Annotated in this window: 49 protein-coding genes (2 of these 49 only partly in view); 12 read left to right on the top strand and 37 right to left on the bottom strand. The window is 52.3% G+C overall.

Going from position 1 to position 57671, the window contains the following annotated elements; genetic code table 11:
• The 3 genes from NYE33_RS18105 to NYE33_RS18095 all read left to right on the top strand — a co-directional run.
• On the top strand, nt 1-120 hold the 3' portion of the coding sequence (locus tag NYE33_RS18105; protein WP_341066851.1) for a GNAT family N-acetyltransferase. It extends 156 nt beyond the left edge of the window; only the last 120 of its 276 coding nucleotides appear in the window; its start codon lies beyond the left edge, outside the window; it ends in the stop codon at nt 118-120.
• A gap of 12 nt (nt 121-132) precedes the next feature.
• The gene (locus NYE33_RS18100; RefSeq protein ID WP_341066850.1) at nt 133-984 is read left to right on the top strand and encodes a GNAT family N-acetyltransferase; all 852 of its coding nucleotides are present in this window, start codon (nt 133-135) and stop codon (nt 982-984) included.
• A 220-nt stretch (nt 985-1204) separates the two neighbouring features.
• On the top strand, nt 1205-2275 hold the full coding sequence (locus NYE33_RS18095; protein ID WP_341066847.1) for an SDR family oxidoreductase: 1071 nt from the start codon (nt 1205-1207) through the stop codon (nt 2273-2275).
• A 44-nt stretch (nt 2276-2319) separates the two neighbouring features.
• On the opposite strand, the gene NYE33_RS18090 is transcribed toward NYE33_RS18095, so the two are convergent.
• The 3 genes from NYE33_RS18090 to NYE33_RS18080 form a co-directional block, all read right to left on the bottom strand.
• A complete protein-coding gene (locus NYE33_RS18090; protein ID WP_076243320.1) occupies nt 2320-2688 on the bottom strand; it encodes a winged helix-turn-helix transcriptional regulator in 369 nt (122 codons plus the stop codon).
• A 77-nt stretch (nt 2689-2765) separates the two neighbouring features.
• Nucleotides 2766-3512, bottom strand: coding sequence for a hypothetical protein (locus NYE33_RS18085; protein ID WP_144026032.1), 747 nt, complete (start codon nt 3510-3512; stop codon nt 2766-2768).
• 35 nt (nt 3513-3547) lie between these two features.
• Nucleotides 3548-4000: a flavodoxin gene (locus tag NYE33_RS18080; RefSeq protein ID WP_039309205.1), complete on the bottom strand. Its 453-nt coding sequence runs from the start codon at nt 3998-4000 to the stop codon at nt 3548-3550.
• Between the two features lie 91 nt (nt 4001-4091).
• Between NYE33_RS18080 and NYE33_RS18075 the strand changes: the two genes are divergently transcribed.
• A complete protein-coding gene (locus NYE33_RS18075) occupies nt 4092-4322 on the top strand; it encodes a hypothetical protein (RefSeq protein WP_341066845.1) in 231 nt (76 codons plus the stop codon).
• Here the strand turns inward: NYE33_RS18075 and NYE33_RS18070 are convergent.
• The 3 genes from NYE33_RS18070 to NYE33_RS18060 all read right to left on the bottom strand — a co-directional run bounded on the left by NYE33_RS18070 (nt 4297) and on the right by NYE33_RS18060 (nt 6248).
• On the bottom strand, nt 4297-4662 hold the full coding sequence (locus NYE33_RS18070; RefSeq protein ID WP_341066842.1) for a VOC family protein: 366 nt from the start codon (nt 4660-4662) through the stop codon (nt 4297-4299). The two genes, NYE33_RS18075 and NYE33_RS18070, sit on opposite strands and share 26 nt — an antisense overlap.
• Nucleotides 4663-4772: 110 nt before the next feature.
• A complete protein-coding gene (locus tag NYE33_RS18065) occupies nt 4773-5684 on the bottom strand; it encodes a helix-turn-helix domain-containing protein (protein WP_341066837.1) in 912 nt (303 codons plus the stop codon).
• Nucleotides 5685-5738: 54 nt separating this feature from the next.
• Entirely contained in the window at nt 5739-6248 is a 510-nt protein-coding gene (locus NYE33_RS18060) for a hypothetical protein (RefSeq protein ID WP_076243322.1), read from the bottom strand.
• 161 nt (nt 6249-6409) lie between these two features.
• On the opposite strand from NYE33_RS18060, the gene NYE33_RS18055 reads away from it, so the two are divergent.
• Together NYE33_RS18055 and NYE33_RS18050 are read left to right on the top strand one after the other, a co-directional pair.
• Nucleotides 6410-7273 (top strand): class I SAM-dependent methyltransferase, encoded by an 864-nt coding sequence (locus NYE33_RS18055; protein WP_042138537.1) that lies wholly within the window; start codon nt 6410-6412, stop codon nt 7271-7273.
• A gap of 3 nt (nt 7274-7276) precedes the next feature.
• On the top strand, nt 7277-8023 hold the full coding sequence (locus tag NYE33_RS18050; RefSeq protein WP_076243323.1) for an RluA family pseudouridine synthase: 747 nt from the start codon (nt 7277-7279) through the stop codon (nt 8021-8023).
• A 55-nt stretch (nt 8024-8078) separates the two neighbouring features.
• Here the strand turns inward: NYE33_RS18050 and NYE33_RS18045 are convergent, their stop codons facing one another.
• The 17 genes from NYE33_RS18045 to NYE33_RS17965 form a co-directional block, all read right to left on the bottom strand.
• Nucleotides 8079-8516, bottom strand: coding sequence for a MarR family winged helix-turn-helix transcriptional regulator (locus tag NYE33_RS18045; RefSeq protein WP_039309191.1), 438 nt, complete (start codon nt 8514-8516; stop codon nt 8079-8081).
• A 547-nt stretch (nt 8517-9063) separates the two neighbouring features.
• Nucleotides 9064-11505, bottom strand: coding sequence for a DNA gyrase subunit A (gyrA, locus tag NYE33_RS18040; RefSeq protein ID WP_336101903.1), 2442 nt, complete (start codon nt 11503-11505; stop codon nt 9064-9066).
• A gap of 612 nt (nt 11506-12117) precedes the next feature.
• Entirely contained in the window at nt 12118-14100 is a 1983-nt protein-coding gene (gene parE, locus NYE33_RS18035; protein ID WP_042138544.1) for a DNA topoisomerase IV subunit B, read from the bottom strand.
• 72 nt (nt 14101-14172) lie between these two features.
• The gene (locus NYE33_RS18030) at nt 14173-15162 is read right to left on the bottom strand and encodes an ABC transporter permease (protein ID WP_039307732.1); all 990 of its coding nucleotides are present in this window, start codon (nt 15160-15162) and stop codon (nt 14173-14175) included.
• On the bottom strand, nt 15155-16135 hold the full coding sequence (locus NYE33_RS18025) for an ABC transporter ATP-binding protein (protein ID WP_256703800.1): 981 nt from the start codon (nt 16133-16135) through the stop codon (nt 15155-15157). Before NYE33_RS18025 ends, NYE33_RS18030 begins: the two co-directional genes overlap by 8 nt.
• Before the next feature lie 72 nt (nt 16136-16207).
• Nucleotides 16208-17137, bottom strand: a complete 930-nt coding sequence (locus tag NYE33_RS18020; RefSeq protein ID WP_341066835.1) for a GDSL-type esterase/lipase family protein — start codon at nt 17135-17137, stop codon at nt 16208-16210.
• Between the two features lie 538 nt (nt 17138-17675).
• Entirely contained in the window at nt 17676-18476 is an 801-nt protein-coding gene (locus NYE33_RS18015; RefSeq protein ID WP_042138548.1) for a CAP domain-containing protein, read from the bottom strand.
• 341 nt (nt 18477-18817) lie between these two features.
• Nucleotides 18818-20782: a WG repeat-containing protein gene (locus tag NYE33_RS18010; RefSeq protein ID WP_341066833.1), complete on the bottom strand. Its 1965-nt coding sequence runs from the start codon at nt 20780-20782 to the stop codon at nt 18818-18820.
• A gap of 1332 nt (nt 20783-22114) precedes the next feature.
• The gene (mglC, locus tag NYE33_RS18005; RefSeq protein WP_039307739.1) at nt 22115-23122 is read right to left on the bottom strand and encodes a galactose/methyl galactoside ABC transporter permease MglC; all 1008 of its coding nucleotides are present in this window, start codon (nt 23120-23122) and stop codon (nt 22115-22117) included.
• Nucleotides 23123-23174: 52 nt separating this feature from the next.
• Nucleotides 23175-24686 carry a sugar ABC transporter ATP-binding protein gene (locus NYE33_RS18000; protein ID WP_042138554.1) on the bottom strand — a complete coding sequence of 504 codons (1512 nt, stop codon included), beginning with the start codon at nt 24684-24686 and terminating at the stop codon, nt 23175-23177.
• Nucleotides 24687-24837: 151 nt separating this feature from the next.
• A complete protein-coding gene (locus NYE33_RS17995; protein ID WP_099052481.1) occupies nt 24838-25920 on the bottom strand; it encodes a galactose ABC transporter substrate-binding protein in 1083 nt (360 codons plus the stop codon).
• Between the two features lie 146 nt (nt 25921-26066).
• Complete coding sequence (locus tag NYE33_RS17990; RefSeq protein WP_042138556.1) at nt 26067-27089, bottom strand: substrate-binding domain-containing protein; 1023 nt, start codon at nt 27087-27089, stop codon at nt 26067-26069.
• Nucleotides 27086-28912 (bottom strand): sensor histidine kinase, encoded by a 1827-nt coding sequence (locus NYE33_RS17985; RefSeq protein ID WP_341066830.1) that lies wholly within the window; start codon nt 28910-28912, stop codon nt 27086-27088. The genes NYE33_RS17990 and NYE33_RS17985 overlap by 4 nt, the downstream gene beginning before the upstream one ends.
• 3 nt (nt 28913-28915) lie before the next feature.
• Nucleotides 28916-30565, bottom strand: coding sequence for a response regulator (locus NYE33_RS17980; protein ID WP_341066828.1), 1650 nt, complete (start codon nt 30563-30565; stop codon nt 28916-28918).
• A 539-nt stretch (nt 30566-31104) separates the two neighbouring features.
• Nucleotides 31105-31569 (bottom strand): GNAT family N-acetyltransferase, encoded by a 465-nt coding sequence (locus NYE33_RS17975; RefSeq protein ID WP_042138559.1) that lies wholly within the window; start codon nt 31567-31569, stop codon nt 31105-31107.
• A complete protein-coding gene (purT, locus tag NYE33_RS17970; RefSeq protein ID WP_076243330.1) occupies nt 31559-32749 on the bottom strand; it encodes a formate-dependent phosphoribosylglycinamide formyltransferase in 1191 nt (396 codons plus the stop codon). The genes NYE33_RS17975 and purT overlap by 11 nt, the downstream gene beginning before the upstream one ends.
• Nucleotides 32750-32897: 148 nt before the next feature.
• Nucleotides 32898-36551: a dynamin family protein gene (locus NYE33_RS17965; RefSeq protein WP_341066827.1), complete on the bottom strand. Its 3654-nt coding sequence runs from the start codon at nt 36549-36551 to the stop codon at nt 32898-32900.
• A gap of 368 nt (nt 36552-36919) precedes the next feature.
• Here NYE33_RS17965 and NYE33_RS17960 point away from each other — a divergent pair, with 368 nt between their 5' ends.
• Both NYE33_RS17960 and NYE33_RS17955 read left to right on the top strand, forming a co-directional pair.
• Nucleotides 36920-37273 carry a PadR family transcriptional regulator gene (locus NYE33_RS17960; protein WP_042138563.1) on the top strand — a complete coding sequence of 118 codons (354 nt, stop codon included), beginning with the start codon at nt 36920-36922 and terminating at the stop codon, nt 37271-37273.
• Nucleotides 37260-37817 carry a DUF2812 domain-containing protein gene (locus NYE33_RS17955; protein WP_341066825.1) on the top strand — a complete coding sequence of 186 codons (558 nt, stop codon included), beginning with the start codon at nt 37260-37262 and terminating at the stop codon, nt 37815-37817. Before NYE33_RS17960 ends, NYE33_RS17955 begins: the two co-directional genes overlap by 14 nt.
• 146 nt (nt 37818-37963) lie before the next feature.
• On the opposite strand, the gene NYE33_RS17950 is transcribed toward NYE33_RS17955, so the two are convergent.
• The 9 genes from NYE33_RS17950 to NYE33_RS17910 form a co-directional block, all read right to left on the bottom strand.
• Nucleotides 37964-38230 carry a hypothetical protein gene (locus tag NYE33_RS17950; RefSeq protein ID WP_039308864.1) on the bottom strand — a complete coding sequence of 89 codons (267 nt, stop codon included), beginning with the start codon at nt 38228-38230 and terminating at the stop codon, nt 37964-37966.
• Between the two features lie 2 nt (nt 38231-38232).
• Nucleotides 38233-38943, bottom strand: coding sequence for an endonuclease III (gene nth / locus NYE33_RS17945; RefSeq protein ID WP_042138565.1), 711 nt, complete (start codon nt 38941-38943; stop codon nt 38233-38235).
• Nucleotides 38944-39158: 215 nt separating this feature from the next.
• The gene (locus tag NYE33_RS17940) at nt 39159-41969 is read right to left on the bottom strand and encodes an S-layer homology domain-containing protein (RefSeq protein ID WP_336103240.1); all 2811 of its coding nucleotides are present in this window, start codon (nt 41967-41969) and stop codon (nt 39159-39161) included.
• A gap of 22 nt (nt 41970-41991) precedes the next feature.
• Entirely contained in the window at nt 41992-42648 is a 657-nt protein-coding gene (locus NYE33_RS17935; RefSeq protein WP_042138566.1) for a GerMN domain-containing protein, read from the bottom strand.
• A gap of 108 nt (nt 42649-42756) precedes the next feature.
• On the bottom strand, nt 42757-44199 hold the full coding sequence (locus NYE33_RS17930) for an N-acetylmuramoyl-L-alanine amidase family protein (RefSeq protein ID WP_042138568.1): 1443 nt from the start codon (nt 44197-44199) through the stop codon (nt 42757-42759).
• Between the two features lie 163 nt (nt 44200-44362).
• Entirely contained in the window at nt 44363-45937 is a 1575-nt protein-coding gene (locus NYE33_RS17925; RefSeq protein ID WP_341066821.1) for an N-acetylmuramoyl-L-alanine amidase family protein, read from the bottom strand.
• Between the two features lie 217 nt (nt 45938-46154).
• Nucleotides 46155-46757, bottom strand: coding sequence for a 3-isopropylmalate dehydratase small subunit (gene leuD, locus NYE33_RS17920; protein ID WP_039308853.1), 603 nt, complete (start codon nt 46755-46757; stop codon nt 46155-46157).
• Nucleotides 46758-46787: 30 nt separating this feature from the next.
• Complete coding sequence (leuC, locus tag NYE33_RS17915; RefSeq protein ID WP_042138572.1) at nt 46788-48212, bottom strand: 3-isopropylmalate dehydratase large subunit; 1425 nt, start codon at nt 48210-48212, stop codon at nt 46788-46790.
• A gap of 197 nt (nt 48213-48409) precedes the next feature.
• On the bottom strand, nt 48410-48802 hold the full coding sequence (locus NYE33_RS17910) for a hypothetical protein (RefSeq protein ID WP_042138573.1): 393 nt from the start codon (nt 48800-48802) through the stop codon (nt 48410-48412).
• A gap of 243 nt (nt 48803-49045) precedes the next feature.
• Between NYE33_RS17910 and NYE33_RS17905 the strand changes: the two genes are divergently transcribed.
• Nucleotides 49046-49957, top strand: a complete 912-nt coding sequence (locus tag NYE33_RS17905) for a LysR family transcriptional regulator (protein ID WP_039308847.1) — start codon at nt 49046-49048, stop codon at nt 49955-49957.
• An 83-nt stretch (nt 49958-50040) separates the two neighbouring features.
• On the opposite strand, the gene NYE33_RS17900 is transcribed toward NYE33_RS17905, so the two are convergent.
• Nucleotides 50041-50238, bottom strand: a complete 198-nt coding sequence (locus tag NYE33_RS17900; RefSeq protein ID WP_042138574.1) for a hypothetical protein — start codon at nt 50236-50238, stop codon at nt 50041-50043.
• A 440-nt stretch (nt 50239-50678) separates the two neighbouring features.
• On the opposite strand from NYE33_RS17900, the gene proB reads away from it, so the two are divergent.
• From proB to proC, 3 genes are read left to right on the top strand one after another with little or no spacing between them, the layout of a single operon-like run.
• Nucleotides 50679-51782, top strand: coding sequence for a glutamate 5-kinase (gene proB / locus NYE33_RS17895; protein ID WP_042138575.1), 1104 nt, complete (start codon nt 50679-50681; stop codon nt 51780-51782).
• Between the two features lie 28 nt (nt 51783-51810).
• Nucleotides 51811-53058: a glutamate-5-semialdehyde dehydrogenase gene (locus NYE33_RS17890; protein ID WP_340986343.1), complete on the top strand. Its 1248-nt coding sequence runs from the start codon at nt 51811-51813 to the stop codon at nt 53056-53058.
• Between the two features lie 53 nt (nt 53059-53111).
• On the top strand, nt 53112-53978 hold the full coding sequence (proC, locus tag NYE33_RS17885) for a pyrroline-5-carboxylate reductase (protein WP_042138578.1): 867 nt from the start codon (nt 53112-53114) through the stop codon (nt 53976-53978).
• An 80-nt stretch (nt 53979-54058) separates the two neighbouring features.
• Here the strand turns inward: proC and NYE33_RS17880 are convergent, their stop codons facing one another.
• The 4 genes from NYE33_RS17880 to NYE33_RS17865 form a co-directional block, all read right to left on the bottom strand.
• Nucleotides 54059-54880 (bottom strand): aminoglycoside N(3)-acetyltransferase, encoded by an 822-nt coding sequence (locus tag NYE33_RS17880; protein ID WP_341066818.1) that lies wholly within the window; start codon nt 54878-54880, stop codon nt 54059-54061.
• A 143-nt stretch (nt 54881-55023) separates the two neighbouring features.
• Nucleotides 55024-55791, bottom strand: a complete 768-nt coding sequence (locus NYE33_RS17875) for a DnaD domain-containing protein (protein WP_042138582.1) — start codon at nt 55789-55791, stop codon at nt 55024-55026.
• A gap of 23 nt (nt 55792-55814) precedes the next feature.
• A complete protein-coding gene (gene asnS, locus NYE33_RS17870; protein ID WP_042138584.1) occupies nt 55815-57110 on the bottom strand; it encodes an asparagine--tRNA ligase in 1296 nt (431 codons plus the stop codon).
• 21 nt (nt 57111-57131) lie between these two features.
• A protein-coding gene (locus NYE33_RS17865; protein WP_039308826.1) for an acetate/propionate family kinase crosses the window boundary here: on the bottom strand, nt 57132-57671 show its final stretch. Its footprint extends 669 nt past the window's final position; the window shows 540 of its 1209 coding nt (coding positions 670-1209); its start codon lies off the right edge, out of view; it ends in the stop codon at nt 57132-57134.

Genomic DNA, 57671 nt, shown 5'->3' with positions numbered 1-57671 from the left:
AAGCTTGTGCGGGCGGTCGTTGACCTGGCCCTGGAAGAGAAAGTTAAAATTGTGCCTGAGTGCCCGTATGCGGCCCATCAATTCGAGAAGCACACGGAGTACCGGGATCTGCTGACATAGGGGGAAGATAGATTGACTACGGCTGATACACTGAAAGATATAGAAGAACTGCAGCAGCGCTGCGAGCAATACGAAGGCATCACACTCAAGCTGAATTGGGACATGCTGCGGCTGCCGGCCGGAACAGGCGGAGTGGAATGGCTGGTGACCTATGAAGAGGAGCTGCTGGTCGGCTTCATCGGGTTATACAATATCGGCGGAGACATGGAAGTCTGCGGCATGGTACGGCCGGGATACCGCCGCCGGGGCATCTTCAGCTCGCTCTGGCAACGGGCGCAGACCCTCATCTCACGAAGTAAGATTAAGACGCTGCTGTTGAATACGCCCGCGGCCTCAGCCTCAGGTACTGCTTATCTGAAGACACTGCCGCTGGAATTCAGCCACGCGGAATTTCAGATGAAATGGGATGGCGCAGCCAAGAATCATGGGGCCTCTGAAGCAAGTTCAGCCGCCGGTAACGTTATGCTCCGGCCTGCACGTGCCGACGAGACTCCGGTGCTAATCGCCTTCGATTGCGACGGATTCAACATGACGGAGGAAGACGCCGCCGAAACGTACACGCAGCTTGAGCTCGAAGGCTCCCAGGAGCATATCATCATCGAGATGAACGGCCAGCCTGCCGGCAAAATGCGGCTGTGGTCCGAAGACAACGAAACCTGGATCTATGGCCTTACCGTAGACAAGAATCTGCGCGGCCTCGGCATCGGCCGGAGTGCCCTGATGCAGACTATTGAACGGGAACAGCGGAATTACAACGGTGTGAACCTTGAGGTTGCCCTGGATAATCCGAATGCGCTTAAGCTCTACGAGAGCTGCGGGTTCGTTATTCTGAACCAGCAGGATTACTACCGTGCTGCACTCTGAACCTTGAAGCATCATTGTTAGCCGGCTGAATAACTGTTCCGAATTACAGTAATCTGACTGTCAAGCATCCTTTCCTCCGGGCCAACCTGCCCTCAGGAAAGGATGCTTTTTGTTGTCCTTATGTTACCTCAAGGTACCTATATGACCTCAAAGTGCGTACTGTTCAGCACTCCTGAGGCAATACATAATGATGGCATACTTTGGCGAAGGAGAGCTGCACATGAACCCTATGGATTCAGACTTACGTAAAACAGCACTTGTAATCGGCGCGAACGGCGTCATAGGGCGCAACCTGATTGATCATCTGGCTGCGCTTCCCGATTGGGATATCATCGGCGTGTCGCGCCGCGGAGGGCTGGACACCAGCCGTGTGCGTTATATAGCTGCAGATTTACTCGACCCGTCGGAGAGCCGGCGGAAGCTTGGCGGTCTGGCGGAGGTGACGCATATTTTCTATGCCGCCTATCAGGACCGGCCTACCTGGGCAGAGCTGGTCCCTCCTAATCTGGCTATGCTTGTTCACGCGGTTGAAGCGGTCGAACCTGCGGCGCGCCGGCTGCAACACATCAGCCTCATGCAGGGCTATAAGGTATATGGCGCGCATCTCGGCCCGTTCAAAACACCGGCACGCGAAACTGATGCCAATCATATGCCGCCGGAATTCAATATTGCGCAGCAGGATTATCTGGAAGAGAAGCAGTCTGGCAAAAGCTGGACCTGGTCGGCGCTGCGGCCTTCCGTCGTCTGCGGATATGCTCTCGGCAATCCCATGAACCTGGCGATGGTAATCGCTATTTATGCCTCCATGTCGAAGGAGCTGGGAATTCCGCTGCGCTTCCCCGGCAAGCCGGGCGCCTATCACAGCCTGCTTGAGATGACAGATGCCGGTCTGCTGGCCAGAGCAACGGTGTGGGCAGCAACGGAACCGCGCTGTGCCAATCAGGCCTTCAATATCACCAACGGTGATCTGTTCCGCTGGAACGAGCTGTGGCCTAAGATTGCCTCCAGCTTCGGGCTGGACACGGCCCCCCCGCTCCAGATGTCCCTGTCTGATGCCGTGCAGGACAAAGAGCCGCTCTGGAACCGGATGGTCGGGAAATACGGGCTGGAGCCGAACAGCTATGCTAGTGTCTCCTCGTGGGCATTCGGTGATTTCGTATTCTCCTGGGACTATGATTTCTTTGCCGACAGCACCAAATCCCGCCGCGCAGGATTCCTTGAGTTTATGGATACGGAAGCCATGTTTATGGACATCTTCGCGGATCTCCGCCACCGCCGGATCATTCCCTGATCCGCGCAGAACAGCCGGTCTCTGAAATTCAGAGACCGGCTGTTCTATTCTTCCTTCTGCGGTTGGGAGAGCACAACTGCCGTATCCCCGTACACCCTATAGACATGGGCATCGCCCCATCTGCACATCAGATGCAGAATCTCCTTGAGGCTCCAGCCGTAGTCGGTCAGCTCATACTCCACTCTGGGAGGCACCACATTATACGAGGTTCTTGTAATCACCCCGTCCGCTTCCAGCTCCCGCAATTGCTGCGTTAGCACCTTCTGTGTAATGAACGGCATTTGGCTGATGAACTCCCCGTTGCGCTTCTTCCCAAAGGTGAGCAAGAACAAAATGACCGGCTTCCACTTGCCCCCAATCACTTCGAGTGTCGCTTCCACTCCGGTGTTGTAGGTTCTAATTCCTTCAGACATGGGCCAAGGACACCTCCTGTGGCTTAACCATATCTTCTTTGAACGCCCCCTGCAAGGATTACGCCGAAGTTCCCGGTCTACATCAGCCCGTATCCGCGAAGGATAGGCTCATCCCGGTCGTTCCGGCGGTTTCCGTATTTCATGCAGCCTTCCGCATGCTCTTCCCGTTCCAGGAACACAGACAGCAGGCGCACATAGTCGAGCGACTCCTGCAGCGGGATACCCGCTCCGTCAAAGATATGCCGGCGTCCATCCAGAAGCGAATAGATTCCGATCGTCTCTGCCGGTTTCCCGTAGGCCTGATGACAGAAGACGCTGGCCATATGCAGAAATCCGGTGATGACATCTTCATTCCCGCTCACCATGAATTTCTGGATATTCAGACAACGCCCCTCCTGCCCCGAGCTCCAGGCGAGCTGAAAAATCATCGCCAGTTCAATTTCAAGCTCCGGCACAGGAACATGCCACTGTTCATACAGCATCACCGGAATCTCACCGGTGTGATTGCCGGCAACAATCCGCATCAGCTCATCGGCAACCGCTTGCTTGATATCCCAATAATGCATCAGGGAAGGAAAAGCATGACCCTTCGGCGGCCAGCGGCGCTCCAGCAGAAATTGCACAGGCGTCTCCCGGCGCACCTCAGGCTGCAGACTGTAGAAGTCATTAAGCGTATGTCCGACCGCGTACTGGACCTGCTGTCTCCAGCGGGGAACTCCCGTGGCCGGAGCTCCGCTGCCGTTCATCTCCGCTCCGCCCAGCATGATATGCTCCATCCGGAAATCATTCAGCCGGCTGTAGCGGACAGTCCCTGCATCCTGCATCTTTCCTGCGAAGCATCCTGCCCCGGCGCCCATCCTTAAGAAACCGCCGCGCAGGTCTCGATGAACTGGCGTCCGAAGCTGCGGCAGGCGTCTTTCTCTGCTGCGTTCGGCCCGTACTCAATCTTCAGGCTGGCCTGTACGATCTCGGCACCGCGTTCCTTCAGCTTCTCTTCAATCTGATCAACCGCTCCGCAGTAGATTTCATAACCGGTATCTCCGCTTCCGAAGGCGGCAGCCTTGCAGGAGCTGAGGTCGAGCTCATCCATCTCTTCATAGAAGTCAAGGAATTCATCCGGCAGCTCGCCGTCCCCCCATGTATACGCACCCAGCAGTACAGCCTCGTAAGCCTTTATCTCATCCGCATTGCAGTCAGTGACCGATTTCAGCACGGCCTCTCCGCCTGCCTGGCGTATCCCTTCCACAATCAGTTCAGCGATTTCCTCCGTATTGCCTGTCAGGCTGGCATATGCCACTAGCACCTTAGCCATCACTCTGTCCTCCCAAGGTAAATATGAAATGTATTCTGTATAGTCCATCTCAAAAGGCAACCATGTTTTGCTAATCTCATTCTATTTGATAATGATTATCATTGTCAATATTTTAAAAGCTGGCCGCTTCGGGAAATTAGGCATACTTGTCCCCGATAACAGAAGCAGCGGCAATGCCGGACTTGAACTGCTGTCCGGCATTGCCGCTGATCTTTATCCATATTTTCAGATGAAATGCATAGAAGAATGCCAAACCTATTCACCTTTGCCGTCCGAACAAATTTCGATAAAAGTGATTAATATCCGCCTTCCAGCAGGGTAATGCCGTTGCCGTCCGGATCACGGAAATTCATTTCTTTACCGCCGTATTCCATCGTTACCGGAGGCTGACAATCCAGCCCTTTCCCCTTCAGCTGCTCATAAGTTTCGTCCAGGCTGCTGCAGGAGAATACCAGATTAACGACTCCTGTCGTGAGCTTCTCCCACTTGCTCTCATCCCATATAATGATCCCCGGCTGGCTGCGGTCGAAACCAATCTTCGCCCCGTCATACTGGCCATAGCCTTCAAACGGAATAGGGACTCCCAGTACCTCGGAATAGAATGCCGCGAGCGCCGCCGGGTCCTTGCTGTACAGATTGATACCGTCAAAACTTGTAATCATAACTTAAATCTCCTTCCGCTCAATAGCTGTAGTATGATCCAGCTGTGGTTAGCCTGTCTGACCTCATTGTACTTCTGCCCTGCCGGGATTGTATTGCAAAAAAACGACATTCAGTTCCGCGCATAGCTCAGCGCATCCAGCGGTGTTCTGCCGGCAAATTTCCGGAAATTGTTGATGAAATGCGATTGGTGGCTGTAGCCGTAAGCAAATACAATATCCTGCAGCCCGCCTCTGTGCAGCGGTGTCCGGTACAGATCCAGCCAGACATTCTGGAAGCGGACAAGATCTGCCACTTTTTTGGGCGGAAGTCCGATATGCTGGCGGAACAGGCGTTCAAGCTGGCGGCTGCTGAAGCCTGAGCTAAGCTCCAGCTCCCCTGCACTCACCACCCCGCGGGACTTAAGCATCCTGTGGACAGCGTTCATCATCCCGTCACTGCTGCGGCCGGCATTCTCCAGCCTGCGCAGGAGGAACAATTCTGCCATGGCAATGCGTTCCGACATCGTTTGTGTCCCCCGCAGCTTGTCTCCCAGCTCCCTGCGGAAGGAACGGAAATATTGCTCCACCGGAACGTGGACATTCAGTACATCCTGCAGCTGCTCATCTGCAAACAAATGAACCGCCCAGAAATGAAAACGGATAGCGAAACGCTGTCTCCCCGCAGGCTGCCGGGCTTGTCCCGCCTCAAACGGGGTGTCATTAATGCCGCAAAATATTCCGTCAGCCTCCCCTGTACGCTCATCCCATTCCCATATGATATCCATACAACTGTCCGGTATGATCGTTTCCGTCCGCTTACGGAAAGTACTTTCACTTTCATTTTCACTTTCACTTTCACTTATAACTGCTCCGTTATGCCCTTCTGCAATTTCAACGGATTGCCCTTCCTGCTGCTCACCCGGCAGCGGTACAGTCCCCCAGAAACAGCGGATGTACGGCTCCAGCAGCCTGCCGGGCAGATACTCGCCGCCCCCGGCCGGGTTCGCGGTGATCGGGTAATACAGCTCCGAGAGGTTGAACATAACATCCGGCCTCACCTTCGTAATGCTTAGGCAGCAGAGGACGGAATTAGCCGATCATCTGCGCCTAAGCTCATATATTTTATAACCGCCTGTAGTAACTTCATTATTTGGTTTGATCTTGTCATGAAGCCTGATATCTTCAGAGAACTGTTTACTAATTCCGCTGGCCGTATAAGATATGTTCATATGCAGCACCGACCGTCCGGTAAGTCTCAGATCTTCAATAACGCCTCCGCCTTCTATAGGCATTACATCACTTACAATGAATGGCTTGCTTGAAGCTAAATCGATAACTTCGACCCCGTCAATGGCTCCATTAAGTATCACATTATCAACCATAGTATCACCGCCGGTCAGCTCCAGAAACCAGCCTCCGGCCAAATAGACAGCATGAGGCGCTGCGGCCAGATTTATATTTTGTACGGAGAAATCCTCTGTAACGACATCTATCCGGTATTCTTCAAGCCCGCTGTGCAGTGTAATCTGATCATACACAATCAGTGCAAGAAGTGCCAGCAGTACTACCAGCCCGATCACCCTGTACTTTACCTTCGTAATTTTCATGGTTCAGCCTGCTCTCCTATACTTTTTTTGGTAATATTATACACCGGCGAACTCTTGGCTAAAATGAGAATAGTCGCAGCTTTGCAACCATTATGTTTGTAGCAGCGTGCTTATATGTTGTACAATAAAGGCTAAATGACTTTTTGAAGGATGGATTAATAATGTATTTAGCAAGTGACTGGAAGGACTATGAAGTGATTGATACCGGAGGCGGAGAGAAGCTAGAACGCTGGGGCGATATTATGCTGCGCCGCCCGGACCCGCAGATCATCTGGCCGCTGGCCAGCGAGAGTGCCAAATGGCGTGATGTTCACGGACACTATCACCGCAGTTCCGCCGGGGGCGGACAATGGGAAATGAAGAAAAGCATTCCGGATGACTGGAAAATCGCCTACGGCAAGCTGAAGTTCCATCTCCGTCCAACGAACTTTAAGCACACGGGTCTCTTCCCTGAGCAGGCAGCCAACTGGCGCTGGATGATGGACAAGATCGCTGCGGCTAACCGCCCGATTTCCGTGCTTAACCTGTTCGCATATACCGGCGGAGCAACCGTTGCAGCGGCAAGTGCCGGAGCTTCCGTAGTTCATGTCGATGCCGCTAAGGGCATGGTTCAGTGGGCGAAGGAGAATGTAGCCTTGTCCGGGCTTGCCGACAAGCCGGTCCGCTACATTACAGATGATGTGTTCAAGTTCGTGCAGCGTGAACAGCGCCGCGGCAGCAAATATGATGCAATTATCATGGACCCGCCTTCCTATGGAAGAGGCCCGGGCGGTGAAATGTGGAAGCTCGAAGCCAGTCTCTATCCGTTCCTGGAGAGCTGCATGGAGATTATGAGCGACCGGCCTTTGTTCATGCTGATTAACTCTTACACAACGGGCATTTCGCCTACCGTACTGCGCAATATGCTGTCAATGACCATGGGCAAGCGCTACGGCGGCAAGCTTACCTCCGGTGAGATCGGACTGCCGATTACATCCTCCGGCATGAATCTGCCTTGCGGAATTCTGGGCCGCTGGGAGGCGTAAGCCATGACCGCGCAGAACAACGAAACAACCGGGAAGTCCGGCAGCGGACAGTCCCGGTTCGAGATTTTATATGAGGACAACCATCTTCTGGGCATCGTGAAGCCCGTTAACATTCCGGTGCAGGAGGATGCTACAGGCGATGCGGATCTGCTGACCCTGCTGAAGGAAGATGTTAAGGAACGTTACGCCAAGCCGGGGAATGTCTTCATGGGCCTCGTTCACCGGCTGGACCGGCCTGTAGGCGGCGCGATGATCTTCGCCAAGACCTCGAAGGCAGCCTCGCGGCTGTCTGAGAGCGTCCGCACCCACGCCTTCCACAAGGTGTACCTGACCGTCGTTCATGGCAAACCCCCTGCATCCCAGGGACGGCTGATTAATACGCTGCTGAAGGATGAGCGGAGCAACACGGTCAGTATTGTCCGCCCAGGAACACCGGGCGGCAAGGAAGCGATTCTCGATTATACGGTACTCGGCAGCGCTGAGGGCTACACCCTGCTCAAGATCGATCTGCTTACCGGACGCTCCCACCAGATCCGCGTACAGCTGAGCGGCATCGGCTGCCCGCTGTACGGAGATCAGAAGTATGGTGCCGCAGTGAACAGACCCGGACAGCAGATTGCGCTGTGGTCAGCACTGGTCGGGTTCCCGCATCCGGTGACCAAAGAGGAAGTTGAATTAATCTCCCTGCCTCCACAGACCCATCCCTGGAATCTGTGGACCCCGCAGAACCAAAAGCAGGCTATCCGGTAACGGACAGCCTGCTTTTGTGTGTATGCATATATATGAGGTCAACACTGGACATCTATTAAGGAGTCGAACCTTCCGGTGCCGGAGCGGGAGCTACCGCCATCTTCCCCATCAGATAGAGCAGCAGCTGCTGGTTATGTGATGAAATGGGATCGAGCGCTTCGGCAAAAAAATCACTGCGGATCTTCAGTCCGCGCGAGGTCTCGTTCTTGCCTGTCTCGGTGATGCTCACCCAGACGATCCGCCTGTCGGAGGCATCTCGTTCACGGATAATGAGATTATGCTTCTCCATCCGGTCAAGCAGCATAGTTACAGCCGCCGGGCTGGTGGCCAGATGCGGAGCCAAATCAGAAGGTTTCATCGCGTCACGTTCCTGCAGCAATTCCAGTACGGTAAGCTGGGCATCGGTCAGTGTAGGGGCAAGCTTGCTATCCATATGTAGCTTATAGTCCTTTAATATCTTATGCCAGATTTTACTGAATTCAGTGGAGTGCACACTTATTCCTTCCTTTCCCTGCGGATCTCTATCCGGTATACCTAAACATTTTCGCGAAAAAAATTCCATTTCCTGCAAAAGAAAAAAATAAAATCACGGCCGCTAGTGAATTTAAGGTACGTACTTACAGATTTCTCAATGAACCCGCTGTTTGTGGTGGAGATGGAGTGACTGCTGGTTGAACGAAAACTCCGCACCAATTCCTGCATGAAATACAACATTCCCCTTATGATTTCGGCCTTAAATCTAGAATTGTTGTATAAAAGGCAGCATTCCCCATCTATAAAGAACCTTAGCGGGGGTTATTCTTGTATTTCATACAACAATACCTATGCATACACTGGTATCCATGAATCAAAGTTGTAACACCTGCAACATTAGGCATTCTATACACTACTTGACGTGACTCGGAGCGAACCGTGTAATTCTCCGCTGCCTGACCATACTTGTAAATCCCGCTAATACAAATAAACGGCGTTCGGAGCTCTGTAGACCAGAGCAGCCGAACGCCGTTTGAATTATTTAATATTCTAAGCTTCTGCCCCGGCTATTTAACTGCGGGGTACAGGCTGATGATCTCATCCTTCTTCTCGACAGCAACCAGCTGCTTGCCGATGGAACGGCGCTCACCAAGCGGTGCCGATTCGGAGGAGAAGGCATGAACCGCACCGCTCTGGGTGATGGCGGTCAGCTCCAGGGGCTCCTTGCAGTAGAAGGCCCCCACAAGCCTGCTGCCATTCGGGCGAACCCGTTTGCCTTCTTTGAACTCGAATGTTGGCATCCCTTTGCCTCCGCGGCTCTGGGAAGGGTAATCCAGCAGCAGAGAGCGTTTGGCGTAGCCAATCTCGGTAACCGCAAGAATCTCCCCTTCGTCCTCACTGACCCAGAAGCTGGAGACGACCTCGTCGCCTTCTCGCAGCTGAATCCCTCTTACCCCTGTGGCCACACGGCCCATAGGGTTGACTTCACTCTCCCGGAAGCGGATGCTCATCCCTTCACGGGTCACAAGCACGATGTCCTTGTCTCCGCTGCTCAGCGCCACTGTAATGATCTCATCACCGTCAGCTACCTTACAGGCGGCAACGGCTCCGGAACGGCTTGTAGAGTACTCCTTGAGCTCTGTACGCTTCACCTGTCCCTTACGGGTGACAAAGACCAGACTTGCCAGCGGGTCCTCCAGGTTGCCGACCGGCAGCACACTGACAATGCCATCGCCCTTGGCGAGGCCGATCACGTTCACGATCGCGGTACCAGGCTCCTTCCATTTAAATTCCGGTATCTGATGAACCGGAAGCAGGAAGTATTGGCCCTTGCGGGTGAACACAAGCAGGCTATCCCGGGTATTCAGGTCCAGCAGCCTGACGATATGGTCGCCGTCCTTGACACCCGATGAGTGGCGCTCTCCGCCTGAACGGGTGAAGGATGGCATGCCTGTCCGCTTGATATAGCCACCCTCTGAAATGGCGACCAGCACATCCTCCGCATTCACTAGAACCTCCATGCTGACCTTCAATTCCTCCACTTCACCCTGAATCAGTGAACGGCGGTCGATCCCGTATTTATCACGGATCTCCAGCAGCTCTTTGCGGATGACGGCAACCAGCTTCTTGTCACTGTCCAGAATGCCCTGCAGGACAGCAATCTTGGCATGCATCTCATCAAGCTCCTTCTGGAGCGAATGAATCTCCAGATTGGTTAAGCGGTACAGCTGCAAGGTAAGGATGGAATCGGCCTGGCGTTCGCTGAAGCCGAACATCCACACGAGATTATTCTGGGCATCCTGGCGGTTCTTCGACGCCTTGATTGCGGCGATCACTTCATCCAAAATGTTCAGAGCCTTAACCAGCCCTTCCAGGACATGGGCCCGGTCCTCTGCCCGCTCCAGATCAAACTGGGTGCGGTGGGTAACCACTTCACGCTGATGGGCGATATAGGCTTCAAGGATCGACTTCAGGCCGAGCTGCTGCGGAGCCTTGTTAACGATGGCCACCATGTTGAAGTTGTAGGTGATCTGCAGATCGGTTTTTTTGAGCAGGTAGGCCAGAATACCATTCGCATCGGCTTCCTTCTTCAGCTCCACCACTATCCGCAGACCTTCACGGCCGCTCTCGTCGCGGACTTCGGCGATGCCTTCGATCTTCTTCTCCAGGCGGATATTCTCCATGGAGGTCACGAGCCGCGACTTCACAATCTGGAAGGGAACCTCGGTAATAACGATCTGCTGCTTGCCGCCGCGCAGGTTCTCAATTTCCGTCTTCGAGCGCAGATAGATGCGGCCTTTACCTGTACGGTACGCGTCCATAATGCCGTCGCCGCCCATAATCGTTCCGCCTGTAGGGAAGTCGGGACCTTTGATGAAGGTCATGATGTCCTCCAGTGCGATGTCCGGCTTCTGCATGACAGCGATACAGGCATCGATGACTTCACGCAGGTTATGCGGCGGAATTTCCGTGGCGAACCCGGCAGAGATCCCGCTTGTCCCGTTGACAAGCAGATTCGGATAACGGGATGGAACCACGACCGGCTCCTTTGCCGTATTATCGAAATTGTCCTTGAAAAGTACGGTGCGTTTTTCAATATCACGCATCATCTCCAAAGCGATTGGAGACAGGCGCGCTTCTGTATAACGCATAGCTGCTGCAGGGTCATCATCCATCGAACCCCAGTTGCCGTGCCCGTCGACAAGCACATGTCCCATCTTCCAGGGCTGAGCCATCCGGACCATCCCGTCGTAGATCGAGGAGTCTCCATGAGGATGGTAGTTACCCATGACGTCACCGACTGTTTTGGCCGACTTGCGGTATGGCTTATCCGGCGTGTTGCCAGAGTCGTACATCGCATACAGAATCCGGCGCTGCACGGGCTTCAGCCCGTCGCGGACGTCCGGAATCGCCCGGTCCTGAATGATATATTTGGAATACCGGCCAAATCGGTCACCAACGACCTCTTCCAGAAAAGCCGGCAAAAATTGCTCTGATAAACTGCTCATTCACTTTTCACCTTCTGTTCCTCAATCTGTCCACGTTTGTAATGATTGATGATCTGACTGCTGCGCGCCTGAGATATTTGATTCGTATTGCCTCAAGGCTCTTAAGAATAAAACTAAACAAATCAGTGTTAAGCCGTAACTGCGGTGAGTTTTGGACTTCCGCGCTGTTATCCCCATATTTCTTGAATCATACCGCTTCTATATAGATTGAACTTGTATTTTTTCTATTATGGGATTGCCGTGACTCCAGAGAATGTTTGGCCCTCCGGCCGCTGTTGTCTGCAGATTTCTTGAATTTAACCGCTGTTCGCGGTGGAAATCCGCAGACAAAGGCGGACGCTGACGCTCCTACAGTTCCAAAATTCTCCTCCGCCACTTTTCCCTTTTTAGTATATTTTCAAGTTCAATCTAAATAGCGGTAATAATCCGGAAACAAAGGCGGACGCTGCGCTACTACAGTTCCAAACTCACACTCCGTTACTAACCACCTTATTTAGCTTCGCTTTATTCTAAAGTTCTGGCGGCAATCTGCGAATATCCCATTCGCTGTGCTTAAAACGATCATCAAAAAATTAAAAACAGCGGAAGTAATCGTCACTTCCCCACTAACCCCTACTCTACTATTTCTGTAAAGTCGACGTTCTCGACAATCCAGCGCTTACGCGGATCAACCTTGTCGCCCATCAGTGTGGAGACGCGGCGTTCCGCCTTGGCGGCATCCTCGATCTGCACCTGCAGCAGCGTGCGCGAATCCGGATTCATCGTTGTTTCCCACAGCTGATCAGGGTTCATCTCACCGAGTCCCTTGTACCGCTGCAGCTCGAAATTCTTACCGAATTCCTTCAGGTAATTCTGCAGCTCCTCATCGCTCCAGGCGTAGCGGACTGTTTCCAGCTTACCCGATTTACGCGTCAGCTTATACAGCGGCGGCTGGGCAATGAAGACCTTGCCGGCATCGATCAGAGGCTTCATATAGCGGTAGAAGAAGGTCAGCAGCAGCACCTGAATATGCGCACCGTCCGTATCGGCATCGGTCATAATGATAATTTTGGAATAATTGCTGTCTTCCACGGCAAAATCAGGACCAATGCCCGCACCAATCGCCGATATAATCGCCTTGTATTCATCGTTCTTCAAGATATCCAGCAGCTTGGCCTTCTCCGGATTCATCGGCTTCCCCTTCAGAGGAAGAATGGCCTGAATCTTCGAATCACGGCCCTGCTTGGCTGAGCCTCCGGCGGAGTCGCCTTCTACGATGAAGATTTCGGTACGCGTAACATCCTTGGATTGTGCAGGCGACAGCTTACCGCCAAGATTCGAGCTCTCGCTGCGTTTCTTGCCGCTGCGGATTTCATCGCGGGCTTTGCGGGCCGCTTCGCGCGCCTTGGACGCCTGGATCGATTTCTTCAGCAGGCTCTGCGCGACCTGGGGATTCTCCTCGAGGAAGCGCGCCATTTTCTCCGAGACAATAAAGTCCACGGCACTGCGTGCAGAAGCACTACCCAGCTGATCCTTCGTCTGTCCGACAAATTCCACATCCGACATCTTAATGCTGATAACCGCCATCATTCCCTCACGGAGATCATTACCCTCCAGATTCTTATCCTTCTCCTTAAGCAGCTGCGTCCGCCGGGCGTAGTCATTCAGCACACGGGTATAGGCTGTCTTGAAGCCGGTCTCATGCGTCCCGCCGCTGCGCGTAGGAATCGAGTTGACGAAAGAAGCAATGGTCTCCGTGTACCCCGCATTGTATTGCAGCGCAATTTCCACTTCAATCTCATCCTTCTCGGAGCTGAAATGAACCACATCATGCAAGACATCCTTGCCCTCATTGAGGAACTGTACAAACTGGCTCGCGCCGCCCTCATAAAAGAACTCATCCTGCCGTCCGCTCCGCTCATCGCTGAGGTTGATCCGCAGGCCCGAGTTCAGGAAGGCAATCTCCTGCACCCGTTCCGCGAGTGTGTCGTAATTCAGTGAAATGCCAGTCGGGAAGACGCGAATATCCGGCTTGAAGGTGATCTTCGAACCGGTCTTATTCGTATTCCCCAGTACCTCAAGGCCAGTCACAGGCTCGCCGACATGTTCTTTCCCGCTTTTGTCGACCCAATATTCGAAGCGTTGCCGGTGGATCTTGCCTTCACGGTAAATCTCCACTTCCAGCCACTCGGACAAAGCATTGGTTACTGATGCCCCTACGCCATGCAGACCGCCCGATTTCTTGTAGCCGGAGCCTCCGAATTTACCACCCGCATGCAGAATGGTGAAAACAACCTGCGGAGTCGGCACTCCCGTCTTGTGCATTCCGGTCGGAATTCCCCGTCCGTTGTCAATTACGGTGACCGATCCGTCCTTGCGGAGTGTAATATCAATCTTCGAGCAAAACTTGGCCAAATGCTCATCTACGGCATTGTCCACTATTTCCCATACTAAATGGTGCAGTCCCGAGGAACTCGTACTGCCAATATACATGCCGGGCCGTTTGCGGACCGCAACCAGACCTTCGAGCACCTGAATGTCGTCAGCATCGTATCCAGTCCGGCCCACTTCGGCGTTCTTAGAGACTTTTGCAAACATATCGATCTGTTCGAGCATTCATGCTCCTCCTTCTTGTGTCTTACTATCTCTATAAAATGCAAACAAACGTTTTCGTTCACTTTGTACATTCTAATTCAAAATATCCCGTTTCGTAAAGACGGCGAATGAAATGATTACTGCAGCCAGTCCCCAAATCGCCAATACCGCCATCGAAAATGCCAGTGTCATGCCCTCAATCGGTGCTGGAGTACCTGCTAAATACCCGGTAAGCTCCATATTAACCATAAATAAATATTTGGCCGCAGTCCAGGCAGAAGCCATATTCGTCAGGATCGTGCCTGCAATCAGCGCCGCCATCATCACCACTATACTGGCTGCCGTACTGCGTACCAGAACCGACACCATGAAAGCCAGCAGAGCAACAACTACGCTGACGAACCAGATCAAACCGCCCTGCATCAGCAGGTATTTCCATTGCGGCACAGCGTGAACCGTGGTCATATCGACCGTATCCCCGCTCAGCTGGAAGCCTGTGAACACCGGAACATTGAATCCTTTGTATCCAAAGGCCAGCCCCGACACCAGATAGCTGATGATAAAAGCAGACAGGACGATTAAGGAGACAAACATCATGAGGGCCGTCATTTTACTGAACAGCACCTTCCAGCGTTTGACCGGACGCGTCAGCAGCATCTTGATTGTTCCTGTCGTTCTCTCCCCGGAGACCAGATCCGAGGCCACCGCCATAATCAGCAGCGGAATGAACAGGGACACGGAATTGTCCAGAAATTCACGGGTAAAGGTAACGCCGCTCGGCTCGTTCGGATTCACATCGTGATCCAGATAATACTGCAGCTGCTGGACAAAAATCCGCCGGTACGACTTCCATTCTTCCGGAATCCGGTCGCTGCCGAGGGAGTTCTGGTTATCTGTAATCTGCTGCTGGACCTCCAGCCTCCAGTCAGAGTTAAACTTATCCCGGCTGCGTTCCGCTATACGCATCTGTGCATAGGTAAACATAGGCACAAGCACAAGCAGAATGAGCAGGATGACATAAAACCGTTTCTTTTTTATGATTTTGAGGCACTCATTGCGGATGAGCGGCAGCAGGTTAGTCAATAGTTTCACCTTCCGTTAGCTTCAAGAATAGCTGTTCCAGTGTAGGGTTGATTTTATGCACAGCCCGGACCTCAACCTCTCTAGTAACCAGTACGGCGACAATTTCCGGGATTAAATCCTCCTCCATAACCGTGATCAGGGAATTCACTCCCATGCCTGCGATAATGGAGTCGTCCAGTGTTACCTCATCCAGCTCCAGCAGATGGATATCCGGCCGGCCGTTTAATAGTTCTCTAGCCCGATTCAGCGGCTCCAGCTCCCACAGGACGTATGGAGAATTGCGGGCAACCAGCTCGTCCACACCGCCTACGGCGAGTACCCGCCCTTTACTGATGATCGCCACACGGTCGCACAGCAGCTGAATCTCGCTCAGCAGATGGCTGGAGACGAACACGGCAAGCCCTTCATCCGCCAGCTTGCGGATGAATTCGCGCAGCTCCTTGATGCCCTTCGGGTCCAGGCCGTTCGTCGGCTCATCCAGAATCAGCAGCCGTGGCCGGCCCAAAAGTGCCTGGGCAATGCCCAGCCGCTGCCGCATCCCCAGTGAATACGTACTTACCTTGTCATGAATACGCTGATCCAGCCGTACAATATCCACCACTTCGGCAATCCTCGCCTTGTCCACACCGGGCTGCATGCGGGCGAAATGCTGCAGGTTCTCCCAGCCTGTCAGATACGTATACACCTCGGGGTTTTCGACGATGGAGCCAACGTATTGCAATGCTTTTTCCGGGTCACGGTTCACATTATAGCCGCAGACGGTAATCGTGCCCTCACTTGGCCGGATCAGGTCAACCAGCATGCGGATTGTTGTGGTTTTGCCGGCCCCATTAGGACCGAGGAAGCCGAAAATCTCACCTTTCCGGACGTCAAACGTAACATCATCTATGATCCATTTACGGCCGATTTTTTTGCGGACCCCTTGTACGGACAGGACTACCTCCACGGAGGCTTCTTGCATTGGTTTAGCCATCTCTATACAACTCCTTGCTGCGGTCATTTCTGTTCAGAATGTTCCCTGCCCTGCTCCATTCCCTGTCCCAGGTTAATGTACAGCCTGTACAATCCGCTCACTCATCCGCTGATAACCGTCCCCGTTCGGGTGGAAGTGGTCATTCGAGAGATACTTGTCCAGATGCCGGTTGAACAAATCGAAGGTCGGAACGAGCGTCATATTGCTGTGGGTGTTGATGATATCCATCGCTGCATTGTTCCAGGCGGTTACAGCCTGATTACCCGGAACCAGCAGGTCCGCAATATCTCCGAAGGGATTATACAATCCCACGTAATAAATCTGTGCCTGCGGATTAATCCCGGCAATGGTGTCAAGAATACTGCCCAGCCGTTTGGATGCATCAGGCAGAGCCGAGAGCAGAGATTCGGGGGTTAATTCGTCGGTGGAGGCTGTAGGCACGGGTGCTGAACCTTCTACCGTGTTATTCGCAGCGGATTCAGTCTCCAGCGGCGCTATTCCGTCCGCAGGATTCTCCGTATCTGCTGACGATACTGCCTCTCCGCTGCTGCTGCCTGTCCCCAGAATATCCGAGCCGCGGAACAGGTCATTGCCGCCTATAGAGATCAGGATTACATTCGCCTGGCGGAGCGCGTACTGCACACCCTCCTCCTGAAGCTTGCTCTGCAGTCCGGCTGTGGTTAAGCCGTTAATGCCCATGTTGCCGAGCAGCTCCGCCTTGCCTCCGTCCGCCGATAACGCCTCCAGCGTACGCTTCACAAACCCCTGTCCGGAATTGTCGCCGGTCCCTTTGGCCAGAGAATCCCCCAGCGCCAGTATCTTCAATTCATCCGTTGCCGCGGCTGTCGGTGCAGCTGTTTCCTGCGGGAGAGAAGACAGGAGTGTCTCCCCTTTGGGATTGATAATATCGCTTACCGCATACACAAACCCTGTAATTAAAAGTAAAGTTGCCAGGATGGATACCAGGCCCACTGCCCTCCAGGTCCATTTGGAATCGTTCAATGCTATCCCTCCGTATGCCGATCTATTCTCTATTGTTCCACATTTTACAAACTTCTTAACTATGTAGATAAACATAATTCTTCTTTGCTTAATTTGCAAATAAAGCGGGGGTTTTGGTGAAAGGCGCGGCTGCGGTGATTTTGGACTTCCGGCCGCTGTTTTCCCCAGCTTTTTTTGATCTGTACCGCTCTTCGCGGTGATAATCTGGTGACAAAGGCGGTCGCTCCCCCTCCTACAGTTCCATAATCCCCTCCGCCGCTTTCACCTAAACAGTGTGGAGCAGCCAGGGCGGCACTATAGCACTGCTCTGATCATGCGAAACTGCGAAACTGCAAAGTCCAAAAAGCGAAACTACAGTGCAGAACTTCGAAACTGCAAATTGATTTATCTTCGTCTGACAAAAACCTTCATTTCCCGATCCAGAATAAAAACAACAACTATTAGTGGTGTTTCTCGTAGATTATCTTCATTTACTAAACCTCAAAAAAAGCCCCCCGGCAATGCCGGAGGACGAGTGAAGCTTAAGAGCTGCGTTATATTATTTGCCGATGAATTCCTGAACCCAGTAATTATTGTCGAAGCCTACGCCGATGTAGTTGAAATTCGTGCTCAGAATGTTAGCCTTATGGCCCGGGCTGTTCATCCAGGCAGTCATAACTTCCTGCGGCGTTTTCTGGCCCATCGCGATATTCTCTCCGGCTGCCTGATAAGTAATGCCGAACGCGGACATCATATCAAAAGGCGATCCATAGGTCGGGGAAGTATGGGAGAAATAGTTGTTCGTACGCATGTCAGTAGCCTTAGCCGCTGCCACTTTGTTCAGGCTGTCCAGTGCGGAGACAGGAGCCAGTCCTGCTGCTGCGCGTTCTTTGTTCACCAGGGCTACAACCTGCTGAATGTAGCTTGAAGCGCTGTCTGCGACAGCTGGAGCTGCAGTTGCAGCTGGTGTAGCTACCGGCTTAGCCGTTGTTACTGGCGCAGCCGTCGGTGCTGGTGTAACAACAGGCTTAGCCGTTGCTACTGGCGCGGCTGTGACTACTGGTCTAGCTGTCGCTACTGGTACAGCGGTAGCCACCGGCTTAGCTGTTGCTGCCGGAACTGTTGCTACAGGATTCTTATAGATAACGGTCTTGGATACGGTGAACGTATTCCCGTCAAATACAAATGACTTCGAATTGTACTGTGTGAAATATTCCATGAATTTTGCGAAATTCGTATCTGAAGCGGTTGCCGTAGTGGCTCCAGCTGCTGCGCTTGCCTGTAATGGAAGTGAAATGCTAAGTGCCATAACAGCGGCTACACTTCCACCTATCATTGCTCTTAAAGTCTTGCTTTTCATTCTGCCATCTCCTTATTCTTGTTGTAGAATTACCTGGCTGCCGAGAGTTGCGGACATCAATTGTTACAAAGTTGTAATTTGTTCCTCAGTCATTGTAACATAAAAAACCAGGCTGTGCGCTTCTAAATTATGACATTTTTCTTCACGGCTGAGGCTTGTCCGCTTCTGTTCAAAAAGTGGAAACGGCTTTGCCGTCCTGTAATAAGGACGGTACCGTTTCAACGAGATATAGAAGGATAATTCATAACGCGAAGCATATATATTCTTATATTTAAGAAACCGTCCTCTTCAGAACGGTCACATGTTCTTACAGTTAATATCGGCATTCACCGGCCCCCCGCTTAATGAAAGGACTGCCAGAAATCCCCTTCTGTCGAGATCAGGCCCATAATTTCGGCATACGGAATCCGGAATGTAGGAAAGCCCGCAGCATACGGAGCAATTTCATAAGGGGCAAAATAGAGATACAGCGCTTCGCCATCTACATAAAAAGGCTGGTCAGCCGTAATGCCTTTGTACGTATCGGGAAAAACATAGGAATACTGCGGATCATTCGCAATCTGTTTTCCGACAATATCACTGAGTTTCTGCACATATTTGCTGCCAGGCTTAAACAGATCACTCAGCGTGTAAAATTTGCCGGTGCGCAAATTGATATGCTCATAGATCATAGTCGGCATTCCATGCGCCGCTCCAAACGGAAAGCGGTATCCGCTGAGCTCAAGTACCAGCAGGTTCTTGCGGAAGAAGGATACGGCAAAATCCCCCGTATAGCTAAAATCCTGCCCCGCTCCCCCAGTCCCCGCACCTTCTGCGAGTGAGAGACTGCGCAGCTTATCATTGACTGATTTGGATATCTCAGCGACAGCAATCCCTTCTACTACCGGATAGTAGACCAGATAATCCCTGTTCGGTTTATATTTCTTCTCCAGCACGGAGTACGGCGGTCTGAGCGGAATGACCCCATTTTGCCGCCATACCTGCTTGCCTTTGCGGTCATAGTAGGCAGTACGCTGGTCAACATCCGCACGGATCAGGTTGCCGCTGAAGGATAGAGATCCTGAGCCGGCAATGACCGGCGGCTGGGCGGCTTTTTTACCGCTTTTATCAATAAAATACGTGTCCTTGGCATCATACACCGACGCAAGCCCGTTCTGATAATTGTTCACCCCGAGCAGCGGATGGGTGCTGAGAATTCTGCCTGTAAGCGCATCGGCAATCACATAACGTGAACCCCGGTACGGCTGATCGGCATAAAGCGGGGTTCCCAGCGCAACCCGGTTCTCACCCAGCTGCTGGACTTCATAGTAAGTCGCCGGAATAATGGCTTTGCCCTGCTTGTCAATCAGACCGTATGCATTACCGTAATCCTCAGCTGTGTTGATTACCGCACGCCCTTCCGAGAAAGGCAAGGCTGCCGTAAACTGCGGCTGAATGGCAATGCTGCCGTCTGTATGGAGGTAACCGTATTTCCCGTTCTCCGTAGCTTGAAAAGCAAGCAGACCTTCCCCCGGATACCCCACGAATGGATACTTATACGTATGCAGCGCCGTTCCCTGGGGATCAATCAGCGCGTACTCCCCCTCAGCGACTTTGACCAGCGCCGTTCCTTCATTGAAATCCCCGGCATCCAGATACACCGCTGGCAGCACCTCTTTGCCTTGGGCATCCAGATATCCGTAGTATGAGTTCCCCCCGGTTGTATTCTGCTTGGAGAACAGCGCGCGGCCTTCATGCAGCGAATTCAGATAGTCATACCGCGCGGACGTGACCTCTTTGCCTTTCTCATCAATAAAAGTATAGCCCTTGGCATCCGAAACCACAGCCCGCCCTTCGGCAAACGGAGCAATAAAGGAATATAGCGGTTTGACCTTCTCACGCCCGGAGCTGTCAATCAGGCCGCTGTAATTCTTGCGCTGCACTACCGCCAGGCCATTCTCCTGGAAATCCTCCGCATAGTCATATCTGGGCTCGATCACAGTCCGTCCGTCGTTATTAATGTAACCCCACAGTGTTCCGTCTTTAAGCTTAAAAGGAGCCGGATGCAGCATCTCCGCCCGCAGCCCGCTGGCATCTACCTCCGGAAGCACGATAAGCGCCTCCAGCGGCTTTTTGGAGTAGTCTACGCGGTATAATCCCGCCTCTGCCGGGATCGTCACGAACAGATCATCATCCGCACGGATGAAATCCTCCTCCTGCTGCGGAATAACCTCATTCCAGCCGATTCCGTCCCACCGCCATACCTCCGTCTGAATCAGACCATTGTCATTCTCTTTTCCCAGCTCGTTCAGCTTAATCCTCAGCATTCAGTCGCTCTCCCTTACAAAGGCATTTGCCTATAGAATATGAGAGTGAGGGGGAAAGGGTGTTTATGTGCCCAGAGCTGCCGATACGCGTGAGTATGAGCGTCAGCGTGAGCGTGGAATGCGTTGAGAGCGTGGAATGCGTTAGGAGCGTGGAATGCGTTAGGAGCGTGGAATGCGTTAGGAGCGTGAGGGCTTAAAAGCAAACTAGGAAAGGTGAGGCTGTAACTGCGGTGAATGTTTGGACTTCCGGCCGCTGTTGTCTCCAGATTTCTTGATTTGAACCGCTATAACGCGGTGGAAATCCGGAGACAAAGGCGGACGCTCCCGCTCCTCCAGTTCAAACTTCCCCTCCGTTACTCTCCACCTTTCTTCAGCATAACCAAGGTCACAGACACAAACTACATCAAAGGCATAAACTGCAACCTAAAAGCAGCACAAAAACACCCTTTCAGAGTGTGTTAGCAGGATGTTCAAGGGCTGCTTCGCCTGCCCTGTCACTTGTTATTGGGGTTCTGCAGCTACATGCGCTGGAATTGGAGGGCAATAAGAGAAACCTCACTACTTCAACCTAAAATATTGCACTAAATACAACATTTCGCTCATCATAACACCCCTAAATCCAAAATTGTTGTACGAAATACATCATTCCGCCTTCTCCAAGGCAAAATGCAAGGAAATTCTTGCATTTCGTACAACAATCCGCCCGAACACTTATATATTTAAGCCTGCGAGTTGCACTACGTACAACATTTATACACCTGGTTACTTTGGGGTTTGCTGCGTTTGCTGCTCACTTAAGGGTTGAGATATTGGGCATGGTTTTGGAGAAAAGTTGCGACAAAATCAACAAGCCCCAAGCAAAAGACGTTTGCGAAATACCGCAAACGCTTAATTTGCACCACCCCCACCTGGGTGAGGTGATGGGAGTAACGAAGGTAAAGTTTGGAACTGGAGGAGCGGCAGCACCCGGAGGGTTCTTGCTTTCAATCGAAATGTAAGATGAACTATAAACCCCATATAAGGTGAGAGTAACGGAGGGGATTTTGGAACTGGAGGAGCGATAGCGACCGCCTAAAAGCTTTCCGTAGGAAAGCTCACTTCGTAAGCATACGCTTGTTTGGATTTCTACCGCAGACAGCGGATAAAAATCAGGAAATCCAAACCTAACAGCGGCCGGAAGTCCAAAACTCACCGCAGTTACGATCATACCTGATATCAAAGTTTCTCAGTTCATTTTACCTCTTACATCGGTACATTGAACGCAAAAACTCCGGGTGCACCAGCACCCGGAAGTCCAAACATTCGCAGTTACGGCTAATCACCGAACCACAATTATTTCTTCGAAGAATATTTACGCATATCGAACGATACAGCCGCGATGATGATGAGGCCTTTGATGATCAGCTGGTAGTAAGGGCTGATGCCGATGAAGGTCAGACCGTAGTTGATCAGGGTGAAGATGATAACACCGACCAGAACACCTGGAACTGTACCGATACCGCCGGTAGTGGATACGCCGCCGACTACGCAAGCCGCGATGGCGTCAAGCTCGTACATGTTACCATAGTTGTTGGTAGCGCCGCCTGTTCTTGCAGCTTCAAGCACACCCGCCAGACCGTAAAGGGCACCAGCGATAGCGTAGATGTAGATCAGGTTCTTGGACACGTTGATACCGGAAACCTTGGCAGCCTGCATGTTGCCGCCGATAGCGTACATGTTTTTGCCCAGCTTAGTTTTGTTAAAGAGTACCCACACGACGGCCGCGACCGCCAGGGCTATGAGAACGATGTAAGGTATTGAATATTGGCCGCTGCCGATAAAGCCGGAGCCGATTTTGGTGAAGTCAGGACGCAGACCGCCGATAGGCTGCGATTGGTTAGGGTCCATATCGAAGTACAGGGAGTTCAAACCGTACACGATGAGCATGGTGCCCAGGGTTGCGATAAATGGCGGAACATTAAGCTTGGAGACGATGACCCCGTTGATGAGACCGCAGAGCAGACCGGCAACGATGGCAATCAGGATGGGCAGCCATACCTGTACTTGCGGCAGATCAGGGAAGAAGCGGCGTGAGTAATCCGGTATCTGCAGCATCGAAGCGGAGATAACAGCTGTGAAACCAACCACGCGGCCTGCCGACAAGTCGGTACCGGCTGTGATGAGGATAAAGGCAACCCCAAGCGCGATGATAACGCGTGTAGACGACTGAATCAGTACGTCACGCAGGGTGTTGATGGACATGAAGCTTGGTTCATATATGATGATCCCCATAATCAGCAGTACCAGCACGATGTAAATTGCGTTTTGAGTCACAAAGGACTGAGCTTTTTTAACGTTCATTAGTAGTGATCCCCCTTAAAATTACGCGAGCATATTCTCCTATCCGTACTCCTTAATGCTGTGCAGCGAGACGCATAACTTCGGTTTCCGTAGCTTGCTCGCCTTCTAGTATTCCTGTAAGCCGTCCTTCCGACATGACCATTACGCGGTCAGACATCCCCAGCAGCTCAGGCATTTCCGAAGAAATCATGATAATGCTCTTCCCCTGCTTGGCCAGGTCGGCAATGATGGTATAGATTTCGAATTTGGCACCAACGTCAATTCCGCGTGTCGGCTCATCCAGCAGCAGGACTTCAGGCTCTGTAAGCAACCATCTGGCCAGCAGCACCTTCTGCTGGTTACCGCCGGAGAGATTCATAATCTGCGTTTTGGTGGTTGGTGTCTTGGTGCGCAGCTTCTCAATCATTTTATCGACTTCAGCTTTCTTCTTTCTGCCGTTCAGCAGGAAGTAAGGCGTCTTATAATGGTCAAGGTTGGCAATTGCGCCATTCTCATGAACGGACAGTACCGGGAAGATACCGGTTACACGGCGTTCCTCGGTTAACAGCGCCAGGCCATGTTTCTTGGCATCCTGCGGCGAATTGATCTTCACCTTTTTGCCTTCAATTGAGATGGAGCCGGATTTGATTGCACGAAGGCCAAACAATGCTTCAATAACTTCCGTTCTCTGCGCACCGACCAGACCGCCGACACCGAGAATTTCACCGCGTCTCAGCTCAAAGGATACATCCTTAAAGGATCTTGGCTCCGGTGAGGTCAAGCCTTCCACCTTCATATAGACTTCGCCTGGAACATTAGTGCGCTCAGGGAAGCGGTTAGTAAGGTCACGGCCGACCATTTTGGAGATAATCAGGTCCGTGGTAAGCTCGGCCGACGGCCAGGTACCGATCTTTTTGCCGTCACGCATGATGGTTACTTCATCAGAGATTTCAAGAATTTCTTCCATCTTGTGAGATATATAGATAATAGCTACGCCTCTTTTTTGCAGATCCCGGATAATCCGGAACAAATGCTCAACTTCTACGCTGGTTAAGGAAGAGGTTGGTTCATCCATGACAATGACGCGTGAATGAAAAGAGACAGCCTTCGCGATTTCAATGGATTGGACCTTGGATACGGACAGCTTGCCCACCAAAGTTTCGGGATTCAGATCGATATCCAGATCTTTAAATAAATTTTCCGTGTCCGTGAACATTTTTTTGTGGTCAATGAACTGAATCGGCCCGATGCCCTTGGTCGGAAAACGTCCTAGCCAGATGTTCTCCATGACACTGCGGAAAGGTACCGGGTGCAGCTCCTGGTGAATCATCGAAATTCCGTGCTTAAGTGCATCGTTGGAGTTAGAGATGGTGGCCTTCTGGCCATCCAGGAAGATCTCACCGGCATCCGGTGAATAGATTCCAAAGAGACATTTCATCAATGTCGACTTGCCTGCACCGTTCTCGCCCATAAGTGCATGAACCGAACCCGGTCTAACCTTTATGCTGACTCCGTCCAGCGCCTTAACGCCGGGAAATTCTTTAGTAATGCCGTTCATTTCCAGCAAAAACTCAGCATTTGCCATGTTGTTACGCCCCCTACGCTTTTTTTCTTTTTCCATGAGAGGCACAGCGGTTCCATCCTGTTCCCTACCCGAAAGGAATTCCGGAGAGCGGGTGACCGCCCTCCGGGATTTTTGTTTATGAAGCTTATCTGTATCTGGAGCAATCTAACTATTATTGAGCGTCAGCTACGTTGTCTTTAGTGATCTTTTTGTAGGAGATCCATACGTATTGGTTGTCAGTGATGTCGAAGCCTACGTTTTCTTTGGTAGGTGTTTCGCCTTTAGCCAGCAGGGAAGCCAGGACGATTGCCGCTTTACCCTGGTTGTTGGCATCGTTCAGCACTGTACCGAGCATAGTTCCGTCTTGCAGCGCTTGAACCGCTGGAGCAGTTGCATCAACGCCTACTACCGGCATGTATTTGTCGCCAGTGAAGTATCCTTGGGCTTTCAGAGCTTCAATTGCACCGAGAGCCATGTCATCGTTGTTGGCAAGAACGGCTTCAATCTTGTCGCCGTGGGAGCCGAGGAAGGCTGCCATTTTTTCCTGTCCTTTTACGCGATCCCACATTGCAGTATCTTCAGCCAATTTCTCAACCTTGATACCTGCATCTTCGATAGCCTGGATGGAGTAAGTGGTCCGCAGCTCAGCATCCTGGTGTCCCGGTTCGCCTTTGAGCATTACGTATTGCAGCACGCCGTCGCCGTTCTTGTCAGCTTCAGGGTGAGCCTTCCAGTAGTCAACAATCAGCTGGCCGGACATTGTGCCGGACTCTTCTGCTTTGGCGCCAACATAGTAAACTTTATCCCATTTCTTCATATCTTCTGGAAGCGGTTCGCGGTTCAGGAAGACAACCGGAATGTCAGCTGTTTTTGCTTTGTCGATGATAACGCCTGCAGCTGTGCGGTCAACCGGGTTGATCAGCATGCCGTCATATTTTTTGGTGACGAACAAATCCACCTTATCATTTTGTGTAGGCTGGGAGTTCTGGCTGTCTACGATATCTACAGTAGCGATGCCTTTGGCAGCAGTATCGATGGCGTTACGGACACCCGTCATGAAAGTATCGTCGAATTTGTAGATCGCTACGCCAACCTTTGGAGTTTCAGCAGCGGAACCGGAGTTTGCAGTTGCAGCAGCGTTGCCTGTGTTAGCTTTGTTACCAGTGTCAGCAGCGTTGTTGTTGTTGCCGCCGCAGCCTGCAAGAGCAGCACCCAGCAATGCACTAGCAAGTAAAACGGAAGTGATTTTTTTCATAATCAATTGACCTCCTGAGGATATTTCTTTTTGTTATCCCGGTGTGTCCCGGGTACATCCTTATTATGCCCTACATGAAAACGGTTGCGAATATAAAATACTACTCATTTTCATGAAAATTCTAATGTTTAAAATCTGATTTTCTCCTATCTGACAAACGGGAACAGCAGCTTCTGGTTCTCGGGCCACAGCATATTCTCCAAATCAATCAGCTTGGTGCCTGTGTCCACCCGCTCCGGAATAGTCACACCTTCAAGCGCTTCTACGGCGTATTTCACGGCTAAATACCCGTTGCTGAAAGGGTTCTGGATCACGGTCGCCTGCACCGTGCCATCCTGCAGCGATTCCATCATGGAGGGTGAACTGTCAAACGCAACCATCTTTATGTTGTCCAATCTTAAGCTTTGTATGACTTTGGCTGCTCCCTGGGAAGCAATTTCATTCAACGTGGCAATCCCGCGCAGATTAGGATGCTTCTCCAGCATCTCCCGGGTCAGGGTTTCGGCCTCCACCGTGCTTGAGGAAGTGTAGGAGATCTGCACCACTTTGACATTCGGATAACGGGCTGCGTAATTGAGGAATCCTTTCTCGCGCTCATCCGCATCCCTGGCCCCGTAATCAATGCTGCCTGTAGACCCCGGGTCCACATTCAAAGAGGAATTGGTGAAGTTAATAATTCCGATCTCGCCATATCCCTGCAAAAGCTGAATCAGCCGCTCCGCGGACTTCTGTCCGGCTTCATAACCATTCGAACCTACATAGGCTTGAACCCTGGCCGATCCGACTTCCGCATCGACTGAGATCACCGGGATTTTGTAATATGCAGCCTGGTCTACGACCTGGGCCAGTCCCATATAGCTGCTGGCAGCGAGAATAATCACATCCGCTTTCTCCTTAATGGAGTCCTCCACCATCCCCACCTGCTCATCGATATCACTTTCCGAGTCCGGCGCTTTGAACGTCAGCTTGACATTGAATTCCTTCGCTGCCGCTTCCGCACCCAGCTTCACTGTATTCCAGTAATCCCCCTTGTTCATCTTGACAATCAGGTGGATATTACGTGTCTTGCTCGTATTGATATAAGCAGGCGACGAATTAAAGCAGGAGGACACGGAGATCCAGAGCACCCCGCATAGCAGCAAGGTCAGCCAAAAACGTATGCTTCTCACCAGTTTGTCTCCTCCTTCTGCTCATCCATGTCATCTCCAGCCAGCCGGGCCGGGAACACAATGGTCACGATAGTACCTTCTTCAATTTCACTCTGAAAGGTTAGTCCATATTCGCGGCCATAATATAACCCGATCCGTTCATGAACATTCCGTACGCCGACTCCTGAGCCGCTTCCGCTTTTGACGCCTCCGCTCAGAATCACGTTCATCGTTTCTACAGACATCCCGAGACCGTTGTCACTGACCCTGATAATAATGAGCCCATCCTGAAGCTCAGCGCTGATCGAGATCAGCCCTTCATCCGGCATCATTTCGATCCCATGGTAAAGTGCATTCTCAACGATTGGCTGCAGGATCAGCTTAACCGTCTGGTACTGCAATACTTCATCCTGTGCCGTTATTTCGTAACGGAACTTATTTTTGAAACGGAAGCTCTGAATCACCAGATAATGGCGGATATGATCCAGCTCCTCCTGGATAGTAATAATATTCTTGCCCTTGCTCAGACTGATCCGGAAAAATTTCGAAAGCGACTGAATCATCGTGACGACCTCATCCGTTTTGCCGCGCTCTGCCAGCCGGATGACCGAGTTCAGTGTGTTGTATAGAAAATGAGGGTTGATCTGCGACTGCAGGACTTCAAGCTCGCCCTTGCGCTTCGTCTCCTGCTCATAGATGATCTGATCCATCAGCTGCCGGATACGCTGGAGCATCATATTGAAGCGTTTGGACAGCTGTTCCACCTCATAGGCGCCGCTGACATTGATGGGGGTGTTGAGGTCTCCCTCGCCCACCTGCTTGACCGTACGCTCCAGCTTGCGGATCGGACTGGCAATCAGCCAGGACAGGAACACAGATACGGCAATCACACACACCAGGACAACTGCGAGGAACCAGGACAGAAATTGGTTCAGGTCGCGCTTGGTCGTGACAATCTCATCGTAGTAAGCGACCCCAACGATCTTCCAGCCAGTCTGGGCCAATGTACGCACGGTAATAAACCGCTTCTCTCCGGTCGACTCATCCAGATAGCTGCGGAAGGCATATTCCAGCACCGGCTCCACATTCTCATATTTGAGGCCGGCATAGATCAGCTGCTGCTGCGGATGGTAGACGATATTCCCCAGCGGATCGAGAATGTAAGCGTATCCTCTTTTACCGAGCTTCACTTGCCGGCTTAGCTCATCAATCGTCCTGAAATTGAAATCCAGCAGCAGGACACCGGTTTTCAGCTCGCCCTTCTCCCTGTACTGAATCATTTTGCTGATCGATACGACCCAGGTATACCGTCCTTTGAACAAATTCTGAATATGCGGGGCTGAATAGGATATTTCCGAGGTCCGCTTGGCCGTAGTGAACCAGCTCTGGCTCTCCAGTTGAGTGTTCAGACGCATGCTTTGACCAGGCGTACCCACCACATATTTGCCCTGCGGTGTAAAAACAGCCATGGATACCAGGTCCTCACGGCTGCTCATTAGTGTGTCCATCCGTTCATAGAGCAGCGGAGAGTCAATGGATTGACTTGTGGTGATCTGCTTCTCCGCCGTCTCAAAAATGCTGCCCATCCCCTTAACATACAGCTCCAGATTATAATTCACCTGCTCAATAATCTGCTGCATGTTGAGATTGGCATTCTCCTCCGCCGTGTTGGCAAACTTGCCGTACAGCATAATGCTGACGATCACTGCAACGGCTACCGTCACCGCTGTGAAGGTCAGGGTAATAATGAGCTGGATGCTCCGCAGCTTGGAAGACAGGCGGATTTTGCCTCTCTTGCGGGGCTGCGGGCGAAGCGGAAAGAAAGTACCCTTCGGCTTGGTCATGAGTTATCCTCCCCGCGAGCTGTTCTTATACTCTTTGGGTGACTGTCCGTATTTCTTGCGGAAGCAGAAGCTGAAATAGTTCGGATCGGCAAAACCGATCCGCTCCGCGATTTCAAATGCCTTCAGCTCGGTTGAGCGCAGCATTTCCTTCGCCGCCTCCAGCCGGATCTGCAGCAGATAGCTGACAAAGGTCATCTTCATTTCTTTCTTGAAAATACTGCTGAAATAGCCTGTGCTGATATGCAGATGCTGGCATACCTTGCCGATGGAAATGTCGGACTCCTCATAATGGGCCCGGATATAATCCTTGGCCTGGTCAATCAGCTGCTTATAGCTCGACTGCCGCTCGGAGGCGATGGTATCCATCAGCCGGCTGCACACCGCGATAATCCACTGCTTGGCTTCCCCCATATTATTGAACTTATTAAGCTCGGTCAGCGATGAAATGCCGGAGCCGATAAAGTCATTCGTTTCACTGCCGGATTCCTTGGCCACCCGCAGAATCGATGTAATGATCTCCAGCAGAAAAATCTGATAATCCTGTGTCGAGACCTGCGCCGTATCCAGTCCCCCGAACAGCTCGTCCACCACTTCCCGCAGCTCCTGGACTGTACCCAGCTTGATCGTGCGGATCAGCGACTGCTGGGTCAGCTCATCATAGGCCAGCATCTGGCTGGATCTCGACTCCACATCCTCAATCCAGATCACGCGGTTGTTGCCGAGAATCAGCCGGTAATCCAGTGCCTGCAGTGCATCTCCGAAGGAATTGAACAGCATGGACGGCATCCGGCATACCGTTCCTGCACCAGCAGTCACTGTAAGCTTCAGGAAACGCTGTACATTCTGGCGGATTTCTTCAAGGATAGCGAAGGTTCTGCCTGTGATTTCGCTCTCATCGGTTTCCTGGCTGACAGAGAGCAGCACCACATCATCGCGGTGGATGAACACCTTGCCGAAGCTGTGCTTCTGGCAGATTTCCTCGGCAATGTTCAGCACGGCAAAGAGCTGCAGATTACGGTCCCCGGTGTCACGCAGGGATACCGGCCCCGCCTCAGGCACGCCGGAGCTTCTGTCCGGACGGATATAATCAATACTGATAACAGAGGATTGGAATAGCTCCCCGCTCAGGTTAATGCCGTATTCTGCACTTTTCTCGGCAATTTCCGCGGAGCGCAGACGGCGTGACACCAGGGAGGACAGGAACTGCTCACGCAGCACCGGCAGGCTCTTACGGTAATGCTCGCTGAGCACGAATACATTTTCCTTCTCGGCAATCTCGGTCTCAATCGCAGCTCTAACCTTCAGCAGGACATCAATCAGCTCCTGGGAAGAGAAGGGCTTAAGAATATATTCATCAATCTGCAGCTTAATCGCCTTCTGGGCATATTCGAATTCATCATAGCCGGTCAGAATGATTATCTTCGTGTTTGGGTGACGGCTGCGGATCCATTCCGCCAGCTGCAGTCCGTTCATGAACGGCATCTGGATATCGGTAACCACCACATCCGGCAGCAGCCGGTCTATCGCATCGGCTGCTTCACGGCCGTTCTCTGCCTGCTCCACCACTTCGAATCCGTATTTCTCCCAGTCGATCTGGGCGATAATGCCTTCTCTTACATCTTCCTCGTCTTCGGCGAGAATTAATTTATACATGCTTCATCCCTCTTCTTATATGGTTTGGAGTTTTACAGCATTATAATAGCTGATTCAGTAAGCTCAATCTATGTTTAAATAATGAAAGCTGTAGCAGCGGATCAAGTCAAATACGGGGAGCAATTCACTATATAGGCTGAATGCATTTATTGCAAGTAAATATTATGTATTTACATAGGCTGAACTTAACAACTTAACATACAACCCATTCTTCACCCTGTGCATTTTTGAATTTCCGGGCGGCTGCTGTCGTTTACAGGGAAATCCTGCCCATAATACAACATTTTGCTCAAGATTTCGTCCCTAATCCAAAATTGTTGTACGAAATGCAGCATTTCTCCTCCTTCGGACGGGTTAGTACGATAATTCTTGTATTTCGTACAACAATCTGTCCAAACACCCCGGTATCCGGGAATCAATGTTGTACAACGTACAACATTGATGTCTACAGTGCTTACTAAGTAGTCTCTATTCTGGCGGAAATAAAAAAAAGCCATCCCGCTTATGCCGGGATGGGGATGTTCGGTTACGTATAGGAATTATAGCAATGCTTTGTTAAAGCGGTAGCCTGCTGTCTTTTCGAATCCGATATGGCGGTAAAAAGCATGCGCCGGTGCACGTTCGACGCGGTTGCCGCTTCGCAGGAACAGCTGGCAGCAGCCTTGATGGCGTGCCCATTCTTCCGCTGCGGATACGAGTCTTTTGCCAAGGCCCTGTCCTCTAAGTTCCTCTGATACGATCAGCGCGGTAATTTCCGTAATACAATCTGCATGTTTGTAATAGGACTTCACCTGCCGGAGTCCGATCATTCCCACAACTTCGTTATTGAGTTCTGCGACCATTGTGCAGTGGAGCGGATCATGCTCCATGCCTTCCATTCTCTCTTTCATCACGCTAAGCGTCGTCGGATAGCCGAATTCCCGCAGAAGGGCTGTAACTCTCTCCAGATCATTCATGCCACATTTGCGAATTTGCAGTACCTGCTCCTGAGTACTACTGTTCATCCTCGTATACCTCCACTTTTAGCATAGACGCCGCCTGCTTGGCCGTCGTCCGCGCGATTTCCACATCTTCCGCTGAACTGAGTGTTACTGCCATCCGCCGTCCAGGGCGGATCTCCGGTTTGCCGAATACACGGACTTGCGTTCGGGGAAAAGTAAGTGCCTTATCTATCCCGGTTACCGCAAAAGCTTGTCCAGTTCCTTCGGCCTTCAGGGTAGCTGAAGCACCCGGTGTCAACAAACGTACCGATTCCAGCGGAAATCCAAGAATGGCTCTGACATGCAGAGCAAATTCCGACAAATCCTGCGTAATCATTGTAACCATACCTGTGTCATGCGGTCTGGGTGATACTTCGCTGAACAGTACCCCGTCCGTGGTCAGAAACAGCTCCACTCCAAAAATCCCATATCCGCCAAGCTCATCCGTAACGGCCCGGGCCATCGACTGTGCTTCGGCAAGCAGCGCTTCACTCATCTGATGCGGCTGCCAGGATTCCACATAATCGCCATCCTTCTGGATGTGGCCGATCGGCGGACAAAATACGGTTCCGCTAACCGAGCGGACGGTAAGTAATGTAATCTCACTCTCGAAAGTGACAAAAGCCTCTACAATGACGCGTGTACCTTTGGCACGTGCTCCTTCCAGAGCCGTATTCCAGCATTCTGCGGCATCCTCAGGTGTCCTGCAAATACTCTGTCCCTTGCCGGAAGAGCTCATAATCGGCTTGATCACACACGGTGTTCCAAGCTCACCTACGGCCTGGCGAAGTTCGTCCAGACTGTCAGCGAACCGGTATCCGGCGGTCGGCAGACCCAGCTCTTCAGCCGCAAGGCGGCGGATGCCTTCCCGATCCATCGTCAGTCTGGCGCTACGTGCGGTCGGGACCACGAGGAAACCTTCTTCCTCCAGTTCCACCAGCGCTCCGGTAGCAATAGCTTCGATCTCGGGGACAATCAAATCCGGTTTCTCTGAACGGATTAATTGCTTCAGTGCCTCTGCATCCAGCATATCCAGTACATAAGAGCGGTGGGCTACACCCATCGCCGGTGCAGCTTCATAACGATCCACAGCTACGGTCTCTACGCCAAGGCGCTGAGCTTCGATAATGACTTCCTTACCCAGTTCACCGCTGCCGAGCAGCAGCAGCTTCTTGCTCCGGGCTGAAAAAGGAGCTCCCCACATTGTCGACTCCAACCTCTTTTCGCAAATTTGACTGCCGACTTCTCTATTTCTGTAAATTGTCGCAGTTTCATTGTAAATTTTCAGGCTTCTTTATTTTCATCCATCAACCAGCAGATTGCAAGCGTTCTTCGACATTTTCCTACAAACTTCACAGATGACTGTCCACCATATTGACGAAAGATTGCTCCATGAGCGATAATTCGCCGGCAATTTGGCCCCAGTGCTGCGCTGAATCACCCCCCTTCAGGAGTTCCGACATGGCCGCTTCCTGCTCGGCCAGACCTTCACGCAGCTGCTCTGCGGCAAGGGAAAGTGCCGCCGCTGCCGCACCGGTATAGAAAGACAGCAGCCGTTCTTCCTGGCTTACAGCCGCAGCAGCAATAGCTTCTTTGAACCAGTGCTCGGCAGCTGTGCGGATGTCTGCCCGTCCAGGGCCTTCAAAGAAATAACGCGGTGATCTGAAGCGGCTCCACAGTGCTGCCCAATCCAGCGGGGCAAGGGAGCAATCGAGCTTTGCCGGGGCGGGCCAGCGCTCGTCTGGATTCTCCAGTAGCTGAAGCTCCTGTCCCGGGATGGAAAGTTCTGCGGCTGCAGCTGCAGCCGCCTGAGTTACCAGCCTGCGCCCTGCCGCCTCCAGCCGCAGGGTGGTCGCCCACAGCTCCTGCTCCAGTTCACGCAGGATACTGCGCTCCAGCTCCCGGCCGCAGGCAATGAAGATGTCTTTCAGATGACCGCCCTCTTCCCGCAGGATAGAGGGATGGAACGATTCCTGAAAGGAACGGCCGAAGGAGAAGGACAGGCGCTGCCGGACATGATAGAGAAGCTCCTCACCCTCGCGGCGCAGATCCCGGATGGGCCGCTCTTCCCGCTCAAGCTGTGCCAGCCGGAGGCCTGCGTCATCCCGGCGCTTCCGGAACCGCCGGAGCCCTTCTTCCCGCTGGTCCGCTGCCATAAGCGCCATATGCTGCCATTCCTCCGCGCGGAGCCGGACCGAGCTAAGGCTATCCCTCGCCGCCGCCAGTGACAGGCGCGGCAGCTCCTCACCCGCAAATTCAGACAGCGCTTCTTCGAAGCTGCTGAATCCGGAAGCCTCGTAGGACTCCCGTACCCCGCGCGACTTGCCCTCCAGCGCGAGCAGACTGGACAAGGCATAGATCCGCGGGGAGGTCAGGCCGCCGGCACGCAGATTCTGCGTCACATGCTGCTTCACATCTTCCAGCTCTGCCTCGTCTGAAGCGAGGTCGGACGCATTGATGATGAAGAACATTTTATCCAGGGCAAAGCTGTCCTTGATTCTTCCCAGCTGGGCCAGGAGACTGCGGTCGGCTTTGGAGAAGGCATGATTATAGTAGGTCACGAAGCAGATCGCATCCGCATTCTTCATGTAGCCAAAGGTTACACCGGTATGCCGGGCATGTAAGGAATCCGCTCCGGGGGTGTCAACCAATACGATGCCGCTCCGTGTCAGAGGGCTGTCATAATAGAGGTCGGTACTCTGCACGAAGCAGGCCCGTTTCTCATCGGCTACCAGGCTGCGGTATTCCTGCAGGCTGACCGTACGCTCTGTTCCGAGCAGCGGGCCGGATTCCTCCCAGCCCGCTGCCGCTGCGCGTAAGAATCCGGCATGCGGCAGCGAGGACGGATGAAGCCCGCCGGTCTGCAGGCGGGCCACCGCCGCAGTCCAGGTTGAGTGCTGCGGCGGTGCCAGCTGAAGCACACTGAAGGAATGGAGGATATCGTCCCAGAAATCCTCCGCAGACTTCATGGTCACGGCCGCAGTCGCGTGGGCGAATCCGCCCTCCGGGGCCAGAATGCGGCCGACGGCAGCCGTGGCGGGATGCGGAGACACGGGCAGCACCTCTTCACCCAGCAGGGCGTTGGCGAAGGAGGATTTGCCGGCGCTGAACGCTCCGAACAGCGCCATCGTGAAGCGGCCGCCGGCGAGGTCCTCCGCCCGCGCCGCCAGGCTGCGCGCAGCCGAGGCCATGGCCGGCTCGCGGCGCAGCAGCCCGGCCGCTGCGTGCAGCGCCGCTGCGGCCTGCGTCAGCCGGCGGCGTCCGCCCGCCGGCTGTGCCGTACCCGCCGCCCACGTTGCGGCGGCGGGGTGTGAAGCCGCTGCGCTGCGCGGCGGCTTCACGGGGCTGGCGGTGCTAGGCGCGCCAGCCGTAAGGGCCCTCACCTCCGGCAGGACGCCGGGGGTGAGGGTACGGCGCGGCGGCAGCAGCGCCGCGAGTTCGTCCGCGCGGGCGGCAGCCGCGCGGTCCAGGGCGGCCAGCGCGGCGTGCGCGTGCGCCTGCCGCTGCAGGGCCGCTTCGCGGCGCGCGAGCTCCGCGCGCCGCTCGTCCAGCAGCGGCGGCAGCTGGGCCAGCAGCTGCTCGCCGAAGGCCAGGGCCGCGCGGCGGAATTGTGCCTTAATCTCTGCCGCAAGCGCGCGGCAGAAATTAAGCAGCGCCTCGCCCGACGACCCGGTTCCCGGCTTGACCTGATCCGCCAGCCACTGCTGGCTCACCGCCGGGAACGCCTGCTTCAGCAGCGGCTCTGCCCCTTCCTGCCACAGCCCTGCGCCTTCAGCCCAGTCACGCACAAGCTGGAGTATATGCCACTCCAGCTGGGCAGTGATCTCTCTCTGCTGAAGCCCGTGCCAGTGGAGAAGCCGCGTTGCCTGCTCCTTCTCCCGTTTCGCCGCGGTGAACAATAACCCGCGCCGGAAACCCGGGCTGCTGCTCTCGATATAGGCTCCAGCAGCATCCCTTACATCGGCTGGCATCAGATTGCTGTTGCCAAGCAGGGCATCCAGCTTACTCCGCAGCTCCAGCCGCATCTGCTCCGGCAGCTGCACGAGCAGCTCCTCAGCCTGCGAAATTGCCCGGATCTCTGCCTCCACTTCTTCCTTACCGGCACCCCCGGCCGCTTCCAGTAACTGAGAGCGCTCCTCCTGCTGCTCCTCGCGGTAAGCTGCAAGCACCGCAGCTGCCGTATGGTGCATGGAACGGGACAGACTGTAGCCGAGCAGTTCTCCGCGCTGCTCCAGCAGAGCTGCAATTACCGCGAGCAGATCATCCCATTGGTTCAGAGGATGATCCTTAACTTTGAGTGAAGTGAACAACAGACCCGCGGAATGAATTCCCCATTCACGGAAAGCGCTTTCTACTTGCTGCCGGTATTCCACTATGGAGATTTCCAGTTCTCTGTGCTTGTCGATCTGATTGATGATAAGGTACAGCGGCTTGCCCCAGTCGCTGAGACTTTTGGCAAACGCCAGATTATTCTCCGACTGCACATGGTTGTAATCCATGACGTAGAACACGGCATCAGCTAAATGCAGCGCCGAGTGGGTCGCTGCCTGATGCCCCTCATCGGTTGAATCCACCCCGGGAGTATCCATTAGAACGCCGTGCTTCCCCAGCAGCGGGACTTCCTCCCAGACCTCAATCGCTGAATATTCAGCGCCCTGGCGGCAGTACTCCTGCAGCCGGTCTGGTGTAGTCTCTATTGCCGGTGCAGAACTCCCAGGTGCCTCCGGCTCTGCATGAAGCACTACCCGCGGAGCCCCGCTGCGGATCGATACGATATTGGCGCTGGTCGGAACCGGACCTGAAGGCAGCACTGCTTTTGCGCATAGGGCATTGATCATACTAGATTTACCCGCGGAGAAATGTCCGCAGAAGGCAAGGGTCAGCTCCCCCGCCTGCTCTTTGAGCATCAGATCTGCTGCTATCTGCGCACTATTCTGTTCGCCCCAGCTCTCCAGCTGCTGCTTCAGCAGCATAAGCGTTGATGTACCGGATATTACTTCTCTCATCCTGCTCCGTTCTGCTCCCACGACAACCCCACCTTCTGCAATCTACAACATGTGCATCCAATTTTATTTATAGATAAGAATTTATAGGCTTCGGGCTTCCACTTATGAGAAGCTATAACATTAGTATGTTTATCTGATCAGCAAGAATAGAATAATTACATTTTATCATCAGATTGTCACAAATCAACTAGCCGCTTTTACAAAATCAGCTATAATCCTTCACGAAAAACAAGACTTCGCTGGACTAATCCCCCCTTGACAGATGATTCCAGATTTATTACTATATCCATATCGGATATATCACAAGTGGATATAACCAACTTGGATATATAACTAAGGATCTTCTATTATCGGACAGGAGGTGTGTAATGACCAAGAATAACCCATTGCAAATGGAGCAATTATCTGACTCAGCTTATTATATTCTGCTCGCGTTGCTCACTCCGAAGCACGGCTATGCAATCATGAAGTACATCGAAGAGCTAACCGAAGGCGAGGTCAGGATGGGACCCGCTACACTCTATACACTAATTAAGAAACTGCAGAAATCCGGCTACATTCTATTGAACGAGGATGAGGATGAGCGGCGCAAGACCTATCAGATTACTTCAAGCGGAACGGCTCTGGTGGAGGCTGAGATTGAACGGAGACTGCGCATGTCGAGGCACGGGAACATAGCACAGCTAAATGCTAAGGAGGCGTTGACTCATGAAAACGAATAAGCAGACACGGTACATTCCGTCTAAAGGACTGGCTTTTGCCGAGCAGAATGAAATGAATAAATTAAGCAGGTTGTCGGAGAAAGGCTGGCTGCTGGAGCGGTTCTCCCTGTTTGGTTCTGGCTTCATTGTCCGCAGAGGTCCAGCGCATAAGCAAATTTATTGTCTGGACATCCAGCATGTGCCGCAGAAGGACGAGAATGAGTACCGTGAAATGTTCGCTGACAGCGGCTGGGGTTATGTGTGTTCCGCCGGGGATATGCATATCTTCGTTGCTGAACCAGGAACCGTTCCCATTCATACAGACCGCTCAACACTCTATGAGAAATACCGCAAAATCACCCGTACCAGCAAAATTTTCGCTATTGTAGTCATGCTGCTGACGTTCATCACTTGTGTGCTGCTATATCTTTCCCGGCAGGTGTGGGACCATCATCTGCTTCAAAACATCTCGCATGTTTCCCTGCTGCTGTGTGCCGTGTTCTTCCTGCCTTCTTTTATGGTTTACATTGCCTATTCTCTAAGGCTTAGAGCGTTCTCAGATTAGCCAAACACGCATATAACACCTCACACACTAAGGCCTAATCTTCGATGATTATTCAGGAATTTGCCAGGGCCCCAAACCTATATATTCTTATCGTTTAACGCAAAGAGCCGGCCCAAGGGCCGGCTCTTTGTACATATGAATTGCTATTAAGCTGTTTCCAGGACTGGAAGCAGGATTTCGAACACTTTACCGTGCTGCAGAATGGTAAGGCCGCGGGCTTTGTCCTTCATTACAACCACTTCAGGTTTCACGGACATACGCTCCAGGTAGAACTCAGGCACATCGCCGGAATGGCTGATTGTGATGCCCTCTACTTCCTGCTCTTCATTTTCTTCCATAGGGCTGTCCACCACACGGTCAAAAATATCGGAGAACGCTTCAAAATTATCGGTGTATACAGAAATGCACTTCATCTCTATCCCATCCTCTTCTTCATCTCTAAATCTTTGTTTGATTTCGTATGAACCTTATCTTTCCTGATTACAGCGGTTTTCATACGTTTTTTGCCTTCCCGGCATACATCCAGCAGCGGGCAGACCTGACATTGCGGATTCTGCGACTTACAGTGATATCGCCCGAAAAAGATCAGCCGGTGGTGCGTTAACGTCCATTCGTCACGCGGCACCGCCTTCATCAGCTTTTTCTCCACTTCCAGCACCGAATCTTTCCAGCCCGCAAGCGCGAGCCGTTTGGCTACCCGTTCCACATGAGTATCCACGGCAATGGCCGGTACGCCGAAAGCATTGGATATGACCACATTCGCAGTCTTGCGGCCGACACCCGGTAAGGTTACCAGCAAATCATGGGCCTGAGGCACTTCTCCGCCATACTGCTCAATCAGAATGGAGCAGAGGTTCTGAATATGCTTGGCCTTGTTGCGAAATAAGCCAATCCGCCGGATATCCCGCTCGAGCTCTTCAAGCGGCACTGAAATGTAGTCGATTGGAGCTTTGTACTTCTGAAACAGGTCCTCGGTCACCTTGTTCACCGTTGCGTCCGTACATTGGGCCGAGAGCAGCACCGCTATAGTTAGCTCAAAAGCGTTACTATGGTTCAGCTCGCAATGCGCATCAGGGAACATGCCTCCGATGGTATCCAGGATGTGGCGGACTTCTGCAACTTTCATAGCGTCCCCTCCACGGAGTACTTACACCCGAAGTTGATCACTCGGGCATAACATCTCTAAATAAAAAGAAATATAAGCAAAGAATACATTATATCGTATACTTCCTTAGCGTTCAAGTGAACACAGCGCTGTCCTTATATTTCAAAAAAAACGTCTTGATTCAGGGCAAAAGCCTGAATCAAGACGGTGTTTCACACGGAAAATCACCAAAACGATTATTGTTTCACTATTTCCACGATCTTGTCGTTGTTGAAATACATTATAATATTATCATTTTCTTTGAGAGATTGCACGGGTAAAGTCGTGTCACCTTGATGAATATATGCGTTTGGCGCAAGCACAAACTTATAATTTTCATTCAGAGTAGCGCGTTTGGTCATGACTTCATTGGTCGCAGTCTCATAACGCGAGAAGGTACGGGCAAGCTGACTGAATACCGAGATTATGATTACCCCGCTGGCATCCTTACGCGCTAATACCCGGTCCGCTGTAGTAAGGCCGCTCAGATCAGTAGTGGTTACACCGTCCCGGGTAATTCTCACCCCTGCGCTGGCGGTGAAATTCTGAGACACTCCGGAATAATCCTTCACGGTCAAGGTTTTTGCTGCAGCGTCCACTGCTGAGATTTGTCCGGAATACTGCTTAACCGACTGCAGCGATAATGGCGTGGAGCCTTCAAAGCTTACGTTTACGTATTCCCCTGCTTTTACCTCGCTAAGCGATATCTTCTGTCCTGCCTCATTGGTGAGCGGAACTGCGGCAAGATAGAGCTCGCTGCTGCCGCCGGCCCATTTTACAGTCATCTTGTTAGTGTTGGCATTAACGGTTGCAATTTCAAGCTGGCTGGCCGAAGTCACCCGGAGAACCGAGATAATATCCTGGTTGGTGGAGAGCACCGCCGTTACCGGAACATTCAGTGCTACGTCGGTAATGGCCGCGCTATTTTTACCGAACATATCTACGGATAGCGGATAAGCCATAGTCAGCAATTGACCATTGCTCAGCTTAATCACAATTGTACGTGTAGTAGCATTGATTGAAGTCAATGTTCCTGTATATTTCGTTGACAGTTCTACAGACATCGCGCGTTCATTAATGGAAGTCACGTCGATCTTACGGTTTTCAACCAGTTTGGCTCCCATCGTAGTCAGTGAGGTCGTAATTAATCCGCCATAGGCAAGCTTTGTTTTTTCATCCAATTTGATGACATGTGCTTTGCCGTTGTTGTCTGTAAAGGTGAGAAACTGTGTTTTGGAATTATAATCTACTACTGTGGCTGCAGTATATTGTTCAATTTGCCGGCTGATCACTTCAATCTTAGTCACCTGGTCGCTGCTGTTCAGCGTAAGCTGAACATTGTCCCCGGCTGTCTTATCTGCAATCAGATCTCCAATAACCGGACTGGAGGCATTAGGAATAACAATAGCAGGTGTTGTTGCAAGCAGCTTCACTTCACGGCTGCCGTCAGTCTTTTGATAGACGATTGTAGTATCTGTCAGTTCGTAGATAAAGCCCTTGACTGTACGTTCTACGCCCGAGGTTACTTCGACTGTACGGATCACATTATCCTTAATCGTATACGAGACTGCAGCTCCGGTTTTCAGCTCCGCCGGGAGAAGAATAGAGTTCTGGGAGCTGAATAGTGAAGTACCATCCTCCCATTTGAAGCTTTCTGTAGTCCCGTCTGCATTTTTGAACGTTATGCTCTTGGAAGCCGTATCCACACTTTGGATCGTACCGGTTGCTGTTTTATTGACAACACCAGAAGTGACTTGAACTTTAACAACCCTGTGCGCACCGCTATAGGTTTCGCGCAGCAGCGATATTTTGCTTCCTGCTGTAATGGAAGAAGGTTGAATCACCGCTCCGTTAACATCATGGAAGGTAGTAGCAGCGTCATAGGCGTACTGGTCATACCCGTTAGCAGAATCAACCCAAATTATACCTGTAGACAGCTTCGCAAACGTCCCCTCCGCCTGATCAAGTTGTTGTGTAGGGTCAGTCAGTTCTACGTATGCTGCGTTATAGGTTGCTCCGATAACAGTCACCTTGGTGTAGGGCTGTATCTCGTTCAGAGAGATGCGGGTCTCCGAGGTACTTGTGAAATATGCAGTGTTCGCATTCAGTGTGAAGTCCGTAGTGCTGCCGTTACTAAATAGCGTCAGCTTGCCGTCTTTCAGTGAACTTACCGTTCCTTTGAAAGTATTATCGTAGTCAAGCGTGTTGTGTGCCTCAGCACGGCTGAAGAAGGTGGCTAGCTGGGCGCGGGTAACTGCTCCCTGCGGGTCGAAGCGGTTGCCGTCCAGTCCGTTGGCCAGGCCCAAATCAACTGCGGTGTTAATATAGCCGCGCTTATTCGCAGATACCTTGGAATCGTCGGCAAAACCGGTCGGTTCACCCGCTGCCGCTGCTGCAGATGCACTCTTACCCAGTGACCGGACCAGTAATTCTGCGACCCACTCGCGGCTGGCCTTGCGCTCTCCCCAGGAGGTCTTCAGGTTATCTGCAGCCATTTCTACCGTCTTATCCAGCAGTCCCTGCTGAAAAGCCAGCACAACATAAGGCTTGTAATAGTTAGTTACAATGAAATCAGCAGGAAGAACCACATCTGTGCTTGTGTTCACGTTACCCTGCAGCTTCATAAAGCGCAGCGCCATCAGAACAGCTTCTTGCTGGGTAACGGAGTCACCCGGACGGAATAAACCGTTATTCCCCACAACGATGCCTTGGCTTGCCAGCTTGTAGATATGTTTCTCGGCCCAGAAGGCTGTTTTGACATCACTGAATATCCCTGCAGCTGTTGCTGCTGACTGGGGAGTTACGGCAGCTGCCGGCGTTCCGGTTGATGTGGTTTCGGCAAAAGCCGCTCCCGTGCCGCCAAGCACCATAGTGCCGGCCAGAACGGCGGACACCGCTTTAGCAGAATAAGATTGAACCTTACGCTTTAATTTTTTGTGACCGGACAATTCGATATTCCCCTCTCTATGGCTCATCTGAATTTCTATGTTGCCTACTTCGTCAGCCATTGGCCTATTTCCTGCGCAATGCTTACAATCCGTTGTTCTCACGCGTTATTGGATGCACGAGATCCACATGCCCCATCAGGCTCTCCACTTGTTCTCCGTCTACCAGCACATCGATATTCTTCACTTCTTCAAACTGGAAGAAGGTCTGGGACAATGCGCTGATTGCCAGGGCCTCACCCCCTGCACCAAGCTGTGCCTCATCCGGCTTATGAATATCCAGGACAATCTGTCCATTCGTAAATTCCAGTGATTTCAGCTCGATTTTGCTCCACAGCGGAATCTGGTCGGCATTCTTGCTGCTCTGGAGAGCCTTAAAGGCCTCTGTATATTTGTCTTTGGCATCTGTGAAGCTGACAGAGACTTCGGCCGCCACCAGATCTGTCTGCTGCGGATCTGTATAATAGACCTTGATAGTCTGGCTCTGCTTCTCTGGCGCTGCCGGCTGTTCAGTAGCTACAGGAGCTTCCGTGGCTGCCGGCTCCGGCGTACTTGTAGCCTGAGGTGCACTAGTGCTATTAGCGCTGCTGTCGTTCCCTGCGTTTCCTTCAGCTCCGCTCGATACGGAGGATGAATCCTGTCCCGCTGCATCTGCCGGTGAGGCGGCTGGTTTGTCACCGCATCCCGAAATTACTGCGAGCAGTAATACTGCTATACCTGCATATGTCAATTTCTTGTTCATCACTAAATAACCCCCTCCATATGAATACGGGCAGGACAGGGCCGCAAAGTCCTCTGACCCCAATCTATGGCCGAAATCCGACTTTGCGGCCCTGGCTGCCGCCCGCTGTTATTGAACCCCGAGATATTCCTTAATCCCGCTGACCATTGATGCAGCAACTTTGTTCTGAAGTGATTCCGTGAACAGAAGTGCCTCATCATTCTTGTTGCTGAGGTAGCCAACTTCAAGCAGTACCGCAGGCATCGTTGTCTCGCGTATAACGTGGAAGTTGCCGTAACGTACGCCCCGGTCACTAAGTCCGGTAGCCTGTACAAGATACTTGTGCATCACCTTTGCCAGAGCCTTGCTGGCTTCGCGCTGATAGTAGGTCTCTGTTCCGCTTGCTGCGGACGAGCCGCTGCTGTTGGCATGGACAGAGATGAATAAATCGGCTTTGAGGTTGTTGGCAATTGCCGCCCTGTCCTTCAGTTCAAGGAAGGTATCATCACTGCGGGTCAGAACCACGTCAATTTTGTTCTCCTGCTTCAGCAGCTCCGCCGCCTTCAGAATAACAGCCAGATTGAAATTCTTCTCGTATTTACCGGTAACCCCAACGGCCCCGGAATCCTTGGCGCCATGCCCGGCATCGAGCACCACCAGTTTACGCCCGCTGTTGCCGGGCTGTGTAGAAGTATCTCCAGTGCTCTGCGCATTCAAATCAATGACAATCAGCTTGGAGACATCGCCCGAAACTTCAACGCTATAATTTCTCGAGGTAGTAAGGTCAATTACAAAACGTACAGTGTACGGGGCGGTACTATACAGCGAGTAACGCACACCGGTTACATCCGGATAATCCGTAACCGTAAGCATACCGTTCAGGTTGGGATCCAGCTGTTGTCCTGTACCGAATACATCCGAGAAAGTGGCATTCGGCAGGTCAATTATAATCCGGTCCGGTCCGCTCACTTTGGAAACCTTCGGCTGGGTGTTGCCCTCAAGTGCAATGCTTAGCCTGTTCTCGTTGAAGCTGATTCCGTTAATCATGCTCAGGCCGCTTGCCGCATCATCCGGCGGTACTACAACGGTTCCCCCGTCTCCGTTACTTCCACCTGTTTCCGTGTTAGTATCCGGGATTTCCGGGGTAATAAGATCTACAATCTTCTTCGTATTGTCCCATTTGACTGTAAGGCCAAACTGCTCTCCGATGAATCTGATCGGCACGAGAGTTGTACCGTTCCGCAGAAGCGGTGACGTGGTCAAGACCACGGTCTTGCCGTCTACGGAGGCTGCAGTCTGATTCACGATCAGCTGCATAGTCTTACCTTGCTGTTCAATCGTAACGGTCTTGCTTGTCTGATTCCAGTCCACCTTGTATCCAAGGTTCTCAGCGATCATTCTTAGCGGCACCATAATGGAGTTGTTTACATTTTCCACCGGAACATCCTGCCCTGCGGTCAGTTCCTGTCCATCCAGGAAAATCTTGTTGGTAGCCGCAGCAGCTTGTCCATGCCCCGGCAGAATCACAACAAAGAACAACAGCAGCAACAGCATACAAGCAAATTTCTTCATTCTTCACCTCTAAGACTCTAGTATTCCGCCCCCAAACGAGCGTTCTTGGTGCAATCCTACTGACAACCTTCGACATAGTTTAGACGCCTGATGAACTTAAAAGTTGCGAATAAATACCATTAAAAATCAGGACTGTTCACACGCAGCTCCCTTGCCGCGTTACTTAAAGCCCAAGATATTCCTTAATTCCTGCTACAATTTCCCGTGCCAGATTATTTTGCATCTGCTCGCTGTACATAGCCGCTTCATTTCCCGGATTCGTCAGATAACCTGCCTCCAGCAGAACAGCTGGCATGCTTGTTTCTCTGGTGACATGCAGACTCTTCGATCTGACGCCGTTATCTTTGAACCCTGTACCGGCTACCAGATGCTTTTGCATGATTTGGGCAAGCGGAAGACTTTCGCTGCGGCTGTAATAGGTTTCACTGCCATTGACTTTGTCACGGTTCGGATACCCTACATCCAACGAATTCCCATGCAGCGAAACAAACAGCGTAGCCTTTGCAGCTTCAGCAATTCTTACACGGTCCTGCAGACCGAGAGTAACATCCGACGTTCGTGTGTATACAACATCTGCCCAGCCCTCTTGTGTGAGAATCGCTCCAACTTTAAGGATAACTGCAAGATTGAAGTCTTTTTCCGCTTTGCCAGTGAGACTGATTGCTCCCGGCTGCGTGCCTCCATGACCTGCATCAAGCGCTACAATAGGCTTGCCGGTAAGTCCTGTATTCACCGGTGTGCCAGTTCCGCTATTCACCGTGTTGAGATCTACCGTCACCAGCCCTGTGCTGTCATCCGTACTCAGCTGGTAATTCTGGCTGCCTGCGGTTTGGATTACGAACCGGACCGTAGAAGGACTGGTGCTGAACAGTGCATAGCGTATTTCAGATACCAGCGGGTAGCCGCTTACGTCCAGCCTTCCCTGCGGACTGCTGCTGGCAGATACCCCCGGAAAGCTGCCGCTGAAATCAGAGGCAAACGCTGCTCCCTGAAAATCAACTACAATCCGGTCTGGCCCGGTAATCTTGGTCACCGTAGGCTTGGCACCTCCGGCAACCGCTACAATAAGACGGTTCTCGCTGAATACAGCCCCCTTCACTGTCGGGGACGTAACTGCAGGAGTCGGAGAGGCCGTAATACTGCCCTCGACCTCTTCAGTATTCTCTGTATTGGTCTGAGGCAGCTGTGTCGGAGCAGGGGATTGCAATGCCACCACAGGGCCTGCAGAGGCTGCAGGTGCCACGGTAGCTGAAGGCAGCGGATCTGCAGATACAGGAGATTCAAGCGGAATTCCGCCGCTTAAGTAGACTGTTTTGTCGGAATTATCCCAGCCGACACTGAGTCCGAACTGTTCACTCACGAAACGGATAGGAACCAGTACAGTACCGCCATTCTGCTTGGGTGCGGCATTCAGCAGCAGACTTACGCCATCGGCTTCAGCCGTCTTGCTTCCTACTGCGAGCTGTACTGTCTTGCCGTCCTGCTGGACGGTTACTTTGCGGGTGGTCTGCTCCCAGAGCACTTCAAAACCAAGGTTCTCCACCACCACCCGGATCGGAATCATAACGCTTCCATTCACGTTCTCAAGGATGACTCCTTTGGGCAGCGCAAGCTCCTTACTGTCCATCACAATCCTTCCCTGGCTGCTTGCGGCAGCGGCAGCTTCATGGCCGGCGAATGACAGTAACAAGAGCGGCAGCAGCAGTAGGAATAACATCCGTTGTCCGGCTTTCTTCATCCTTTCCTCTCCCTTTTGTCAATTGATAGAACCATAGATAAGATTAAGACGACAGAAATCCCCAAAAGTTGCCTTCACAGGCAATGAATATATCGATTATAGCAAAAAAACTTCTATTTCCGACACCCGGAAATAGAAGTTTTGTGTAAAATTTGTAAAGTTTACGAATTTCTTCGCCAGATGTTCACTCACTTCCCTGCAAACATCCCCGCATTGCTTAGCCGAAAAGCTTGGCCGCATGACGTTCTTCGTACGCGGCAATCTCATCTGCGTGCTGAAGCGTCAGACCGATATCATCCAATCCCTGCAGCAGAAACTGGCGGCGGTGCTCATCCAGCTCAAACGTAATGGCAAGGCCGTATTCATCGCTCAATCTGTTGTTCTCCAGATCTACAGTCAGTGTATAGCCTTCATGCTCTGCGGTACGGCTGAACAGGTCATCCACCTGCGTTTCCGACAGCTTGATCGGCAGAATGCCGTTCTTGAAGCAGTTGTTATAGAAGATGTCGGCATAGGACGGTGCGATTACCACTCTGAAGCCGTAATCCATGATAGCCCAAGGTGCATGCTCCCGGGAGGAGCCGCAGCCGAAGTTCGCACGCGAGATCAGCACGGATGCTCCCTGATAACGCGGCTTGTTCATTTCAAACGCTGCATTATCATTTCCTGCTTCATCAAAACGCCATTCGTAAAAAAGAAATTGTCCAAACCCGGTACGCTCGATCCGTTTCAGGAATTGCTTCGGAATGATTGCATCCGTATCTACATTAACCCGGTCTACCGGGGCTACGATACCTGTTAATTTCTTAAATTCTTCCATTTGCTGTGTCCTCCTGCTCTCTCAATTATTCTATGAGTTGACGGCTTCCGTCTTGTAATTCCAGTCGCGGACATCGGTGAACCGTCCTTTAATTGCAGCCGCAGCCGCCATGGCAGGAGAGACCAGATGCGTGCGTCCGCCGCGTCCCTGGCGTCCTTCAAAGTTACGGTTGGAGGTCGATGCGCAGCGTTGTCCAGGCTGCAGAACATCCGGATTCATGGCCAGGCACATACTGCAGCCTGCTTCACGCCATTCAAAACCGGCTTCTGTGAAGACCTTGTCCAGACCTTCCTTCTCAGCCTGCAGCTTAACGCGTCCGGAGCCCGGTACAACAATTGCCGTCACCTTATCGGATACCTTATGGCCTTTGGCTACTTGAGCCGCAGCCCGCAAATCCTCAATCCGGCCGTTGGTGCAGGAGCCGATAAAGACATAATCAATACCGATTTCAGAGATAGGCGTACCAGGTGCCAGATCCATATATTCAAGCGCTTTTTCAGCGGCTTTACGTTCGTTCTCAGTGGTGAAGTCTGCAGGATTCGGCACACTTGAGTTGATGTCCGTACCCATTCCCGGGCTGGTGCCCCAGGTAACCTGCGGAATCAGCGTTTCTACATCGAATTCTACGACAGTGTCATACTGTGCGCCCTCATCGCTTACAAGACCCTTCCAGGTCTCAACAGCAGCGTCATAGGCTTCGCCTTGCGGCACATATTGACGTCCGCGCAGATAGTTGAACGTAGTCTCGTCCGGTGCGATCAGGCCGGCTCTCGCTCCGCCTTCAATCGACATATTGCAGACTGTCATGCGTTCTTCCATCGACAGCTCACGGATTGCTTCGCCCGTATATTCGATAACATAACCAGTCGCAAAATCCGTACCGTATTTGGCGATGACGCCGAGAATCATATCCTTGGCGGTCACTCCCGGATTACGGTTACCCGTGAAGCGCACTTCCATCGTCTTCGCCTTGGACTGCTGCAGACACTGGGTCGCAAGCACATGTTCAACTTCGCTGGTGCCGATCCCGAAGGCAAGCGCACCGAACGCTCCGTGAGTGGAGGTGTGGCTGTCTCCGCAGACAATGGTCTTACCGGGATGTGTCAGGCCAATTTCCGGCCCCATAACGTGTACGACACCCTGGTCAATATCATTCAGATCGAACAGTCTCACACCGAAATCACGGCAGTTCTGTGAAAGGGTATCTATCTGCTGCTTGGAGATCGGATCTGTAATATTGTAACGGTCCTTGGTAGGCACGTTATGATCCATAGTCGCGAAAGTAAGTCCCGGACGGCGGACCGGACGGCCGCTCAAGCGCAATCCTTCAAAGGCCTGCGGAGAAGTAACCTCATGAACCAAATGCAGATCGATATAGATGATACTTGGCTTGCCTTCCTCTTGATGAATAACGTGATTATCCCAAATCTTTTCAAACATTGTCTTGTTGCCCATGAATTTCACCTCATATAGTAGAATCGTTCCATTTGGATGAGAGCGTGGAGTCTCTCTTGAATGTTCTAAATATAACATCAGTACGTTTATAATTCCAAGATATGATTTCTATAGCACTTATAGGTTCATCCTATAGCGCGCACCTGCAGTACAACCGCCGAAAGTAGTTCCTTACTCTTTAAGCTTCTGCTGTTTCCTTATTGATACGTACCCGCAATGATTCCACGCTGAATGTCCATTTCCAGCTTAATCTCATTAAAAACATCTTCCAGTGTCCTGCTCGGAAGCAGTGTGTTCTGCCTGATATGACTGAGTACGACAGCGGTGCTCCGCTCGAACTTGTGATAATGTTCGCTTTTGACATTGACGAGAACCTGGCTGCAGAGAGCGGTTAATTGCAGGTAATCCGCCAGCACATGCTTCTGCATATAGGCCTGATGAGGCTGTGGCTTAGACCAGAAGCCGGTCTCCCCGTATAGATAGTCATGATTCTCATCCAATGGCTCGATGGCCGAATTATTATGAATAAAATACCCCAGCTGTTCTTCGAGCTCGTCAAATGATTGTATTAATCTTGCCAGAACACCCATAATACACCCCCGTTTATTTCGAAGAACGTATGCCTAGAGCATGCATAAGGGCTCCTGAAGAATAATTTAAGTATATCCTTATGTTCAAAATAAAGATATTTAATATGCAGATTATGTAAGATTATCAACCTGCTGAAGCACACCACTCTTTTCGCTGTCAAACAACCACCTATACTAAATCGGATATCTATAGGTTATACTTATAGACAGATTATCCATTCTTTATATTAAAGGAGCCTGTCCGTGGAACTCAGACAATTGCAATACACACTTCAGATCGCTGCAGAAAGAAACTTCTCACGTGCAGCAGACAAGCTGCATATCGCCCAGCCCTCACTGAGCCAGCAGCTCTCCAAACTGGAAAAAGAGCTGGGTGTTCTTCTCTTCCAGCGTAATACCAGCTCCGTTGAGCTGACCCATGCCGGGGAGAAATTCGTTGAGCAGGCCCAGGCGATCATTGATGCCGTGGAGCTGCTGCGCCAGGAAATGTCCGATATCTCCCAGCTCCGGACCGGACGGGTCGTGGTTGGCAGCATGCCGATCACCGGTGCGCATCTGCTGCCGCATGTACTGCCGGTATTCAAAAGCAAATATGCCGAGGTTGAAATCACCCTTCTGGAGGACTCCTCAATGAATCTGGAGAAGCTGACCGCCAGCGGCCAGACGGATCTAAGCCTGCTCTCCCTGCCGCTGGAGATTCCGACTCTGGCCTATGAGGTGCTTGGCGAGGAACGGATTGATCTGGCAGTCCCGCCTGAGCATCCGTTGGCAGCGCGGAGTGCTCTGGGTATCCGTACCTCACTGCATGAGCTTAAGAATGAACCGTTTATCGTGCTCAAAGAAGGTCAGGGCTTCCGTAAAATGACCGTTGAACTCTGCCGTGAAGCCGGTTTTGAGCCGCAGATTGTTTTTGAAAGCAATAATATGGAGACCGTTCAGTCGCTTGTAGCCACCGGGATGGGTGTAACGCTGGTGCCCCATTTCATCGCACGTGCTCCGCGGAGTGAATTCGTACCTGTCTACCTGCCTTTGGCTGATCCGGTTCCCAGCCGTACCCTGGTGGTCGCTTACCGGCGCGGACGCTACTTATCCCGGGCCGCCGAAGCTTTCATTGAAACCTTCAAAGCAACGGTTGCCGGACTGGCGGACGAATAAAAAGCAGGAAAATGCAAATGCCCATCCGGCTCCTGTCTTGAAGCCGGATGGGCATTTGCTGTATTTTCCCGGAAAACAATTATTTATTTGCGCAAATTATGCTGCGTGATCAGACGGTTCTGATCATCCGGCAGACGGGCTGTACTCTCATCAACCGGTCCCTTAGTACGGGAATCTCCGGCTTTTTCCTCGACAAACTCTCTGATCGCCTTGTTTTGAATTTCGGCGGCTTCTTTGGCATTTTGATTCTGTTCCTGCTGGACATTAGTGCTCTTACTCAAATCAATCCACCTCCTGGTAACAGATTATAAATACTTTACCCGTCCCCCTGAAGGTCAAACATTAAATTTGCTTCCCTCCATCCCAAAAAATTCGCCGGACGGCTCTTTGCAAACCCTGCTTTCCCATGGTATTCTAAATGACAAATAGTGAAACGTGCAGACGGGACCAGTAAGAATTGATAATGATTCGCGTGCAGAGAGTAAATTCCGGAAGGCTGGGAGAATTTACCGCGGATGTCCATTCCGAATCCTACCCCCGAGCGGCCTGCCCTGCAGGACGGATACTCCCGTTACGAGAATGAAGTCGGATGAACCCTCATCAATGAAGGTGGTACCGCGGAAGTTAACCAAGCTTTCGTCCTTTGCTAAGTCTAAGGATGGGGGCTTTTTGTCATTTTCGGGCTGACAGCGATTGAAATTTGAGAGGAAAGTGAAAGACAATGACGACAAGAATCGTGGTCAAAATCGGCAGCAGCTCACTGAGCGGCCCTGAGGGCGGATTGAACCGGTCTGCGGTCGCCTTCTTCGCCGCCGAGATTGCCGCACTCCGCAAGCAAGGCTGTGAAGTCCTGCTGGTTACCTCAGGAGCGGTGGCGGCAGGATTCCGTGCTATCGGCTACCCGTCCCGCCCCAAGCTGCTGCACGAGAAGCAGGCCGCAGCAGCGGTAGGACAGGTTATGCTCATGCAGGCTTACCAGGAGGCCTTTGCCCGGCACGGTATTCCTACCGCACAGATCCTTCTGACCCGCACGGACTTCTGCAGCCGCCGCGCCATGAACAACGCCATGATGACTGTGGAGGAGCTGCTCCGGCTGGGCGCTGTACCCGTGTTCAACGAGAATGACACTGTATCGGTGGACGAATTGAAATTCGGTGATAATGATACCCTGTCGGCGCTGGTCGCCAATCTTCTGAAGGCCTCGCGGCTACTGGTCCTGACGGATATGGACGGCGTCTACAGCGGGGACCCGCGCAAGCATCCGGATGCGGTCCGGTATCAGCATATAGAAGAGATTACACCGGAAATCTATGCTATCGCAGGCGGCGCAGGCTCAAGCGTAGGTACTGGCGGCATGCGTTCGAAGATCGATGCTGCCAAGATTGCCACCCGGGGAGGCGTTCCTGTCTTTGTAGGCAGAGTTACGGAGCCTGGTGATCTTTCACTGGCAGCTGAAGGTACTGGCAAAGGCACATATTTTGCCACGACCCTCTCCTCCCTGCCCGTCAAGAAACAATGGCTTGGATTCATGTCCACCCCGCTGGGCTCCCTTTATGTTGACGACGGCGCGGTAGAAGCTTTGCTCCATGGAGGGCATAGCCTGCTGCCGGTCGGGGTCAGACGAATCGAGGGCAGCTTCCATTCCGGAGATGTTGTAGAAGTACTTGGCCCGGATGCCAAACTGCTTGGACGGGGCATCGTCAATTATGATGATACCCAGCTCCGCAGCATCCAGGGCCTTCCCAGCCGCGAGGTTGTCCCAAGGCTCGGTGAGGTGCACCGGCTCGAGGTTATCCACCGCGACGAATGGATTACACTGCGTTAAGCCAACAAAACTTTTAGGGGGAATCGTCATGAGTGAAGTGGTAAACAAAACGACGCTGGCCAAAGCGACCACAGGGGTACTCGCCAGCTTGACTACCGGCCAGAAGAATGAAGCTCTGCTTGTCATGGCCGCAGCCTTGCGCGCCGAAGCGGATTACCTTATTGCCGCCAACGCCGAGGACTTGGAGCGCGGGCGGCTAAACGGCACTCCGGAGTCTATGCTCGACCGGCTGGCACTGGATGCAGGCCGGATTGACAGCATAGCTGAGGGCTTGCAGCAAATTGCCGTGCTGCCTGATCCGATTGGTGACAATCTGGAAAACATCGAACGCCCGAACGGCCTGTTTATTGAGAAGGTCCGCGTTCCGCTTGGCGTTATCGGCATTATCTATGAAGCCCGTCCGAACGTAACCGTTGATGCTGCCGGCCTGTGTCTCAAAACCGGCAATGCCGTGGTCCTGCGCGGCGGCTCATCCGCCCTGTCCTCGAACCGTGCGATTGCAGAGGTTCTGCACCGCGCACTGGCGGGTACAGCAGTGCCGCCTGATGCCCTGCAGCTGATCGAAGATCCGGACCGTTCCTCTGTCGATGAAATGCTGAAGCTGAACGGCCTGCTGGATGTCATCATTCCGCGCGGCGGAAGCTCACTAATACAGAATGTGGTGCTTAATGCCACTGTACCGGTAATTGAAACAGGTGCAGGCATATGCCATACTTATCTGGATGCAAGTGCCGAACCCGGTATGGCTCAGCGGATCAGTCTGAATGCGAAGGCGCAGCGGCCTTCTGTCTGCAACTCCATGGAGACTTTGCTCGTTCACCGTGATTTCGCAGCCAGTCATCTGCCGGCTTTGGCAGAGGCCTTCCGCGGTGTCCATGTGGAATTGCGCGGCTGTCCGGCTACAATCGCTCTTGTCCCTTGGGCTCTGCCGGTTACTCCGCAGGATTTCGCCACAGAATACAATGACTATATTCTCAACGTCAAAATCGTGGACACTCTTGAAGCGGCTCTCGGGCATATCGCCGAGTTCAGTACCAAACATTCCGAGTGTATTGTGACAGAGGATGCCGATAATGCTGCCCGCTTCCTGCAGGAAGTGGATGCCGCCGCTGTATATCATAATGCGTCCACCCGGTTCACTGACGGCTTTGAATTCGGCTTTGGTGCTGAAATCGGGATCAGCACCCAGAAGCTGCACGCCCGCGGCCCGATGGGGTTGCCTGCGCTGACTTCAAGCAAGTATATTATCCATGGCTCCGGCCAAATTAGGGGATAATCAAGTATTCATGCTTCATATGTTAACATAACTTTTTAGGGGGACTACCAGCCATGTGTCAGCAACCATCCATACCACTTATTAATCATAATATCGTTTTTTATGGCGCAGGCTCGATGGCTGAGGCAATTGTGCGCGGAATGATCGCCCGGAACGTAGTGGAATCCGGCAAAATCATCATGCTAAACCGCAGCAGCAGCGAACGTCTGGCCGAGCTGCGCAGCCGTTATGGCGTTCTGGGCTACAATGATCCCGAACAAAAAACAGATGCCCTGCGTACAGCACCCGTAATTGTGCTTGCGATGAAACCCAAGGATGCCGCAGAAGCATTACGTAATCTGGGTCCGCTGCTGTCGCCGGATCAGCTCGTAATTTCAGTGATTGCCGGACTGACAATCCGTACTATGCAGGGTCTGCTGGGTACACAACAGCCTGTAGTCCGCTCGATGCCTAACACCTCCAGCTCCATCGGCCTGGGTGCAACCGGCATAGCCTTCTCCAAGGAGGTTGACGAACCGGGCCGCCGCACAGCCCTTAATATCTTCGAAGCTGTCGGGTTAACGGCCGTTATTGATGAGGAGCGGATGGAAACCTTAACAGGAATTTCCGGCAGCGGACCGGCTTATATCTACTACATGATGGAGGCCATGATTGCCGCCGGCATCCGCGGCGGACTGCCGGTTGAACAGAGCCGCGAGCTTACGGTTCAGACCGTGCTGGGAGCTGCCCGGATGGTGCAGCAGACGGGTGAAGAACCTGCCGCGCTCCGCAAGAAGGTCACCTCGCCGAACGGCTCTACCCAAGCCGCGATTGAAGTGCTGGAACGCGGAGATTTTTTTGAAACGGTCATCGCTGCAGTTAACCGCTGTGCCGAGCGTTCCCGTGAAATGGGATCGGCTTTGGAGAAAGAGCTGCAATAATTCTTTAGCATTTGTTCATGTTACATTAGCCCTATCTCCACAAAATAGCCCGCAGACCGCTTCCCCGAAGCAGCTGCGGGCTATTTGTTGTCTGCCTCCCCCTGCCTATGCTGCTCCATCCAAACCGTTGCCCAATCTACCAATGACCTGAGTTCCATTAATCTTACCTCTGCATTCCCGGCCCGGTGAATCTGCAGATTCACCGCCTGCTCATACTCCTGCCCCAATGGGACAAAGTCACTGTCATCCACTGCCTGTGTCGGGTAAGTTAACCACTTGCGGACACCCTCCACCAGAACAGCACTGCTCTCATTAACCATCTGCTTCCCCGGATAGTCAGCACGGGTCTCGGCCAGATGCAACGATGTATTCTTGTCGTAGCCTACGCCAATCAGAAGAATATGCCCGTTCAGCTGATACAATTTGTCCAGGGGTGAACCGGCGCCAAAGATATTGCTCAGATCATGGTCTTTTACCAGATACTCCGCATGTTTGCCGAGCGCGGCAAAAGAACGGGCCGGATGATCCGACCTGGTGGCTCCCGGCCATTTCCGGAACATTTCAGCCACTACTCCCATCCCGATCGCCGGAGTAACCTCCTTGTCGTACGCAGGCCAATATTTACGGATAAGCGGCCACCACTCCGCAGGCTCTTCCCAGTGCACTCCCGTCTGGGGGTCGAGATTCTTCCAGGTCTGCGAAGGCATCATCAGGGTGCCGTCCACACCGACAAGCTCCAGCAGCGCACGAATTAACGTCTCCGCCCCGCCAATCACGAAACCCAGACGGCTGAGGGATACATGTACTATCAAGCTCTGCCCTTCCTTGATCCCGCAAGCCCTTAATTGTTCCACCAGCTCTTCCTTCGTAAGAATCTGCCTGGGTTCTTTACGTTCGGTCATACGCTCCACTCCCTTTTCTGAACTCAATATATAATACAAAAAGACAACCCCGCAGTAAGCTGCGGGGTTGTCTCCGGTGTACCCTGGAAAGCATTGCCCTTGAATTTAATTCATTCTATGACAGGCATCGTAACGTTATGATTTCATCTTCCGCCGCTGCGGAACTTCTGGGAATAGGCTTTAACATCCTGGGCATTCTTCACCCTGTTGCGGGCCCATTCCAGCAGAATGCGGTCAATATAGCGGAAATGAACTTTCCCGGCGAAGACAGATTCCTTCAGTGCAAGCAGAATCAGCTCTTCGGGATACCGGTCCTCATCGACCCAGCCGGAAATGGACTCACATTCCATCGGAGACAGCGGACGGCCGAATTCCTTCTCGAAAATACTGAACAGGCTGCGGCTCTCCTCGGCTTCCGTGCCCCCCGGCGCGGCCGGCCGGCCATAACCGCCCTCCGGAGCAGGTGATCCGGAATAATGGGCGGCAGCCCGGGAACCCGGCTCACTCTCAGCACGGCTGCGCTTCTCCTGCGAATGCTCTTGCGAGACTTCGGCCAGATAAGCACCGAGCTTGCCATACAGTCCGGAGAAGTTGTAGCGCTCATAATGGATATCGCGCAGCTCGTCGTTGTCTCCGTCGATGCTGATGAATCCTTCCTTCATGAGCTTCTGCAGCTCTCCGGCAATAACCGAGATACTGCGTCCGGTTACGGCCTGCAGCTCCTCAAGCGAAGGGAAATCAATTCCCTCCACTTGCCGGAACGAGAGCAGATGAATCAGCAGCATTGCCTCACTGCCAGTCAGATTCAGCTTCCGGTAATATTTCAAGAGTGCATAAGGAATGACGGCCATTCCGTTCTCCAGGCCGAAGGCTACGCCTTCGCCCCAGGTATTCCATCCTTTTCCGTCCATACTTAAGCCCCCTTTGCCCATCCTTACGGGTAAAGACGGTACAGCGTACGAGGGAAGGCAATCGTTTCACGCACATGGTCCAGACCGCAAATCCAGGCCACGGTACGCTCCAGCCCCAGACCGAAGCCGGAGTGAGGAACAGAACCGTAAGTGCGGAGATCCATGTACCATTTGTAAGTATCCATCGAAAGATTATGTTCCTTGAAACGGGCTTCCAGCAGCGCCGGATCGTCGATACGCTGTGATCCGCCGATAATCTCTCCATACCCTTCAGGAGCGATCATATCCGCGCACAGCACCACTTCCGGACGCTCAGGATGCGGCTTCATGTAGAAGGCTTTGAACGAAGCCGGATAGTGGGTAATGAAGACCGGCTTGTCGCTCATTTCGGCAATAGCCGTTTCATGAGGTGCACCGAAATCATCGCCCCAGGCGATTTCATAGCCTTTTTCATTCAGGAACTTGATTGCATCATCGTAGGAAATACGCGGGAACGGCGCTTTGATGTTCTCCAGCTTCGAGACATCGCGGCCAACCGCCTCAAGCTCGGCACGGCAGTTCGTAAGTACGGACTGCACCACAAAGCTGATGAAATCTTCCTGCACACGCAAGCTTTCTTCATGATCTGTGAACGCCATTTCCGGTTCAATCATCCAGAACTCGATTAAGTGGCGGCGGGTTTTGGATTTCTCCGCACGGAAGGTAGGTCCGAAGGAATATACGCGTCCAAGAGCCATTGCTGCAGCTTCCATGTACAGCTGTCCGCTCTGGGTCAGATACGCATCCTCTTCGAAATACTTCGTATGGAACAGGTTGGTCGTGCCTTCAGCTGACGTTGGAGTCAGAATTGGCGGGTCAACCTTCGTGAATCCACTCTCATTGAAGAATTGCTGAACCGCACGGATAATCTCTGCACGGATCACCATTACTGCCCGCTGCTTGGAAGAACGCAGCCAGAGATGACGGTGGTCCATCAGGAAGTCAACACCATGCTCCTTGGGCGTAATCGGATAATTCTCAGTAAGATGCAATACCTCTATACCTGTAACCGTCATTTCATAACCTGACTGGCTGCGGGGCTCTTCACGGATAATTCCGGTAACATACAGCGAGCTTTCCTGGGTAAGGCTCTTGGCATCATCCCAGACCTGCTCAGGTACTTCCGATTTCACCACAACGCCCTGGATATAGCCTGTACCATCCCGAAGCTGCAGGAACTGAATTTTACCGCTGGAGCGCTTGTTGTTAACCCAACATCCGATAACAACACTCTCTCCAACATGCTCATTCACATTCTTGATTACACTCTTGTTAGCCATGCCTAAGATCTCTCCTCTAATTTAGCCGTTAATTCCTTGCACAATACTGTAAGTATCACGTGCAATGACAAGCTCTTCGTTTGTCGGAACCACAAGCACCTGAACCTTGGAACCAGCCGTAGAGATGCGGCGCGGATCGCCGGAGCGGACCTTGTTAGCTTCTGCATCCAGTTCGATTCCGAGGAACGTAAGATTGTTCAGTACTTTTTCACGCAGCAGGGAAGCATTCTCGCCCACACCGGCAGTAAACACGATTACATCTACGCCGTTCATTGCAGCTGCGTAAGAACCGATGTATTTACGCAAACGGTACTCGTACATTTCAAAAGCAAGCGTAGAATTAGCCTCGCCTTTCTCCGCACCGTCAATAATATCACGCATGTCACTGCTAACGCCAGAAATAGCCAGCAGTCCGCTGTGCTTGTTCAGCATGGAGTTCACTTCACCGACAGACAGCTCTTCCTTGTTCATCACATAAGGAACAATTGCCGGGTCAAGGTCACCGCTGCGTGTACCCATCATCAGGCCTTCCAGCGGAGTCATACCCATGGAAGTATCCAC

The sequence above is a fragment of the Paenibacillus sp. FSL R10-2199 genome, from assembly GCF_038000235.1.
GTDB classification, from domain to species: domain Bacteria; phylum Bacillota; class Bacilli; order Paenibacillales; family Paenibacillaceae; genus Paenibacillus_AQ; species Paenibacillus_AQ phytohabitans.
The sequence above is the reverse complement of the archived record's forward strand: the minus strand, read 5'-3'. Positions and strand labels throughout refer to the sequence as shown.

Bases quoted from the DNA above. Each gene is read 5' to 3' on its own strand.
- NYE33_RS18060 (WP_076243322.1), bottom strand. From the start codon at position 6,248: ATGAAAATTACGAAGGTAAAGTACAGGGTGATCGGGCTGGTAGTACTG.
- NYE33_RS17975 (WP_042138559.1), bottom strand. From the start codon at position 31,569: ATGAACAGTAGTACTCAGGAGCAGGTACTGCAAATTCGCAAATGTGGC.
- NYE33_RS17910 (WP_042138573.1), bottom strand. From the start codon at position 48,802: ATGGGTGTTCTGGCAAGATTAATACAATCATTTGACGAGCTCGAAGAA.
- NYE33_RS17930 (WP_042138568.1), bottom strand. From the start codon at position 44,199: ATGAAGAAATTTGCTTGTATGCTGTTGCTGCTGTTGTTCTTTGTTGTG.
- NYE33_RS18025 (WP_256703800.1), bottom strand. From the start codon at position 16,135: ATGGCTAAACCAATGCAAGAAGCCTCCGTGGAGGTAGTCCTGTCCGTA.
- NYE33_RS17980 (WP_341066828.1), bottom strand. From the start codon at position 30,565: ATGTATAAATTAATTCTCGCCGAAGACGAGGAAGATGTAAGAGAAGGC.
- NYE33_RS18050 (WP_076243323.1), top strand. From the start codon at position 7,277: ATGACCGCGCAGAACAACGAAACAACCGGGAAGTCCGGCAGCGGACAG.
- NYE33_RS18065 (WP_341066837.1), bottom strand. From the start codon at position 5,684: ATGTTCAACCTCTCGGAGCTGTATTACCCGATCACCGCGAACCCGGCC.
- NYE33_RS18085 (WP_144026032.1), bottom strand. From the start codon at position 3,512: ATGCAGGATGCAGGGACTGTCCGCTACAGCCGGCTGAATGATTTCCGG.
- NYE33_RS18090 (WP_076243320.1), bottom strand. From the start codon at position 2,688: ATGTCTGAAGGAATTAGAACCTACAACACCGGAGTGGAAGCGACACTC.
- NYE33_RS18055 (WP_042138537.1), top strand. From the start codon at position 6,410: ATGTATTTAGCAAGTGACTGGAAGGACTATGAAGTGATTGATACCGGA.
- NYE33_RS17935 (WP_042138566.1), bottom strand. From the start codon at position 42,648: ATGAACAAGAAATTGACATATGCAGGTATAGCAGTATTACTGCTCGCA.
- NYE33_RS18095 (WP_341066847.1), top strand. From the start codon at position 1,205: ATGAACCCTATGGATTCAGACTTACGTAAAACAGCACTTGTAATCGGC.
- nth (WP_042138565.1), bottom strand. From the start codon at position 38,943: ATGAAAGTTGCAGAAGTCCGCCACATCCTGGATACCATCGGAGGCATG.
- NYE33_RS17875 (WP_042138582.1), bottom strand. From the start codon at position 55,791: ATGGACGGAAAAGGATGGAATACCTGGGGCGAAGGCGTAGCCTTCGGC.
- purT (WP_076243330.1), bottom strand. From the start codon at position 32,749: ATGTGGGGAGCTCCTTTTTCAGCCCGGAGCAAGAAGCTGCTGCTGCTC.
- NYE33_RS17880 (WP_341066818.1), bottom strand. From the start codon at position 54,880: ATGACCGAACGTAAAGAACCCAGGCAGATTCTTACGAAGGAAGAGCTG.
- NYE33_RS18080 (WP_039309205.1), bottom strand. From the start codon at position 4,000: ATGGCTAAGGTGCTAGTGGCATATGCCAGCCTGACAGGCAATACGGAG.
- NYE33_RS17940 (WP_336103240.1), bottom strand. From the start codon at position 41,969: ATGGCTGACGAAGTAGGCAACATAGAAATTCAGATGAGCCATAGAGAG.
- NYE33_RS18070 (WP_341066842.1), bottom strand. From the start codon at position 4,662: ATGATTACAAGTTTTGACGGTATCAATCTGTACAGCAAGGACCCGGCG.
- NYE33_RS17950 (WP_039308864.1), bottom strand. From the start codon at position 38,230: ATGAAGTGCATTTCTGTATACACCGATAATTTTGAAGCGTTCTCCGAT.
- proB (WP_042138575.1), top strand. From the start codon at position 50,679: ATGACGACAAGAATCGTGGTCAAAATCGGCAGCAGCTCACTGAGCGGC.
- gyrA (WP_336101903.1), bottom strand. From the start codon at position 11,505: ATGAGCAGTTTATCAGAGCAATTTTTGCCGGCTTTTCTGGAAGAGGTC.
- NYE33_RS17890 (WP_340986343.1), top strand. From the start codon at position 51,811: ATGAGTGAAGTGGTAAACAAAACGACGCTGGCCAAAGCGACCACAGGG.
- NYE33_RS17985 (WP_341066830.1), bottom strand. From the start codon at position 28,912: ATGACCAAGCCGAAGGGTACTTTCTTTCCGCTTCGCCCGCAGCCCCGC.
- NYE33_RS18075 (WP_341066845.1), top strand. From the start codon at position 4,092: ATGATTATCATTGTCAATATTTTAAAAGCTGGCCGCTTCGGGAAATTA.
- leuD (WP_039308853.1), bottom strand. From the start codon at position 46,757: ATGGAAGAATTTAAGAAATTAACAGGTATCGTAGCCCCGGTAGACCGG.
- NYE33_RS17955 (WP_341066825.1), top strand. From the start codon at position 37,260: ATGAAAACGAATAAGCAGACACGGTACATTCCGTCTAAAGGACTGGCT.
- NYE33_RS17960 (WP_042138563.1), top strand. From the start codon at position 36,920: ATGACCAAGAATAACCCATTGCAAATGGAGCAATTATCTGACTCAGCT.
- NYE33_RS17995 (WP_099052481.1), bottom strand. From the start codon at position 25,920: ATGAAAAAAATCACTTCCGTTTTACTTGCTAGTGCATTGCTGGGTGCT.
- NYE33_RS18000 (WP_042138554.1), bottom strand. From the start codon at position 24,686: ATGGCAAATGCTGAGTTTTTGCTGGAAATGAACGGCATTACTAAAGAA.
- leuC (WP_042138572.1), bottom strand. From the start codon at position 48,212: ATGGGCAACAAGACAATGTTTGAAAAGATTTGGGATAATCACGTTATT.
- NYE33_RS17925 (WP_341066821.1), bottom strand. From the start codon at position 45,937: ATGAAGAAAGCCGGACAACGGATGTTATTCCTACTGCTGCTGCCGCTC.
- proC (WP_042138578.1), top strand. From the start codon at position 53,112: ATGTGTCAGCAACCATCCATACCACTTATTAATCATAATATCGTTTTT.
- NYE33_RS18010 (WP_341066833.1), bottom strand. From the start codon at position 20,782: ATGCTGAGGATTAAGCTGAACGAGCTGGGAAAAGAGAATGACAATGGT.
- parE (WP_042138544.1), bottom strand. From the start codon at position 14,100: ATGCTCGAACAGATCGATATGTTTGCAAAAGTCTCTAAGAACGCCGAA.
- mglC (WP_039307739.1), bottom strand. From the start codon at position 23,122: ATGAACGTTAAAAAAGCTCAGTCCTTTGTGACTCAAAACGCAATTTAC.
- NYE33_RS17965 (WP_341066827.1), bottom strand. From the start codon at position 36,551: ATGAGAGAAGTAATATCCGGTACATCAACGCTTATGCTGCTGAAGCAG.
- asnS (WP_042138584.1), bottom strand. From the start codon at position 57,110: ATGGCTAACAAGAGTGTAATCAAGAATGTGAATGAGCATGTTGGAGAG.
- NYE33_RS18015 (WP_042138548.1), bottom strand. From the start codon at position 18,476: ATGAAAAGCAAGACTTTAAGAGCAATGATAGGTGGAAGTGTAGCCGCT.